50 protein-coding genes (2 of these 50 only partly in view) are annotated in these 56,280 nt (G+C 66.3%); 23 read left to right on the forward strand and 27 right to left on the reverse strand.

Annotation, left to right across the window (positions count from 1 at the left end):
• Nucleotides 1–230 carry the 5' portion of an alpha/beta hydrolase family protein gene (locus ACSQ1X_RS10210; RefSeq protein ID WP_436057593.1) on the reverse strand. Its footprint begins 448 nt before the window's first position, so the window shows 230 of its 678 coding nt (coding positions 1–230); the start codon lies at nucleotides 228–230; its stop codon lies off the left edge, out of view.
• A 94-nt stretch (nucleotides 231–324) separates the two neighbouring features.
• Nucleotides 325–2,241 carry an amylosucrase gene (locus ACSQ1X_RS10215; protein WP_436057594.1) on the reverse strand — a complete coding sequence of 639 codons (1,917 nt, stop codon included), beginning with the start codon at nucleotides 2,239–2,241 and terminating at the stop codon, nucleotides 325–327.
• Between the two features lie 162 nt (nucleotides 2,242–2,403).
• Between ACSQ1X_RS10215 and ligD the strand changes: the two genes are divergently transcribed.
• A complete protein-coding gene (gene ligD, locus ACSQ1X_RS10220; protein WP_436057595.1) occupies nucleotides 2,404–3,426 on the forward strand; it encodes a non-homologous end-joining DNA ligase in 1,023 nt (340 codons plus the stop codon).
• 70 nt (nucleotides 3,427–3,496) lie between these two features.
• On the opposite strand, the gene ACSQ1X_RS10225 is transcribed toward ligD, so the two are convergent.
• The 10 genes from ACSQ1X_RS10225 to ACSQ1X_RS10270 all read right to left on the reverse strand — a co-directional run bounded on the left by ACSQ1X_RS10225 (nucleotide 3,497) and on the right by ACSQ1X_RS10270 (nucleotide 13,609).
• Nucleotides 3,497–4,117 carry an L-threonylcarbamoyladenylate synthase gene (locus ACSQ1X_RS10225; protein WP_436057596.1) on the reverse strand — a complete coding sequence of 207 codons (621 nt, stop codon included), beginning with the start codon at nucleotides 4,115–4,117 and terminating at the stop codon, nucleotides 3,497–3,499.
• 91 nt (nucleotides 4,118–4,208) lie between these two features.
• Nucleotides 4,209–5,342 carry an XdhC family protein gene (locus ACSQ1X_RS10230; protein ID WP_436057597.1) on the reverse strand — a complete coding sequence of 378 codons (1,134 nt, stop codon included), beginning with the start codon at nucleotides 5,340–5,342 and terminating at the stop codon, nucleotides 4,209–4,211.
• Between the two features lie 24 nt (nucleotides 5,343–5,366).
• Complete coding sequence (locus ACSQ1X_RS10235; protein ID WP_436057598.1) at nucleotides 5,367–6,104, reverse strand: SRPBCC family protein; 738 nt, start codon at nucleotides 6,102–6,104, stop codon at nucleotides 5,367–5,369.
• Nucleotides 6,104–7,351 carry a vWA domain-containing protein gene (locus ACSQ1X_RS10240; RefSeq protein WP_436057599.1) on the reverse strand — a complete coding sequence of 416 codons (1,248 nt, stop codon included), beginning with the start codon at nucleotides 7,349–7,351 and terminating at the stop codon, nucleotides 6,104–6,106. The genes ACSQ1X_RS10235 and ACSQ1X_RS10240 overlap by 1 nt, the downstream gene beginning before the upstream one ends.
• Nucleotides 7,344–8,267 carry an AAA family ATPase gene (locus tag ACSQ1X_RS10245; RefSeq protein WP_055806036.1) on the reverse strand — a complete coding sequence of 308 codons (924 nt, stop codon included), beginning with the start codon at nucleotides 8,265–8,267 and terminating at the stop codon, nucleotides 7,344–7,346. Before ACSQ1X_RS10245 ends, ACSQ1X_RS10240 begins: the two co-directional genes overlap by 8 nt.
• Nucleotides 8,264–8,878 carry a nucleotidyltransferase family protein gene (locus tag ACSQ1X_RS10250; protein ID WP_436057600.1) on the reverse strand — a complete coding sequence of 205 codons (615 nt, stop codon included), beginning with the start codon at nucleotides 8,876–8,878 and terminating at the stop codon, nucleotides 8,264–8,266. The genes ACSQ1X_RS10245 and ACSQ1X_RS10250 overlap by 4 nt, the downstream gene beginning before the upstream one ends.
• Nucleotides 8,862–9,758: an XdhC family protein gene (locus ACSQ1X_RS10255; RefSeq protein ID WP_436057601.1), complete on the reverse strand. Its 897-nt coding sequence runs from the start codon at nucleotides 9,756–9,758 to the stop codon at nucleotides 8,862–8,864. The genes ACSQ1X_RS10250 and ACSQ1X_RS10255 overlap by 17 nt, the downstream gene beginning before the upstream one ends.
• Nucleotides 9,759–9,768: 10 nt before the next feature.
• Complete coding sequence (locus tag ACSQ1X_RS10260) at nucleotides 9,769–12,162, reverse strand: aerobic carbon-monoxide dehydrogenase large subunit (protein WP_436057602.1); 2,394 nt, start codon at nucleotides 12,160–12,162, stop codon at nucleotides 9,769–9,771.
• Entirely contained in the window at nucleotides 12,159–12,725 is a 567-nt protein-coding gene (locus tag ACSQ1X_RS10265) for a (2Fe-2S)-binding protein (RefSeq protein ID WP_436057603.1), read from the reverse strand. Before ACSQ1X_RS10265 ends, ACSQ1X_RS10260 begins: the two co-directional genes overlap by 4 nt.
• Nucleotides 12,726–12,730: 5 nt before the next feature.
• Nucleotides 12,731–13,609 carry an FAD binding domain-containing protein gene (locus ACSQ1X_RS10270; RefSeq protein WP_436057604.1) on the reverse strand — a complete coding sequence of 293 codons (879 nt, stop codon included), beginning with the start codon at nucleotides 13,607–13,609 and terminating at the stop codon, nucleotides 12,731–12,733.
• A 119-nt stretch (nucleotides 13,610–13,728) separates the two neighbouring features.
• Between ACSQ1X_RS10270 and ACSQ1X_RS10275 the strand changes: the two genes are divergently transcribed.
• Nucleotides 13,729–14,706: a LysR family transcriptional regulator gene (locus ACSQ1X_RS10275; RefSeq protein WP_436057605.1), complete on the forward strand. Its 978-nt coding sequence runs from the start codon at nucleotides 13,729–13,731 to the stop codon at nucleotides 14,704–14,706.
• Between the two features lie 129 nt (nucleotides 14,707–14,835).
• Complete coding sequence (locus ACSQ1X_RS10280; protein WP_055806015.1) at nucleotides 14,836–15,252, forward strand: VOC family protein; 417 nt, start codon at nucleotides 14,836–14,838, stop codon at nucleotides 15,250–15,252.
• A gap of 63 nt (nucleotides 15,253–15,315) precedes the next feature.
• On the opposite strand, the gene ACSQ1X_RS10285 is transcribed toward ACSQ1X_RS10280, so the two are convergent.
• Entirely contained in the window at nucleotides 15,316–16,473 is a 1,158-nt protein-coding gene (locus tag ACSQ1X_RS10285) for a class I SAM-dependent methyltransferase (RefSeq protein ID WP_436057606.1), read from the reverse strand.
• Nucleotides 16,474–16,697: 224 nt separating this feature from the next.
• On the reverse strand, nucleotides 16,698–18,323 hold the full coding sequence (locus ACSQ1X_RS10290) for a LuxR C-terminal-related transcriptional regulator (RefSeq protein WP_436057607.1): 1,626 nt from the start codon (nucleotides 18,321–18,323) through the stop codon (nucleotides 16,698–16,700).
• Nucleotides 18,324–18,623: 300 nt separating this feature from the next.
• Here ACSQ1X_RS10290 and ACSQ1X_RS10295 point away from each other — a divergent pair, with 300 nt between their 5' ends.
• From ACSQ1X_RS10295 to ACSQ1X_RS10310, 4 genes are all read left to right on the forward strand, one after another.
• A complete protein-coding gene (locus ACSQ1X_RS10295; protein ID WP_436057608.1) occupies nucleotides 18,624–19,079 on the forward strand; it encodes a hypothetical protein in 456 nt (151 codons plus the stop codon).
• Nucleotides 19,076–21,208: a L,D-transpeptidase family protein gene (locus tag ACSQ1X_RS10300; protein ID WP_436057609.1), complete on the forward strand. Its 2,133-nt coding sequence runs from the start codon at nucleotides 19,076–19,078 to the stop codon at nucleotides 21,206–21,208. The genes ACSQ1X_RS10295 and ACSQ1X_RS10300 overlap by 4 nt, the downstream gene beginning before the upstream one ends.
• Before the next feature lie 205 nt (nucleotides 21,209–21,413).
• The gene (locus ACSQ1X_RS10305) at nucleotides 21,414–22,796 is read left to right on the forward strand and encodes an MBL fold metallo-hydrolase RNA specificity domain-containing protein (RefSeq protein ID WP_436057610.1); all 1,383 of its coding nucleotides are present in this window, start codon (nucleotides 21,414–21,416) and stop codon (nucleotides 22,794–22,796) included.
• Complete coding sequence (locus ACSQ1X_RS10310) at nucleotides 22,793–24,124, forward strand: erythromycin esterase family protein (protein ID WP_436057611.1); 1,332 nt, start codon at nucleotides 22,793–22,795, stop codon at nucleotides 24,122–24,124. The genes ACSQ1X_RS10305 and ACSQ1X_RS10310 overlap by 4 nt, the downstream gene beginning before the upstream one ends.
• Nucleotides 24,125–24,243: 119 nt before the next feature.
• Here the strand turns inward: ACSQ1X_RS10310 and ACSQ1X_RS10315 are convergent, their stop codons facing one another.
• Nucleotides 24,244–24,945, reverse strand: a complete 702-nt coding sequence (locus tag ACSQ1X_RS10315) for a hypothetical protein (protein ID WP_436057612.1) — start codon at nucleotides 24,943–24,945, stop codon at nucleotides 24,244–24,246.
• On the reverse strand, nucleotides 24,942–25,589 hold the full coding sequence (locus ACSQ1X_RS10320; RefSeq protein ID WP_436057613.1) for a hypothetical protein: 648 nt from the start codon (nucleotides 25,587–25,589) through the stop codon (nucleotides 24,942–24,944). Before ACSQ1X_RS10320 ends, ACSQ1X_RS10315 begins: the two co-directional genes overlap by 4 nt.
• A gap of 143 nt (nucleotides 25,590–25,732) precedes the next feature.
• Between ACSQ1X_RS10320 and ACSQ1X_RS10325 the strand changes: the two genes are divergently transcribed.
• Entirely contained in the window at nucleotides 25,733–26,602 is an 870-nt protein-coding gene (locus ACSQ1X_RS10325; protein WP_436057614.1) for a universal stress protein, read from the forward strand.
• Nucleotides 26,603–26,748: 146 nt separating this feature from the next.
• Here ACSQ1X_RS10325 and ACSQ1X_RS10330 read toward each other — a convergent pair whose 3' ends face one another.
• The 4 genes from ACSQ1X_RS10330 to ACSQ1X_RS10345 form a co-directional block, all read right to left on the reverse strand.
• Entirely contained in the window at nucleotides 26,749–27,546 is a 798-nt protein-coding gene (locus ACSQ1X_RS10330) for a maleylpyruvate isomerase family mycothiol-dependent enzyme (RefSeq protein ID WP_436057615.1), read from the reverse strand.
• Nucleotides 27,546–28,382 (reverse strand): fumarylacetoacetate hydrolase family protein, encoded by an 837-nt coding sequence (locus ACSQ1X_RS10335; protein ID WP_436057616.1) that lies wholly within the window; start codon nucleotides 28,380–28,382, stop codon nucleotides 27,546–27,548. Before ACSQ1X_RS10335 ends, ACSQ1X_RS10330 begins: the two co-directional genes overlap by 1 nt.
• Nucleotides 28,382–29,524 (reverse strand): cupin domain-containing protein, encoded by a 1,143-nt coding sequence (locus ACSQ1X_RS10340; protein WP_436057617.1) that lies wholly within the window; start codon nucleotides 29,522–29,524, stop codon nucleotides 28,382–28,384. The genes ACSQ1X_RS10335 and ACSQ1X_RS10340 overlap by 1 nt, the downstream gene beginning before the upstream one ends.
• Before the next feature lie 98 nt (nucleotides 29,525–29,622).
• Nucleotides 29,623–30,456, reverse strand: coding sequence for an IclR family transcriptional regulator (locus ACSQ1X_RS10345; RefSeq protein WP_055805990.1), 834 nt, complete (start codon nucleotides 30,454–30,456; stop codon nucleotides 29,623–29,625).
• Nucleotides 30,457–30,504: 48 nt separating this feature from the next.
• Between ACSQ1X_RS10345 and ACSQ1X_RS10350 the strand changes: the two genes are divergently transcribed.
• The 8 genes from ACSQ1X_RS10350 to ACSQ1X_RS10385 all read left to right on the forward strand — a co-directional run bounded on the left by ACSQ1X_RS10350 (nucleotide 30,505) and on the right by ACSQ1X_RS10385 (nucleotide 38,030).
• Entirely contained in the window at nucleotides 30,505–31,863 is a 1,359-nt protein-coding gene (locus tag ACSQ1X_RS10350) for an MFS transporter (RefSeq protein WP_436057618.1), read from the forward strand.
• Nucleotides 31,856–33,106: an FAD-dependent oxidoreductase gene (locus ACSQ1X_RS10355; RefSeq protein ID WP_055805985.1), complete on the forward strand. Its 1,251-nt coding sequence runs from the start codon at nucleotides 31,856–31,858 to the stop codon at nucleotides 33,104–33,106. The genes ACSQ1X_RS10350 and ACSQ1X_RS10355 overlap by 8 nt, the downstream gene beginning before the upstream one ends.
• Nucleotides 33,107–33,273: 167 nt before the next feature.
• Nucleotides 33,274–33,768 carry an HAD domain-containing protein gene (locus ACSQ1X_RS10360; RefSeq protein WP_436057619.1) on the forward strand — a complete coding sequence of 165 codons (495 nt, stop codon included), beginning with the start codon at nucleotides 33,274–33,276 and terminating at the stop codon, nucleotides 33,766–33,768.
• Between the two features lie 170 nt (nucleotides 33,769–33,938).
• The gene (locus tag ACSQ1X_RS10365) at nucleotides 33,939–35,150 is read left to right on the forward strand and encodes an anion permease (protein ID WP_436057620.1); all 1,212 of its coding nucleotides are present in this window, start codon (nucleotides 33,939–33,941) and stop codon (nucleotides 35,148–35,150) included.
• Nucleotides 35,147–35,368: a hypothetical protein gene (locus ACSQ1X_RS10370; RefSeq protein ID WP_055805976.1), complete on the forward strand. Its 222-nt coding sequence runs from the start codon at nucleotides 35,147–35,149 to the stop codon at nucleotides 35,366–35,368. Before ACSQ1X_RS10365 ends, ACSQ1X_RS10370 begins: the two co-directional genes overlap by 4 nt.
• A 193-nt stretch (nucleotides 35,369–35,561) precedes the next feature.
• Nucleotides 35,562–36,608, forward strand: a complete 1,047-nt coding sequence (locus ACSQ1X_RS10375; protein ID WP_436057621.1) for a hypothetical protein — start codon at nucleotides 35,562–35,564, stop codon at nucleotides 36,606–36,608.
• On the forward strand, nucleotides 36,605–37,474 hold the full coding sequence (locus ACSQ1X_RS10380) for a hypothetical protein (protein WP_436057622.1): 870 nt from the start codon (nucleotides 36,605–36,607) through the stop codon (nucleotides 37,472–37,474). Before ACSQ1X_RS10375 ends, ACSQ1X_RS10380 begins: the two co-directional genes overlap by 4 nt.
• Nucleotides 37,475–37,487: 13 nt before the next feature.
• On the forward strand, nucleotides 37,488–38,030 hold the full coding sequence (locus tag ACSQ1X_RS10385; RefSeq protein ID WP_055805969.1) for a dihydrofolate reductase family protein: 543 nt from the start codon (nucleotides 37,488–37,490) through the stop codon (nucleotides 38,028–38,030).
• 18 nt (nucleotides 38,031–38,048) lie between these two features.
• Here the strand turns inward: ACSQ1X_RS10385 and ACSQ1X_RS10390 are convergent, their stop codons facing one another.
• Nucleotides 38,049–38,513 carry a hotdog fold thioesterase gene (locus tag ACSQ1X_RS10390; protein ID WP_436057623.1) on the reverse strand — a complete coding sequence of 155 codons (465 nt, stop codon included), beginning with the start codon at nucleotides 38,511–38,513 and terminating at the stop codon, nucleotides 38,049–38,051.
• 223 nt (nucleotides 38,514–38,736) lie between these two features.
• Between ACSQ1X_RS10390 and polA the strand changes: the two genes are divergently transcribed.
• From polA to rpsA, 3 genes are all read left to right on the forward strand, one after another.
• Nucleotides 38,737–41,379, forward strand: a complete 2,643-nt coding sequence (polA, locus tag ACSQ1X_RS10395; RefSeq protein WP_436059321.1) for a DNA polymerase I — start codon at nucleotides 38,737–38,739, stop codon at nucleotides 41,377–41,379.
• 76 nt (nucleotides 41,380–41,455) lie between these two features.
• Nucleotides 41,456–42,745, forward strand: a complete 1,290-nt coding sequence (locus ACSQ1X_RS10400; RefSeq protein WP_436057624.1) for a GNAT family N-acetyltransferase — start codon at nucleotides 41,456–41,458, stop codon at nucleotides 42,743–42,745.
• A 219-nt stretch (nucleotides 42,746–42,964) separates the two neighbouring features.
• Nucleotides 42,965–44,440: a 30S ribosomal protein S1 gene (gene rpsA / locus ACSQ1X_RS10405; protein WP_011691911.1), complete on the forward strand. Its 1,476-nt coding sequence runs from the start codon at nucleotides 42,965–42,967 to the stop codon at nucleotides 44,438–44,440.
• A gap of 110 nt (nucleotides 44,441–44,550) precedes the next feature.
• On the opposite strand, the gene ACSQ1X_RS10410 is transcribed toward rpsA, so the two are convergent.
• From ACSQ1X_RS10410 to ACSQ1X_RS10420, 3 genes are all read right to left on the reverse strand, one after another.
• Nucleotides 44,551–44,979: a DUF1810 domain-containing protein gene (locus ACSQ1X_RS10410; RefSeq protein WP_436057625.1), complete on the reverse strand. Its 429-nt coding sequence runs from the start codon at nucleotides 44,977–44,979 to the stop codon at nucleotides 44,551–44,553.
• A gap of 77 nt (nucleotides 44,980–45,056) precedes the next feature.
• Nucleotides 45,057–45,611: a GNAT family N-acetyltransferase gene (locus ACSQ1X_RS10415; protein WP_436057626.1), complete on the reverse strand. Its 555-nt coding sequence runs from the start codon at nucleotides 45,609–45,611 to the stop codon at nucleotides 45,057–45,059.
• The gene (locus ACSQ1X_RS10420) at nucleotides 45,598–46,284 is read right to left on the reverse strand and encodes an IMPACT family protein (RefSeq protein WP_436057627.1); all 687 of its coding nucleotides are present in this window, start codon (nucleotides 46,282–46,284) and stop codon (nucleotides 45,598–45,600) included. Before ACSQ1X_RS10420 ends, ACSQ1X_RS10415 begins: the two co-directional genes overlap by 14 nt.
• Before the next feature lie 70 nt (nucleotides 46,285–46,354).
• Here ACSQ1X_RS10420 and coaE point away from each other — a divergent pair, with 70 nt between their 5' ends.
• From coaE to ACSQ1X_RS10440, 4 genes are all read left to right on the forward strand, one after another.
• Nucleotides 46,355–47,620: a dephospho-CoA kinase gene (coaE, locus tag ACSQ1X_RS10425; protein WP_436057628.1), complete on the forward strand. Its 1,266-nt coding sequence runs from the start codon at nucleotides 46,355–46,357 to the stop codon at nucleotides 47,618–47,620.
• A gap of 40 nt (nucleotides 47,621–47,660) precedes the next feature.
• Complete coding sequence (uvrB, locus tag ACSQ1X_RS10430; protein WP_436057629.1) at nucleotides 47,661–49,742, forward strand: excinuclease ABC subunit UvrB; 2,082 nt, start codon at nucleotides 47,661–47,663, stop codon at nucleotides 49,740–49,742.
• A 164-nt stretch (nucleotides 49,743–49,906) separates the two neighbouring features.
• On the forward strand, nucleotides 49,907–50,935 hold the full coding sequence (locus tag ACSQ1X_RS10435; protein WP_055805948.1) for a TerC family protein: 1,029 nt from the start codon (nucleotides 49,907–49,909) through the stop codon (nucleotides 50,933–50,935).
• A 112-nt stretch (nucleotides 50,936–51,047) separates the two neighbouring features.
• Nucleotides 51,048–52,496, forward strand: a complete 1,449-nt coding sequence (locus ACSQ1X_RS10440; RefSeq protein ID WP_436057630.1) for an MFS transporter — start codon at nucleotides 51,048–51,050, stop codon at nucleotides 52,494–52,496.
• On the opposite strand, the gene ACSQ1X_RS10445 is transcribed toward ACSQ1X_RS10440, so the two are convergent.
• The 3 genes in view from ACSQ1X_RS10445 to ACSQ1X_RS10455 are tightly spaced (at most 31 nt apart) and all read right to left on the reverse strand, a layout consistent with a single transcriptional unit that may run on beyond the window.
• Nucleotides 52,482–53,825, reverse strand: a complete 1,344-nt coding sequence (locus ACSQ1X_RS10445) for an alpha/beta fold hydrolase (protein ID WP_436059322.1) — start codon at nucleotides 53,823–53,825, stop codon at nucleotides 52,482–52,484. The two genes, ACSQ1X_RS10440 and ACSQ1X_RS10445, sit on opposite strands and share 15 nt — an antisense overlap.
• 31 nt (nucleotides 53,826–53,856) lie before the next feature.
• Nucleotides 53,857–54,357 (reverse strand): N-acetyltransferase family protein, encoded by a 501-nt coding sequence (locus tag ACSQ1X_RS10450; RefSeq protein WP_436059323.1) that lies wholly within the window; start codon nucleotides 54,355–54,357, stop codon nucleotides 53,857–53,859.
• Nucleotides 54,358–54,376: 19 nt separating this feature from the next.
• Nucleotides 54,377–56,280, reverse strand: partial view of a DEAD/DEAH box helicase gene (locus ACSQ1X_RS10455; RefSeq protein WP_436057631.1) — the 3' portion only. 643 nt of this gene lie beyond the right edge of the window; only the last 1,904 of its 2,547 coding nucleotides appear in the window; the start codon falls outside the window, past its right edge; it ends in the stop codon at nucleotides 54,377–54,379.

Raw genomic sequence — 56,280 nt, forward strand, 5'->3', positions numbered from 1 at the left:
CGGTCCGGGAACTTCCGCCCGGCCTCGCGGTAGGGGAAGTTGAAACGCAAGGTGGCGACGCCGTCGTCGTTCAACGCATTGGTGAACCCGGCCATGAAGGGGTGCTCCATCCCGGCGCCGGCCCCGTGCGCGAGGACAAGCGTGGCGAACGGGTTGTCCGGCCGGGCGTAGAGCCCGGAGACCTGGAGATCGCCGACGCTGATGGTTACGGGGGACTCGGATACGGGCATGATTCCATGATGCCGGAAATACCTGCGCAGCCGGCACACGGAATCGCGAAGGTCCCGGCTAACCCGTGCCCGGAGCGTGGTCCAATGAACGGGCTCAGCCCAGGGCCGGGGTGACCCGCAGCCAGATGAACTCCTGCGGCCGGAGGGTGATTCCTTCGCCTAATGCGACCGGGCTGCCCGTGACGATGTCCACTGCCCCGGCCGCGAACCCGGAGAGTGTCTGCGCCGTGATGCTCTGGTGTGAGTCGCTGAAGTTGGCGAGTGCCAGGACGAGGGATCCTTCGCCCGGCCGCTGGTAGCCCAGGACACCCCGGTTGTTGGTAGTGAAAGGAACCAGCCGCGTTCCGGCAAATTCGGGAGTAGCGGCCCGCACGGAGATCAGGGTGCGAAGCCCTTCAAACACTGCGCCCTCGGGCGTCGTCCGGTCGTGGCGCTTCGCGTACCTCTCGCCAGGGTAGTGGGGACGGTGCACCCACCTGCTGTCCGTGCCGTGGCCCTCTTCGAGGGCGTAGCCGTAGTCATTGAGCTGCCCCACTTCATCGCCAAGGTACAGCAGGGGCATCCCGCCGGTGCTGAAGGCCACCGAGTGGGCGAGCAGGATCCGGTCAACCGCCTGGCCGGTGCCGTGCTCCAGTCCGCAGAGCGACGCCGTCGTGCCGGAGATGCGGCAGTCACCGGTCCGAGGGTTGTCCTGGAAGGGAACGCCGCGGGCGAAGCTGCCCGGGAAGCGGTTCACGTAGAAGGAATTCAGGAAGCGGCGGTGGTCGAAGCCGCTGACGCCCAGCTCCGCGGCGTCCTCGTCCGCGAACGTCCAGCCGATGTCGTCGTGGCTCCGGACGTAGTTGACCCAGGACGTCCCGGCCGGGATGTTGTGCCGGCGCTCCAGCGCCTGCGCCAGCAGCGACACGTCGCGGGTGGCCATCGCCTCCCAGATCAGGGCCATCTGCAGGGGGTTGTAGGAAAGCTGGCACTCGGCGGGGTCGATGTACAGCGCCACTTCGTCGGGGTGGACGATCGCCTCGGATTTGAACAGCAGCGATGGCGCGGCGAGACGGCAGACGGCGTTGAAGGCCTGCAGCAGGGTGTGGGCCTCCGGCAGGTTTTCGCACGGGGTGCCGAGCCGCTTCCAGATGAAGGCCACAGCGTCCATCCGCAGGATGTCCACCCCCTGGTTGGCGAGGAAGAGCATCTCGCCGGCCATGGCCCGGAAGACGTCAGGGTTGGAGTAGTTCAGGTCCCACTGGAACGTGTGGAACGTGGCCCACACCCAGCGGCCGTCCGGCATTTCGATGAAGGAGCCGGGGTGGTCATCCGGGAAGATCTCGCGCACGTTCTGTTCGAAGGCGTCCGGCATGGTGCGGTCCGGGTAGATCCAGTAATAGTCGCTGAACGCCGGGTCACCCGCGGCCGCGCGCCGGGCCCACTCGTGTTCATCAGAGGTGTGGTTGAAAATGAAGTCAACCACCAGGCTGATGCCGTTGGCCCGCAGCTCGGCGGCGAGGTCCCGCAGCTGTTCCATGGTCCCGAGCTTCGGGTTGACGTCACGGTAACTGGAGACGGCATAACCGCCGTCGGAATGCGGTTCCGGCGCCAGGAACAGGGGCATCAGGTGCAGGTAGGTGAGGCCGAGCTCCTTGAAGTAGGGGATCCGGGCGCGGACTCCGTCGAGGTCCTCGGCATAGCGGTCAACGTAGCAGACCCCGCCGAGCATGTTGTTCGACAGGAACCATCCGCTGTTGCGCTCCCGTTCGGCATCCAGTGCCTTGAACTCAGCCGGGCGGTCGTTCCAGGAACGGGCAGTCTGAAGCACGAGTGCCGTCAGCTGCTCCCGGAAGTCCTGCCGCGTGCCGTACAGGGCATGGAAGAGCCGGTACAGGTCCGGGAAATGGCGGTCGAAACGGTGGCGGAAGTCGGAGCTGTCCCGACCTTCCGGCATGAGGTCCGCCTGTGCGCCCAGGGCGCTCAGTGCGTGCTGCCACAATGCTTGGTCCACACCAGCGGCTTCAACCATGGAACGGGTCTCCTTCGACGATTTTCGCGGGCACCCGCGGGGGCAACCGGCCAGTTCACATCCTGACAGACCCGCAGGCGCGTGCCCAGTGAGCGGGTCCAAGTTTCTTCGATTCGGGCCCCAGCTACTGACGGGGCGGAGCGGGCGGGGTAGGTTGTCACCATGGCGAGCGAATCCACCACCCTCACCGTTGACGGGCCGAACGGTCCCCGCGACATGCGGATCTCGAGTCCGGGCCGTGTCCTTTGGCCCGACCTGGGCCTGACCAAGCTGGACCTTGCACGCTACCTGGCGGACGTGGGAGACGCCTTCATCGCGGCGAACGGCGGCCGGCCCGTGGCGCTGCAGCGGTTTTCGGACAATGTGGATGGCGAGCAGTTCTTCTCCAAGAACCCGCCGAAGGGCACACCCGACTTCATCCGGTCGGTGAAGGTGGTCTTCCCGAGTGCGCGCTCGCATCCCATGCTGGTCCTGGACGAACCGGCCGCCGCCGTCTGGGCCGCCCAGATGAACACCGTGGTGTTCCACCCCTGGCCGTCACTCGCCGACAACACGGACTACCCGGACCAGTTGCGCATCGACCTGGACCCCCAGCCGGGAACGGACTTCGACGACGCGATCCCCGCAGCCTTGGAACTGAAGGACGTGCTCGCGGAAGCCGGACTCACCTCGTTCATCAAAACCTCGGGGAACCGCGGACTGCACGTCTACGCCCCGGTGGAGCCGACACGTGAGTTCCTGGACGTCCGCCATGCCGTCATCGCTGCTGCCCGTGAACTGGAGCGGCGAATGCCGGACAAGGTCACCACGGCGTGGTGGAAGGAAGAACGCGGCAACCGCGTGTTCGTGGACTTCAACCAGGCGAACCGCGACCGCACCATCGCCGGCGCCTACAGTCCCCGTGCGCTGGGCCACGCCCCGGTGTCGTGCCCGATCACCTGGGACGAACTGGGCGGCGCGGACCCTAAGAACTTCACGATTCTCACCGTCCCGGACCGGCTAAAGACCGTCGGAGACCCATGGGCGGACATGAAGGATAAACCCGGGAAGATCGACGTGCTGCTCGAGTGGTGGGAACGCGACGTCGGCGCCGGGCTGGGGGAGCTTCCGTTCCCTCCGGACTATCCCAAGATGCCCGGCGAACCTCCGCGGGTCCAGCCCAGCAGGGCTCGCAAGAAGGACTAAACCCGGCCGGGCCGCGGTGGACGCCTGCCCGTGAGGGCTGCCCCATGAGGGCTGCCAGGCGAAACAGCGACTACTCGAACCGGGACGGGTCACCCATGCCCCGCCGCACCACTTCCGCCGATCCGCCGGAGAAGTCGATGACGGTCGTCGGCTCCGCACCGCAGTCGCCGGAATCAACCACCGCGTCCACCACGTGATCCAGCCGCTCCTTGATCTCCCAACCCTGGGTGAGCGGTTCCTCCTCGTCGGGCAGCAGCAGCGTGCTGGAGAGCAGCGGCTCGCCCAGCTCGGCCAGCAGCGCCTGGACCACGGCGTTGTCCGGGATGCGGACGCCCACGGTCTTTTTCTTCGGATGCAGCAGGCGCTTGGGCACTTCCTTGGTGGCCGGAAGGATGAACGTGTAGCTGCCAGGCGTGACAGCCTTGATGCTGCGGAACACGTCGTTGTCGATCTGGACGAACTGGCCCAGCTGGGCAAAATCCTTGCAGACCAGGGTGAAGTGGTGCTTGCTGTCGAGGTGCCGGATGGAACGGATCCGGTCCAGGGCGTCGCGGTTTCCCAGCTGTGCACCAAGGGCGTAACAGGAGTCGGTGGGGTAGGCGATCAGTCCGCCGTTCCTCACCAGCTCCACTATTTGTCCGATCGCGCGGGGCTGGGGATCGTCGGGGTGCACGTCAAAGTATCTGGCCATGCCCTGAGCTTATGGCCCGGCGTTGATTTCTGCACGGAGGGCCGCGCCGCTGCATGGTCAGCGGGCGTGGTGCATACGGTTTCGTCGTCGATCAACCGCCCGCGGCCTCGTCATGATGGATCCGTTCCGCGCGGGAGCCCAACGGCTCGCCGCTGCCGCCCCATTGCAGGGCGATGATCTCGGCCCCGATCGATACCGCAGTTTCTTCGGGAGTGCGTGCCCCCAGGTCCAGGCCGACGGGGCTGTGCAGTTTCAATAGTTGCTCGTTGCTCAAGCCCGCAGCGCGAAGCCTCCCCATCCGATCGTTGTGGGTGCGCCGGGAGCCCATCGCCCCGATATAAGCGACCGGAGGACCGCGAAGGGCCGCTTCAAGGACCGGGACATCGAACTTGGGGTCGTGGGTCAGGACACAAATCACGGTCCGCTCGTCGAGGAGCCCCCGGGCGAGCTGCTCGGAGAGATAATGGTGCGGCCACGCACGGACCACCTCCGCGGCGTCGGGAAATCTCGCCTGGGTGGCAAAGACGGCGCGGGCGTCACAAACGGTGACCTGATAGCCCAGGAAGGTGCCCAGCCGTGCCAGGGCCGCGGCGAAGTCGATGGCCCCGAAGACGAGCATCCGCGGCCGCGGCGCGTAGCTGGCGAAGAACACGGACATGCCGCTATCGAGGCGCTCGCCGTCAGGACCGTACGTCAGCACCGAATTACGGCCGGCCGCCAGCAGGCCCTGGGTGTCGTCGCCGACGGCCTGATCGGCCCGCTCCGAGCCGAGCCCGCCTTCGAACCCGTCCGGCCGGACCACGAGGTGGCGACCCAGCCAGCCGGGATCCGGGTGCTCTATCACGGTGGCAACTCCCACCGGGCGGGATGCCTCGATGTCCTCACGGACCCGGTCCAGCTCCGCGAAGGACTCCTGCGAAATTGGCTCGACAAACACCTCAATCGTGCCGCCACACGTCAGTCCGACGGCGAAGGCGTCGTCGTCGCTGACGCCGTAGCTCACCAGCACCGGGCGGTGGTCTGCCTGTACCTGTGTGGCGAGCTCATAAACGGCACCCTCAACACAGCCGCCCGAGACCGAGCCGAAGACTTCGCCGGCGGCCGTGACCAGCATGGAAGCCCCAGGGGGCCTGGGTGCTGAGCGGAAGGTCCGCACCACGGTGGCCAACCCTGCGGTGCCACCCTGCTGCCAGCCCGGCATCATGGCGGCGAGTACGTCACGCATCTTTCCCTGACCTCCGATGCCGGCTCAGGGCCGGCCCGAGCGCAGCCCGGCACGGCGGCCCAGGCGATAGGCACAAAACGCGACGGCGGCCAGCAGCCCTACGAGCTTGCCGGGGTTGCTGAGCTGATCGGTGAGCATTCGCTTGGCCAGCGAAAGGGCGTCCAGGCTGTTGTCCGTTAACGAAGCTGGCACCGGCGCGGGCGGAGGTGGAGACGCCGGTGCAGACGGCGGCAATGGTGCGGATGCCGCGGGGACAGGTGACACAGGAAGAGGCGCCGGCGCCTCCTGCCCGGCACCGCGCGGTGGTTCGCTGGAAGGCTCCGCGAGCAGTGCCTGCAGGTTGGCGGCGAACAGCGCCATCATCTGCTCGGTGACGCCGCCGATGACGCTCTTCCCCATGGCGGCGGCCTTTCCGGACAGGGCCAGGTCGGCGCTGACCGTACCCTGGGTGGAACCTTGCGCCTCGGCCAGATGCAGGGTGACGGTGGCTTCGGCGGTACCTTGGCCGCGGGTTTCCTGCGCCCGGCCCTGGAAGACAGCGCGGTGTTCGTCAGCGTTCCGTTCGAGGACGGACATCTGGCCCTTGTACTGCATCGAAACCGGTCCGAGTTTCACCTTCATCCCGATCTGGTAGGCGTCGTCGGACAGCTTGTTCAGGATCTGGGCCCCCGGAACGCATCCGGCCACGCGCTCAAAGTCCATGAGAGTGTCCCAGACGTCGTTGATGGGAGCGACTACGGAGAATGCGCTGTTTATTTGCATTAGCTGGTGCCCTGCCTCTCTTGTGTTGTCCTGCGTCCGTCCCGGACCGCGGTTGCCACTTCCGCGAGGGCCGCATAGCTGTGCCCGCTGACAAAGGCGTCGCAGTAGGGGAGAGCGGCTGCCATCCCGCCCACCAGCGGCTGGTAGTTCGCGTCCGCCTTCCGCGGGTTGACCCAGACAATCCGGTAGGCGAGCCGCTTCAGGCGTTCCATTTGCGCGGCCACGAGCTCCGGATCATCCTGGGCCCAGCCATCGGAGAGCACAACCACCACCGCACCCCTGGCCATGCCGCGGCGGCCGTGCGCGTCGATGAACCTGCGCAGGCTCTCCGCGATCTGTGTCCCTCCCGCCCAGTCCGGCGCGCTCGCTGCGGCCCGGGCCAGTGCCTGGTCAGGGTTCCGGACTGCCAGCTGCCGCGTCAGCCGGGTCAGGCGCGTCGAGAACACGAACGCCTCCGCCCGGGCGCCTGTCACCGCCCCCTGCAGTAATGACAGGAAAACCCTCGTGTAGGGTTCCATGGACGCCGAAACATCGCACAGCAGGACCAGCTGCCGCTGACGGGGACTGCGGTGGGCGTAGAAGAGCCTTGTGGCATCGGATCCCGCGCGCCGGGCGGCACGGACGGTGCCCCGGATGTCAAGGCGTGCAGAGCTGTGCGACGACTTGCGGGTCCGGCGGCTCAGGCGCACCGGCGTGGAGAAGGCGATCTCGCGGACGAGCTGGCGTACCCGGGCCACTTCCTCGGCGGAGAGCTCGGCAAAGGACGTTTCGTGCAGCCTTTCCTCCGTCGATGCCATGGCCAGGATGGCGGCGCGCTCAGCACCGGCTTCCCCCTCGGGGCGTTCCCTGCCGGGAAACAGCGCGGGCGGCGAAGCTTTGGGCAGAGCATACGGAGCATTCGTCAGCCCTGACGGCGGGGACGGCCGGAGGCGCGCCCCGGAGCCGATGGCCGGCGGTGCTTTGGCGGGGCCCCTGCTGTCCGCCGGGTCAAGCCGGGCGTCAAACACAGCGGCAAAGACGGCGTCGAAAACGGATATCTGCTCCCGCGAGGACACCAGGACCACGCGGCACGTCCAGTAAAGCGATTCGCGGGCGGAGGGCGGGATCAGGCGGAGTGCTTCGGCCAGCCGAACGGCGCGGTCCGGGGAAGCCGACAGGCCGGCACGGCGCAGCGCCGTGACAAGCCCGGCGGCCAAGGAGGCGGCATCCACTCCAGGCGGGATGATGGCGGCGCTGAGATCAGCCATGGCCGTCCCCGACCAGCCAGGCCGCGCCACGGGCTCCCACGAGCTCCAGGTCGTCCCGGTTCTTGACAATCGAGCCCCAGGTCTTCTCCACGGTGGGCGCATCGAGGTGCGTGATCCCGAGCACGGACAAAGCGGAGACCCAGTCGATGGCTTCAGCGATCCCGGGCGGCTTGGCCATGTCCAGTGACCGCATCTTCGTGATGGCCGACGCTGCCTCCTGCGCCAGGGGACCGGCGCTTCCGGGGACCCGGCGCCGCACGATCTCGGCAATCCGTGCGGGTGCGGGATAGTCGATCCAGTGGTACAGGCAGCGGCGCGTGAGCGCGTCGTGCAGGTCCCTCGTCCGGTTGGACGTCAGGACCACAACGGGCGGATGCGTGGCCCGAATGGTGCCCAGCTCCGGGATGGTCACCGCGGCCTCTGCCAGCAGTTCGAACGTGAATGCCTCGAATTCGGCGTCAGCCCTGTCGATCTCGTCCAGCAGCAGCACGGCCGGGCGCGGTCCGGGATGCTCGATCGCCTGGAGCAGCGGCCGGCGCAGCAGGTACTGCGGCCCGAAAAGGTCCGATTCGTTCAGGGCTGCATCGCGGACCTCAGCCAACCGGATGCCCAGCAGCTGGCGCTGGTGGTTCCATTCATAGAGCGCTTCCCCGGCATCGATCCCCTCGTAGCACTGCAGCCGGAACAGGGGAGTGTCGAGCACGCGGGCCAGTGCCTTCGCAGCCTCCGTCTTGCCCACCCCCGCCTCGCCTTCCAGCAGGATCGGCTGCGGCAGGCGCACAGCCAGGAACAGTGCTGTGGCCAGTCCGACGTCGGCGAGGTAGTCGCCGTCGTCCAGCGCAGCAATCAGCGAGGGAACGTCCGGAACCAGCTGCTGCACGTCCCTCTCCGCACCGCTGCGCGCTGCGTTGCTCATGGTGCCCCCCGAAGCGTGTCGAGCACGCGTTCGTAATCGTCATCGGTGTTGATGTCCAGGGGAATGGTTCCGGGCACAGCTACCTCGGTGACCTCCGACGCGCGCTCCTCGAGGAGCTTCCACACCGCCTTGTCGCCGTGCAGGCCGGCGAGCGCAGGCAGCACGGACCGTGCGAAGGCAAAGGGATGGCCGATTCCGTCGTCGTACCGGCAGACCGCGATGTCGGCCTGCCCGCGTCCCGCCAGCAGCCGGTCCACGTTCCGGGCCATGACCCCCGGCTGGTCCCCGAGCAACAAAACCACCACATCCGTGTCGGGATGAAGCGACTGAAGGGCGGCGGCTATCGACGATCCACAACCGGTGCCGAAGTCCGGGTTGACCGCGACATCGCAGCCAGCGGTGTTCACCCCTTTCAGCACCACGGCGCTCGAGCCGCCCACCGCCAGCACCAGTTGGGCGAAGCCGCAGGCCCGCGCGGTGGCCAGCACGGCGTCGAGCAGCACCCCGTCACCGTAGGGAAGGAGCTGCTTGGGGCGCCCCATGCGGCGGGACCCGCCCGCGGCCAGGACCAGCCCGGCAACACGGGGCCGGGCGTCAGCGGGAGGCGTCATAGCGTTCCGGATCCTTGCGGAATGCTTCGTAGCATCCCCGGGAACAGAAGTAGATTGTGGCGCCGCCGTGCTCGAGGTGGAGCGTGGACTCGACAGCGGCCACCGTCATGCCGCACACAGGGTCAATAGCTGTCTCCGCTGCGCTTTGGACAGGCACCGGGTGCCGCCCTTTGGCGCGTTCGGCAATGAGCTGCGCGAGGATGGACACGGCGATCTCACCAGGCGTGCGGGCTCCAAGGTTTAGCCCTGCCGGGCTGTACACGCGGGAGCGCTGGGATTCATCCACATCCAGCGATGCCAGGACGGCGGCGCCGCGCATTTCGCTGGCAACCAGAGCAACATAGGGCACCCCGGCACGCAATGCGCGTTCGAGGGCCCCTTCTTCCTCCCTGCCGTGGGAGGCGACGATCAGGGCGGCGTCGTCGGCCCGTGGGTCCGCCGCCTGCCCGTCGGTCAGTTCCATCTGCAGGCCGATTCCGGCACCGAGGGACGCCAGGGCCTGGGCCACCGGCGTGGTGCCGACCACCAGGACCCGCGGCGCCGGGATGTGCGGTTCCAGGAAGATCTCGATCGCACCTCCGCTGAGGCAGGGGTTGGAAACCTCGACGGCGCCTTCCTCGCTCCGGTGCGAAGGCTCGCCTGGCACAACACGCAGCAACAGCGGCTCTTGGGCCGAGATGGCCTTCAGGCTGTATTCCCGCACCGAGGCCTCGACGCAGTTTCCGCCCACGAAGCCATCCATTTCACCATTGGACAGGATCAGGGCCGTGTCTCCGGCGTGCGCACTCGTGGGCCGCTGCGCCCGCACCACCGTGGCTCGGACGAACGGCTCCCGGCGGCTGACGAGTTCCGTTGCCCTTGCCGCTAGGGTTTCCGCCATGGCCTGCATGTCAGATCGGTGGCCTTGGGCGGCCCTGCATGGCCTCCCAGACCCGGGCCGGGGTGCACGGCATGTCCATGTGAACCACGCCGTATGGTGCCAGGGCGTCGACCACCGCATTCACAATGGCAGGGGGCGAGCCGACCGTGGCGGACTCACCGATGCCTTTGGCGCCGATGGGGTGGTGCGGCGACGGCGTCACCGTAAAGCCCGTCTCCCAGTCCGGCACCTCCATGGCCGTGGGGATCAGGTAGTCCATGAAGGAGCCGCCGAGGTTGTTGCCGTCGGCGTCGAACTCGATGATCTCCATCAGGGCCATCCCGACCCCGTCGGTCAGGCCGCCGTGGACCTGGCCCTCGATGATCATGGGGTTGATCCGGGTCCCGCAGTCATCCACCGCGATGAAGCGCCGTACTTTGACGTGGCCGGTTCCCGGATCGACGTCGACGACGCAGATGTACGCGCCGAACGGGAATGTCAGGTTGGGCGGGTCATACGTGACTTCCGCGTCCAGATTGCCGTCGACGCCTTCCGGCAGCGTCATGGTGCCGTGGGCGGCCATCGCGATGTCCTCGATGGTCTTCCCCGCGGTGGGGTCGCCTTTCACGAACCAGCGGCCCTTTTCCCATTCCAGGTCCTCCGGACGGGTCTCGAGCATCGCTGCGGCGATCAGCTTCGCCTTTTCCCGCACCTTGCGCGCCACCAGCGCGACGGCGCCGCCGCTGACCGGCGTCGAGCGGCTGCCGTAGGTGCCCAGGCCAAAGGGCGTCTGGTCCGTGTCGCCGTGGACGACGTCGATGTTCTCCGGCGGGATGCCAAGTTCCTCCGCGACGATCTGGGCGAACGTGGTTTCGTGGCCCTGGCCCTGGCTTTGCACGGAGATTCGGACCACGGCCTTGCCGGTGGGGTGCACCCGCAGCTCGGCGCCGTCGGCCATGCCGAGGCCGACTATGTCGAAGTGCTTGCGCGGCCCGGCGCCGACGACCTCGGTGAAGAAGGAGATGCCGATGCCCATCAGCTCGCCCTTGGCCCGTTTCTCCACCTGTTCGCGCCGCAGGTCCTCGTAGCCGGCCAGCTCCATGGACTTCCGCATGGCCGCCTCGTAGTTGCCCGAGTCGTAGACCCAGCCGGTCTTGTTGGCGTAGGGGAACTGCTCCGGCTTGATGAAGTTCTTCAGCCGCAGTTCCGCGGGGTCCATGTCCAGCTTCCGGGCAAGGATGTCCACCATCCGCTCCACCAGGTACACGGCCTCGGTGACGCGGAAGGAGCAGGCGTAGGCCACGCCCCCGGGTGCCTTGTTGGTGTACACGCCGGTCACCTTGCAGTAGGCGGCCTGCAGGTCGTAGCTGCCGGTGAAGATGGAGAAGAAGCCTGCAGGGGTCTTGGTGGGCTGGGCGGTGGCGTTGAAGGCGCCGTGGTCGGCCAGCACGTTGGTGCGCAGGGCCAGGATCTTCCCGTCCTTGGTCGCGGCGATCTCGCCCTCCATGATGTAGTCGCGGGCGAAGGAGGTGGACATCAGGTTCTCGGAGCGGTCCTCCACCCACTTCACCGGGCGGCCCGTGACGATGGAGCCGACGACGGCGAGGATGTAGCCGGGGTAGATGCCCACCTTGTTGCCGAAGCCGCCACCGATGTCCGGGGACACGATCCGGATCTTGTGCTCGGGGATGCCGGCGACGATCGCGAACAGCGTGCGGTGGGCGTGCGGGGCCTGCGTCGTCTCGTAGAGGGTCAGCTTGCCGTTGACGGCATCAAAGTCGGCGACGGCGCCGCAGGTCTCCATCGGCGCCGGGTGCACCCGCGGGTAGACCATCTCCTGGCTGACGACGACGTCGGCGCTCGCGAACAGGGCCTCGGTCTCCGCCGCGTTGCCGATTTCCCAGTCGAAGATCTTGTTGTCCGTCCGGCCCGGGATTTCGTCCCGGATGACGGGGGCGTCGGCGTCGAGGGCCTTGCGCGCGTCGACCAGCGGCGGCAGCACGTCGTATTCGACGTCGATCAGTTCCAGCGCGTCGCGGGCGGCGTACCGGTCCTCGGCCACAACGAACGCGACCTCCTGGCCCTGGAACCGGACCTTGTCCGTGACCAGCACCGCCTGCACGTCGGCGGAGAGGGTCGGCGCCCAGGCGAGCTTGAGGCCCTCCAGGTCCTTGCCGGTGATTACGGCAAGCACCTTCGGGTGGGCCAACGCATTGGTGGTGTCGATCGAGACCAGCCGTGCATGGGCAACCGGAGCGCGCAGGATCGCGCCGTGCAGCATGCCGGGCAGCACCATGTCGTCGATATAGTTGCCCTTCCCGCGGACGAACCGGGGGTCTTCCTTGCGCTGGATGCGGCCGTAGCCGACCGGGCGGTCCGCGTCGCCGGCTGCGGGGTTGCTGTCCCGCTCGTGGATGACAGTCATGCCTTCACCTCTGCGTCTTGGGTTTCCGTGGCGACGTCCTCCACCACGGTGTCGGTGCCGTCGAGGACCTCGTCGGCTCCTTCGCCGGTGGCGGCGGCAGCGGCGGCCGGGTGGGCGGCAGCCCACTGCACCGAGCGGACGATGGTGGCATAACCGGTGCAGCGGCAGATCTGCCCGGAAATGGCCTTGCGGATCTCGGTGTCGTCAGGATGCGGGTTCTTGTCCAGCAAGGCGCGGGCCGTGAGCATCATCCCCGGGGTGCAAAAGCCACACTGCAGCCCGTGCTCCTCCATGAACCCCTGCTGAACCGGATCGAGGGTGCCCGCCGTGGCGAGCCCTTCGACGGTGCGGATATCGTGCCCGGCCGCCATTGCCGCGAGCACGGTGCAGGACTTCACCGGCTGGCCGTCCATCAGCACCACGCATGTTCCGCAGTTGGTGGTGTCGCACCCCCAGTGCGTGCCCGTGAGACCCAGGACTTCGCGGATGTAATGAACCAGCAGCACGCGCGGTTCGATCTCGGAGACGACTTCGTTGCCGTTCACGGTCATGCTGATCTGCATGCGCTTCAGCCTTCCTGTGTCTGGGCGGCGCGGGCGCAGGCCTGTCGCAATACCCGCCGGGTGAGCTCGTCGGCCAGATGCCGCTTGTAGTCGATCTGTCCGCGCTGGTCCGCGACGGGATCACACGCAATGGCTGCCAGCCGGCCGGCCTCGACGAACAGCTCCTCGCTGGGTTGCCGGCCAAGGAGCACAGCCTCGGCTTCCGCGACGGTTCCGTCGAGGCCCAGGGCCGTGAGACCGATGGCGGCGGCTTCGACGCTGCCATCCTCCGCCAGCGAGATGGCCGCCCCGGCTGCGGCGACTGCCCAGTCGCCAACCCTGCGTTCCACCTTTTCGTAGGCACTTCCCGATCTCGGACGAACGGGGAACCGGACTTCGCACAGCAGCTCGTCAGGGGCCACCGCCGTTTCATAGGGGCCGCGGTGGAAATCGTTCATGTCGACGAGGCGCTCGCCGCCGGGTCCGCGGACTACCGCCACGGCACGCAGGACGTCGCAGACCGTGGACAGGTCTTCAGCCGGGTCCGCCTGGCACAGGGAACCGCCAATGGTTCCGCGGTTGCGCACCACAGGGTCCGCGATGACTGCTTCGGCGTCCGAAATGATCGGGAAGAGCCGGGCCACTTCGGTTGATTCCAGCAGGGCAGTATGGCGCGTCAGCGCGCCCACCCGCAGGCGATCCCCGTCGAGAAGGATGAAGTCGAGTTCGAAGAGGTCGTTGATGTCAATCAGCCATTCGGGCCGGGCCAGGCGGAGTTTCATCATGGGCAGCAGGCTGTGCCCGCCGGCGATCACCCGGGACTCGGGGCCGTGACGTGCAAGGAGTTCAAGGGCATCGTCCACGGTGCTGGCCCGCACATAGTCAAAAGAAGCCGGAATCTGCATTGTCCCTACCTCACTCCATGGCGCCGGAAAACTCACGGACGCCGATTTGAGGTCAGTCTTGCCCCGGCCTGAGTGGAGTGTCAATATCGTCATAAGCGAAGGGTTATGAAGCGGTGTCGATGACTTTGAGCCAGCTGCGGGCCTTCGCGCTCGTGGCCAGACTGGGGTCGCTTCACGCTGCCGCGGCGGCTCTGGCCGTCAGCGAGCCGGCGGTCTCCTCGGCACTGGCTGCGCTCCGGAAGGACCTCGGCGACCCCCTCTTCGTCCGGGCTTCCGGAGGCATTGCCCTGACGCCGGGCGGCCGGGCATTGGCGGACTACGCCCAGGAAATCGTGGGCCTGGCGGACCAGGCCCGGTGGGAAGTCTCCCATGCAACCACGGACGCGGGGTTGCTGAGAATCGTCGCGACAGCTCCGTTTGCCGAACATGCAGCCGGACGGCTGCTTGACCTCTTCACGAAACGCGTCCCGGGCGCCTCCGTCGATGTCGTGGTTGAATCCGCAGCCGACATAGCGTCGCTGCTCCTTGACCGCGCGTACGACATAGCCCTCGGCGCCAGGCCTGCGCAGCCGGCACTCGCAGGTGCCGACGTCGGACTGGAAATGGTCCCGTTCCTGCGGTACCAGCGCGTCTTTGTGGTGGCGGCGAAGCATGCCCTCGCTGCGCTGCATGGTCCGGTACCACTGGCACGGCTGCTGGACCGCCCGTGGTTTGCCGGCCCCTCCGGCATTCAGGCGGAGACGGATGAGGGGCGGTGGCTGGCCTCGATGGGCGTAGCGCCGGACGTGATCCGGCTAAGCAGCGAAACCGACGCGCTCGCCGCCGCCCGGGCAGGGGAAGGCCTGACACTCGCCGTGGGACATATCGTGCGGGCGGAACTCCAGACCGGAGTCCTCGTGCGCGTGCCCGTGGTCGGAACTCCGGTGTCCGGGCTGTGGTGGGCAAGCACGCTGGACCACGGCCGGACAACGTCCAAGGCAAAGGCACTGCAGCGCTTCGTCACCTCATCGGATGCCACAGCCGCTATGGTTGCGCCGGGCGGCTCGCGGGGGCTTGAACGACGGGGATCCAAAGTCCACGTTGCGCTCTGGAGCTGAGGCCGAAGGCCATCGCCGCCCCTATGCAGTCACGCAGGACTCCGGCAACATATGAAGTGTTCCAAGCCCGGGCGGCCACCGGATCCACGGTTGGTCCGGGTATCGACCGGCACGAGAGGACACCTGAACATGACCACGACACTTAATCCCTACCTGGGCTTCCGGGACAACGCACGGGACGCCATGAACTTCTACCAGTCCGTATTCGGAGGCGAACTGGCGCTGAGTACCTTTGGCGAGTTCCATGCCAGTGAGGATGCGTCCGAGCAGGAAAAGATCATGCACGGCATGCTGACCACCGAATCCGGCCTGGTGCTCATGGGCGCCGATACGCCCAACGGCATGAGCTACAACCCCGGCGACAACTTCTCCGTTTCCCTCAGCGGCGAGGACGACGCCGAACTGCGCGGGTACTGGGAGAAGTTGTCCGACGGCGGGACCGTGACGGTGCCCCTCGAACAGGCGCCGTGGGGCGATACCTTCGGCATGTGCACGGACAAGTTCGGCGTCGCCTGGCTCGTGAACATCGCAGGACCCAAGGAGTAACGGACCCAAGCAGTATGGGGACCCAACAGTAGGGAGACCCTGGCTGCGGGAGGCGTTCGGCGCCTACTTCCTGGCGACGAAGTAGGCGTTGAACGGATCCTCCCCGAGTTCCTTCACCTCAACGGTGCCGAAGCCCGCAGCCCGGACCATGGACTCCGCCAGCTGCACGCCCCACACCGTTCCGAGTCCCTCCCCGTCCTGCGCCAGGGAGACGGACATGCAGTGGAACGTGGAGATCGCGTAGAGGAACGTTCCCCACGGGAGCTCAACATTGTCGGCCAGGTTGCTGGAGGCCTTGATGTCCACCATGAGGAACGTGCCGTCCGGGCGCAGCGCCTCGTGGATGTTTTGAAGCACCTTCGCCGGCCGGGCCTGGTCGTGGATGGCATCGAAGACGGTGATGAGGTCGAAGCCTTCCACGACGTCCAGGGCGGCCGCGTCCAGGATCTCGAACCGGGCGTTTCCCAGTCCCAGCCGTCGGGCTTCCGCACGTCCCGCCAGCACGGCATCCTCCGAGAAGTCGTAACCAGTGAACCGGCTCGCGGGGAAGGCCCCGGCCATGAGGTTCACGGCGTGGCCTGCTCCGCAGCCGATATCGGCCACGTCGATGCCCGCCCGCAGCCTGTCCACGCAGCCCGCCAGCGGGAGGATGGCGGACACCAGGGAGGCGTCGTGGACCGAGCCGCTGTCACCGGCCTGGATGTCCATGAAATCAGGATAGTCCTCGTAGCCCAGGCCGCCGCCCGTGCGGAACTTCTGCGCTATCCTGCCGGCCACCTCACCCATCAGCGTGACGTACTGCAGCATGCGGGCCAGGTTGTCGACTCCAGGCCCGGAGACGGACGGGGCCAGTGCAGGGTCCAACCGGTAGGTGCCGGCGGCGTGCTGGTACTGGGTTGGCTGGTACTGGGTTGGCTGGTTCTGGGGTGGCCGGTAGTGAACGAAGCGGGCCGTCACCATGCCGCCGAGCCATTCCCGGACGTAGCGTTCGTTGAGGCCCGCCGCATCCGCAATCTGCTCGCTCGTGGCCGCGGGCAGTCCGGCCATCACATCGAACAGTCCGGTCTGGTGACCGACGCCGGCCAGGACCGCTGCGGAGCTGTCGTTGAGGATGCCGAGCAACCGGGCTGCGCCCGCCTCAACAGCACTTTCTGTCAGTAACCCGTCGTCGTGCGTGGTCTCCGCGGCGCCTGTGTGGAGGTCGGTATCGGTGGTGGTCATGGTTCTTTCCTTTCGTTCGGCGGACGTCCCTGTCCGGCTACTTCGAAAGTACTTTCGCGGCGGTCCTCCCCGCGTCGGGCAGATGATGCATCTTTCGCCGGGGGCGTGGGGCGGATGATGCAGTTGATCCCGGCGCGGGGAACAGGCAACGCAACCAACGCAGAACGACGACGGCGCGCCGCCGCCGCCGCCGTCGTGCTCTGTCCAGTTGTTGCGCCCGTCCGTCAGGTAATCCCGTGTTCCCTGGCCCAGCCCGCCGCGGCGGTCCGGGTGGATAGCCCGATCTTGCCGAAGATGTTCGCCAGGTGCCGCCCCACCGTCTTTTCGCTGATGACCAGGGCCTCCGCCACCTGACGGTTGCTGGCACCCGTGGTGATGAGGGCCAGGACTTCGCATTCGCGGGCGGTCAGCCCGCTCCGGCCGGCACCGGGTGCCGCGCCGCGCTCCAGCCGTTCGACGTCGGGGACAGCGCCGAGCTGTCGGTAGATGGCGAGTGCGGTAGCGACGTCGGCATCGGCAGCACCGGCCTGTCCGAGGCTGCGGCGGGAGCTGGCGAGCAGCTCATGGATCCGGGCCGTGCGGTAGCGCGCCCGCTGCGCCCGGTACGTCCGGGCTGCCGCTTCCAGCAGGGGCAGTGCCTCGTCGCCCCGGCCGGCAGCCAGCAGAACGGTGCCGCGGGCCTGGCATGCCCACGCCTGGAGGCCTGCAGAGGCGAACCGGGCGGCCGTCCGTTCCAGTTCCGACGCCAGCGCGTCAGCGAGCGCCGCTTCACGCTGGTCCACTGCCAGCTCGGTGGCGGGCAGCAGCAGCCGGGCCCGGTCCAGCAGCCGGCTCTCGCCCAGGGCAGCGCGCAACTGGTTGAGCGCCAGGGCGCTGTCACCGGCAGCATAGTGGAGCAGCGCCTCTCCCGGCTGGGGGTCGACTCCGACGTCGCGTGCCCGCCGGTAAGCGGCCATCGCCCCGGCAGCGTTGCCGCGAAGGCGGCGCACCTCGCCCAGCTCGTAGTAGCCGGCGCCGGCCATCCAGCCATGCGCATTCACCAGGTTGTCGCTCGAAGCGCCTATTTCGCGTTCCACCGCATCCCAGCCGCCTTCGGCACTGACCAGCTGCAGCTCGTGGATGCGCGTCACGCCGGTGTACACAAAAGTGGCTGACTGGCCCGCGGTCCAATGCTCCAGTGCACCGGTCCAGGCCCGCATCCTGGCCAGGTCCCCGAGCTGGTGGCACAGGTGGATGACGGTGCAATAGATGTCCCCGGCCCACACGGGGGCAACATCGCCGGCAAGGACCGGCAACATGGCCTCGTCCAGTTCGCTGAAACCTTCCTCAGTCCGGCCGGCACGGACGCCGGCAAGGCCTGCCAGCACGCGGGCTAAGCATCCCAGGGTGGGATCGGACTGGCGGCCGGCCACGGCCTCGAGTTCCGCTGCAGCCGCCCGGACCGGACCGGGGTCTTCCTCCAGGTCCAGTGACATGACGCTTCGGAGATAGAGCAGGTAGCCCTGCTCGGGGCCTTCGGGCAGGCCCTGGAGCAGGCGCCGCGCCCGGTTAAGCCAGCCTGAGGCAACCATCAGGTCCCCGCGGGTGCCCCACTGCAGTGACAGGATGATCGCCTTCATTGCCGCGGCCGGCCGGTCTCCGGCACCGGCGAGGCCCCGGTACAACTCCTCGGCCACGGACAGCGATTCGGGAACGCGGCCCAGCCACCACATCGCGTCGGCCAGGGCTTCGAGGTCCGGTAGCGCCAAGCCGGTGGTGGTTCTGGCGGCGAGCAGCCCGTTCCGTGCCGCGGGCCAGTCCCTGCGGGCATACGCCGCGCGGGCGCTGGTGATCAAATCCGGTTCAGCCATCCGACGTCTCCAAAGGGTGGTTCCAGCGTACTGCCGTGCCCGGACTCCCGGAAAGACGGAGCGAATGTGATGTCTGGCTAATCTCTGGAAGCGCATAAAAACTGAAAGGTTATAGCAAGAAAGTTTAGTAATTAACTTCAATGAAAGTTGCAAACACCAATTTCGACCTGAGAAAAGTCCAATTTTTTAGAGAATCAATGGGTTACCTGGGTCGTTCAATCTGATAATGTCCCCACTATCGCTGGTCCCTCCCGGGAAACTAATGGCCGGGGAGGGGCCAGTCCTAGCTATGGAGGAATAATGCAGAACTGGGCACCGCTTATTGGGGGCTGCGCGGCGGGTCTGTTTGCGCTCACCGCCTGTAGTAGTCCGCCGTCAGTCAATCCGCCGACGGCATCGCAGGCCAGTCCTGGCCTAATCACCGATAGTCCGTCACCAACGGGCTCGGTTCAGGGGCCTCCGTCGACGAGCGCAACGCCGGCGGCTACGGACTTCATCGCCACTGAGGCCTTGACTGATGTGGGCTGCGAAGCGGACGGCAACGGCGTCTGGTCCTTTTCGGGCACGCTATCCAACACGGGTTCCGAACCCGTCAAATACACCGTGGCGGTGGCGGTGGGCACAACAAGTAGTGTCGCGGGCCACGCGATGATCGAAAAACTTGTGGCGGCTGGATCCAAGGAAAATATCCGGGCGGACGCGTTCGCCACGAACGCTCCGGCTGACGCAAAATGCGAGGCGGTGGTCTCAAAATGACGCCGACTCCCACATTGAAGCTGGACCGTATGATTGCAGCCATACTCCTTTCGGCAATGGTGCTGATGGGCGTGGCACCTATGGCCGACGCGACGACGCCTCTTCCTGCAACGCCGTCATCGGAACCGCCGTCAGAACAGGGAACAGTAGCGACGGCCGAACCTACGGTTTCGGCGGCAACGAACAATGCCGGGCGCGGCGACGCGAGTCCATCGGATCCGGTTGAACGGACACCGGCGCCAACTGCATCAACTGATCCGTCCACACCGGCTTCCGAGGCGCCGCCAACTGAAGCTCCGGACCCAACGCCGGCCGCAGCTATCCAGACGGGTTCGGCGGCAGCAGGTCCGTTCACACCGTTCGGGGCCATCGGCCAGAAGTGGATCCAACTGGGTGGTGCAGATGGTCCGTTGGGCGAACCCACGTCAAACGAGCAATGTGACGCCGCTGCTCTTTGCGTCGAGACCTTCGTTGGCGGAAATATCTACTACACGCCCACAACAGGCGCGCACGCTGTTCTTTTTGAGTCCGGCAAAACAGGACAACAATGGAAACTGTCCGGTGGACTAACCGCATTCGGATACCCCGTTTCTGGCGAGGCCTGTGACACCCTGGGGTGCTTTCAGAGATTCTCGCGAGGGGCGGACATTACGTGGACGGCTGAATCAGGCTTCGGAAGCACGCACGGTGCTATTGGCAACGCCGTGCATCGGATTTACGGAGGTTACGGGGTCATTGGATACCCGACATCCGACGAGCTGTGCAATCTTCCGACACAGGGCTGTGTACAGGAGTTCGGACGATTGCGAATCTTGTGGTCGGCTGCTTCAGGGGCCTACGGTGTGTGGGAACCGGGAGCAATCGGCGGCCTTTACGCAGGCAACGGCTCTGAGGCCGGCCGCCTTGGCTATCCTCTCTCGAAGGAAATTTGCGGTCTCACACGAGACGGCTGCTATCAGGTCTACCAAGGCGGCGTCATTGTGTGGTCCGCTGCGAGCGGTGCACACATCACTCTGGGCGCCATCCGAGGGGCTTGGCTGACCCGTGGACTTGAACGCGGTGACTTGGGCTATCCGGTGTCGGAAGAAGCTTGCGACCTCCCAGGGCCAGGGTGCTGGCAGGAGTATCAGGGCGGGAGCATCTACTGGTCAGCGACGACCGGCGCACATGCGACCAACGGCGCGATCAAGAGCCGGTTCGATGGTCTGGGAGGCGTCTCCGGTGGTCTCGGCTACCCCCTGGCCGGCGAAGTTTGTAATCAGCCCAACGGCGGGTGTTATCAATGGTTCAAGGGCGGCCTGATCTTCTGGTCGCCCTCCAGCGGCGCGCAGCCGGTCAGCGGAGGTATCAAGTCTAAATATGAAGCCATGGGGTGGCACCGGAGCTACCTCGGCTACCCGACGGCCCCGGAGACCTGTGCAGGATCCTCATGCGTCCAAGCGTTCCAGGGCGGTTACCTCACTTGGATATCGGGTATCACCAGGGATTACCGGCACACGGAATGCACGACGCTGAACGACGGCCGGATCAAATACCCCAGCGGGAACGCGAATCGTGTCACTCTCACCTTCGCCGGCGATTACGGACAGTCATACGCCACAGTCGCCTATTGTCAGCGCGTGGCGGGTACGTATGTGACGGACTGGCGAACGGACGGGAGAGTGGGTGCGGCTGGCTTTAAGCCCCCGGGAGTCCCGTCAGGGCCAACGCGCTACAACTACTCGCCCACAGGCTCCTATACCGTAACGGAAGCTTTCGGACTGGGTAATCCCGGGACTGCACTGCCTTACCGCACCCTCAATCCCAATTCGCGGTGGGGCGGCAACCCGTGGACGGCAACATACAACAAGTACTTCGAGTCCACGTCGTGGGTGGGGTACGACGAGAACATGTGGTATTTCGCGACCGGAGCATCGCACGACTACCGCCAGGGGGCCGTCATCAACTACAACCGCCCGCCGGATTCGGAAATTGTCCAAGACGCAGGGTTTGCCATCTTCCTGCACGAACACAAGGCCCCGACAGCCGGATGCATTGCACTTGATGACTGGGCAGTTGAGGACTTCCTTAGGAAATCGACTCCAGGCGACCGAATCATCATGGGAGTGGCCCGCGATATCTTCCTTTAGGAAGGGTGGTTCTTCATCGTCGTCAGATCGCAGGGGACCGCTGAATTTTCCGTGTTGAGGGACGTTCAGCGGTCCCTTCCGTCGCCCGCAAGGCTCGCACCGGGGCAGCCATGACTTTCGGCCCTACGTGGCCACCGGGAAGAAGCGGAAGCTAGGAGATACATCCCGGCTACGGGAACGCTGCCCGACGGGAACAGGGAGCACCATGAGAGACCGACACCCGCAACTCCGGTTCCTCGGAGCCACGGACAGCGTGACCGGTTCAAGATACCTGGTGGAAGCAGGCGGGAGACGCATCCTCGTGGACTGCGGGCTCTTCCAAGGCTACAAGTTGCTCCGGGACCGGAACCGGGTTCCGTTCCCGGTCCAGCCGCGCTCCATTGATGCCGTGCTGCTGACCCATGCGCACCTTGACCACACCGGCTATGTCCCCGCCCTCGTCCGGGACGGCTTCGCCGGGCCGGTGTATGCCACCGAAGGCACCACTGAACTGTGTACCCTTCTCCTGCCCGACAGTGGCTACCTGCAGGAAGAGGAAGCCAAATACGCCTACCAGCGGGGATCGTCCAGGCACAGCCCGCCGGTACCGCTCTATACGGCCGCGGACGCGGTCAGGTCGCTCGACAGTTTCCGGGAACAGGGATTCGATGCCCCGCTGGAACTGGGAGGGGGAATCTCGGCGACGTTCCTGCCGGCCGGCCATATTCTGGGGGCTGCCCAGATCCGGCTCGACGTCGGCCAGCACTCCGTTCACTTCACCGGAGACCTCGGCCGCACCGACGACCCCCTGATGTTTCCTCCCCGCGGACTGGGTGCCGCTGACATTCTGGTGACGGAGTCCACGTACGGAAACCGCAAGCACTCCAGCCTGGATCCGGAACTGCAACTGGGAGAGATCATCACCCGCGTGGCGAAGAAAAACGGCGTCATCATGATTGCCGCTTTCGCCGTGGGACGGGCGGAGACACTGATGCTGCACCTGGCCCGGCTCCGCAGCAAGAACGCGATTCCGGACATCCCCGTGTACCTCAACAGTCCCATGGCCATCGACGCTTCCGGGATGTACCAGCGCCACCCCGATGAACACCGGCTCAAGCATCGGGAATACGAGGACATGTACAAAGTGGCCAAGATGACCCGCACCGTGGACGATTCGAAGCTGCTCAACCTCCGCGGCGGCCCCATGGTGATCATCTCCGCCAGCGGCATGCTCACCGGTGGCAGGATCCTGCACCACATCGCCGAATACGGATCAGATCCGAAGAACGCCATCATCCTCAGCGGGTACCAGGCGGGCGGAACCCGCGGCGCCGCGCTCGCCGCCGGCGAACGGCAGCTCCGGATCTATGGGGAGGACATCCGCATCCGGGCCGAAGTGATCCAGATGGAGAGCCTGTCAGCGCATGCGGATGCCGACGGGCTGATCGAGTGGATGAAGGCCGCCGAGCGGGAACCGCGGATGACATACATCACCCACGGCGAGCCGGAAGCGTCCGATGCCCTCCGGGTCCGGATCAAGCGGGAACTCGGCTGGCGGGTGCGCGTCCCGGAGTACCTCGAAGGCATCTCCCTCGAGGACCCGACGTGACCACCGAAAACCGTGCCGGCCTGAGCATGCTGGACGAGATCCGTTCCCTGGCCCGGCCGCTGAGCGGGCTCAGGGACCTTGACGGGCTGGTCCACAAAGCCGGCTCCGGCCGGTTTGTGGCGATCGGCGAAGCATCCCATGGCACCCATGAGTACTACACCGTCCGGGCCCGCCTGACCATGCGGCTGATCGAGGAGCAGGGGTACAGCTGGATCGGAGTCGAGGGTGACTGGCCGGACTGCTGGCGGATCAACCGCTGGGTTCGGGGACAAAGCGGGCTGGACGCCGGAGTCCACGCGATGCTCGCCGGGTTCGAGCGCTGGCCCACGTGGATGTGGGCCAACGAAGAAGTGGCGGGATTCCTGGACTGGCTGCGCGGCTGGAACCTGGAGCGCCCCCTGGCGGAACGCGTTGGCTTCTACGGCCTGGACGTCTACTCGCTGTGGGATTCACTGCGGGAAATCATCGGCTGGCTCCAGGAAAATGAGCCCGACGCCGTTCCTGCTGCCATGCGCGCATGGCAGTGCTTCCTTCCGCATCACGAGGACCCGCACCAGTACGCCTGGCGCACCCGGCTGGTTCCGGAGTCCTGCGAGGCGGACGTCGTTGCACTGCTCAGCGAGGTACGCAACCGGGCACTGTCACTACGGGACCATGAACCACGCGTCGAAAGTGACGAAGCCTTCGACGCCGTGCAGAACGCCATGGTCGCCGCCAACGCCGAACACTACTACCGCATCATGGTGCGGGGGAACCGCGAGTCCTGGAATGTCCGGGACCATCACATGGCGGACACGGTGGACCGGCTCAGCGCGCATCTGGGCCCGGCGTCTAAGGGCATCATCTGGGAGCACAACACGCACGTGGGGGATGCACGGGCCACGGACATGGCGCGGGACGGGCTGGTGAACGTGGGCCAGCTGCTCCGCGAGCGCCACGGCACCGAGGGCGTGACCCTGGTGGGGCTGGCGTCCTACGCGGGAACGGTGATGGCTGCCGACGGGTGGGGTTCCCCGGAACGGGTGCTCAAGGTACCGGAGGCGCGGACCGGCAGCCATGAGGACCTGCTGCACAAGGCGCTGGGCGCACCGGCTTTGCTGGAATTCGGCAGGGACAGGTCCGGGCCGTGGCTGTCGGCCTGGCTGGGACACCGGGCCATCGGGGTTGTCTACCGGCCGGCCAGTGAACACGGGAATTACGTCCCCACCCGGATGGGAGGTCGCTACGACGCGCTGATCTGGCTGGAGCGGACCTCGGCACTTCGTCCGCTCCATCACGAAGCTGCGCCAAGCGAGCCGGAGTTCGAAACGGAACCCACCGGCTTCTGAAATTCCGCCTTTGTTGTCGCCGGCGTGCCCGGTGTTTCCGGCGGCGCCCCGACGGGCTGAGGCCCCCCGTCGGGCTGAGCCTCGCGTCAGGAAGGGCCTGCGTCCGGAAGAGCCCCGCGTCAGGAGGGGCGCCGCATCATCAGGACGGCCGCCGGAACGTACCAGAGCAGCGGCACCAGCCGGAGCAGGGTGGTCAGCCAGCCCATGGGGGACAGCGGCCCGCTCTCCGGAATCACAGACAGCGCGGACAGGAACGAGGCAGCCGCCGCAAAGGCGGCGATCCAGCCCAGGGCTGCGGGAGATGCCTTCATCCGCAGCGACAACACAGCAATGGCGGTGAACATCACCCCGGCGGGCAGGTTCGCCAGGGCAAGCGTGACGAGGCACAGATCCGCGACGGCGGCGGCCACCCCCGGTGCCACCGCGGCCTGCGACGGCAGGGTCAGCGTGATCTGGGCAGCCTGGCCCAGGATGTTCAGGCCAGCGCCCAGCACCCCTGCCGTGAACGCGATCCCTGCCAGCGTCCCGGCTCCGCCTTCCCGGCGGTACAGGAACGAACGGACATAGCCCAGGAACCAGATCAGGGCCGCTGAACTGAACACAAACAGCATGCTCTGGGCCAGCACGGGCGTTCGGTTGGCCAGCAGGAAGTCCGCGTAGCCGGCATCGGAGGCAGCTGGCCACGGTCCGGTGAGGAGTACTTCCATGGATCCGCCCGCTATGCCGAGCGCTGCCGACACCAATCCGGCCATGCCGCCCGACAACCGCAAGCGCTCGCCGGCGTTAGCAGCAGCTGCCGGATCCCGCCGCACGCGGGTCATCCCCTCGCCGCCAGCAGCCGGTCCATCACCAGGCCGGTCAGCAGCGCCATGCCGGCCGCCATCAGGACGGCGGCCGCGACACCAATGGCGATTACCGTCGTCGGATGCTGTCCCGGCTGCCACAGCGGAGGTGCGACGGCGAAGAACAGTCCCAGCCCGACGCACCATGCCAGTGCATTCCCGCCCACCCACCATCCGCTGTGGGCGAGGTGGCGGCGCAGTTCAGGCCACTGCGCCAGGCCGATCGAACAGAGCAGCAGCAAGGCTCCGGGCACTGCGACGGCGAGTTGCAGGACCGGCGGCCAGGCCTGCCATTGTTCTGCGAAAGTGCTGGGCGCAAGCCCGATGATCCAAGCCAGCGCCGCACCGGTGGCGGTGCGGACGGTCCACGAGCGCACACGGAGCCCGGGCAGCTGCCGCTTCAGCACGTGTGCCTGGGCGAGTCCCAGGACTGTGCCTTCCGCGACACCTGCCACGGCCAGCCACGCCAAGGCTCCGGCCGTATCCGGAATTATCACGAAGACCGCGACGACGGCGGGAGCCACGAAGCCCACACTCTCACCGAGTGTGACCCACAGGAACCAGCGGCGAAGGAACGGCTTTGGCCGTGCGGGGGCGGCGGGGTCCGCCCGGGTGTCCTCCATGGGGCTGACGCTACGCGCGGGGCGCAGCAGCCGGTGAGGGGCTTAAGGCCCTAACCCCTGCCTCGGCCCCCGGAGCACACTGAAGGTGTCAGCGGCCATCGGCGTGCTGATCCGAAAACGCGATGGAGAAGAGCAGGATTCGAATGAGCAAACCAATCGTCGTCGGCATCAACGGCTCCGCGGGAAGTGAGGCCGCAATGTCGTGGTCGCTGCACCGGGCGGCCAAGCTTAAGCTCCCGGTTATTGCAGTCCATGCAGTGGACGACCGGTGGATGTCGCCGGACTTCCAGTATCACGAACTGATCAGGGAATCAGGCATGGAGTTGCTAAGGCAGGTCCAGGAGGATGCCGCCAAGAAGGAACCAGGCGTTGCCGTCGATGTGCAGTTGCGGCACGGAAGCGCAGGCTCAGCCCTGAAGGAAATATCCAAAGAGGCCGCCATGCTGGTCATCGGCTCACACCACCGCCACTGGGCCGACGGAGGACCCATAACGGACCGCGCCCTTCAGGTCGTTACCGCGTCCGACAGCCCCGTGGCAGTCATACCGCAGGCCCAGGGGCCGCAGGGACGCGGCGTCGTAGTGGGCGTGGACGGCTCGGAGGAGTCCCTGCAGGCTGTGGCGTTTGCCGCGGCGGAAGCCGACCGCGAAGGGGATGAGCTGACCGCCCTGCTGGCGTTCCGGCGCCCCGCCCGCTGGGTCCAGAGCGGGATGCCTGCGAGCGGCCTGGCTGAAGTCATTGAGGAAGAGGACAAAATCGTGCTCGCCGAATCGGTCGCCGGGCTGCGGGACAAGTACCCGGACTTGGTGGTGAACCAGGTGCTCGACAAGGACACTGATCCGGCCAAGGCCCTCGTGGAGGCCGCCGCGAACGCGCGGCTCCTGGTGATCGGCAGCCGCGGACGCGGCGGGTTCAGCAGGCTCCTGCTCGGTTCCACCGCCCACGCGGTCCTGCTGCGGGTCCCGTGCCCCACGGTGGTCACCCGGGTGCACAAGATCAAGCACGAGGAATAGCAGGCACACCTCCGTTGCACGAAAAGTGGCCCCCTCCGTGGAGGGGGCCACCTTCGCGTCCGGAACCAGTTGCCCGCTTCGCTGACCGTTCTTGGGTGTCAGGTTATGCGCCCCGGATCCACGTGCGGCCTAGATCCGCCGGGGTGCTAGATCCATTTGGGTGCTGGGGGTACTTCGGGCAGGTCAGCGTCCGACGCCGGTGTCGCGGCATCCGCCGCTGTGCCGGCTGTTGCTGTGGTGCTTGTTGCTCGCACCTCGTGGGTGCCGCGTCCGGTGGCCCATTGGGTGATGGCGGTGAGCGGGCCGGTGATCAGTGTTGGGTTCTCCGCGCTGGTGTCGCCGAACGTCAGGTCTGTGCCAGTGACCCTGATGAGTAGTCCGGTGTCGGTGCCGCGGGTGTGCCAGGCATTGGTGATGTCCTTCAGGAGCCGTTCGAGGACGGGGGCGGGGATGTCGGTGAAGCTGGCGCCGTTGTCCAGGTCCACGGCGTGGACCCAGACTTCACGGGTGCGCATCCAGACGGTTTCCTCGGCCGGGACGATCCGGCCCTGGGCTGTTTTGACTTTGTGGTGCCAGGCCTCGGCCGGGAGGTCCCGCCATTCGACGTTCAGGTGCACCGCGGAGTGGTCGAACAGGTGCCGCAGCGCGATCGGCGGAAGGGTGGCTCCGAAATTGATCTCGTGGTCGCGCACCGACGTGGAGGCGTACATGGGTGTCTCCACGCCGGTGGCTGCCCACTCGATCAGCCGCGCGATGGCCCGCGCGTTGTAGCCGATGTGGGCCGTCACGTGCCGCCGGGTCCAGCCCGGCAGCAGCGAATCCCCGTCCAGGTCCGCGTCGGAGAGCTCGTTGAGCTTGCGGGCGAAAAACGCCGTGCCCCGCCGTGCCTGCAGCAAACCCTCGAGCAGGACCGGGTCCGTGGTCTGGTCGTGGCGGGCGACCATCAGGCTTCCTTGACCACGCGGTTGCTCAGCTGGCCCAGGCCCTCGATGGTGGTGACCAGGATCTGGCCTTCCTGCAGGTAGCGCTTGGGGTCCTGGGCGTGGCCCACACCTCCCGGGGTGCCGGTCGCGATCACGTCACCGGGGTTAAGGGTGATGATCGTGGAGATGTAGGAGACCAGGAATTCGGGGGTGAACACCAGGTCCCCGGTCGGGGTGGACTGCTGGACTTCGCCGTCCACGGCCGAGGTCATCAGCGGGCCGGCGGTGAACTCATCCTGGGTGACCAGGGCGGGGCCGAACGGGGTGGAGTTCTCCCAGGTCTTGCCCTGGAGCCACTGGATGGTGCGGAACTGGTAGTCGCGCATGGACACGTCGTTCAGCACCGAGTACCCGGCGATGTGGTCCTTGGCGTCCGCTTCGCTGATCCGGCGGCCCTTCTTGCCGATCACCACGGCGAGTTCGGCTTCCCAGTCCACGGTGTCCGATTCCTGCGGCAGGGCCAGGTCATCGTTCGGGCCGATCAGGGATTCCTGGTACTTCGCGAACAGGGTGGGGTACTCCGGGATCTCCCGGCCCATTTCCTTGATGTGGTTCCGGTAGTTGTGGCCCACGCAGATGATCTTCCCCGGGAACGGCACCACGGGAGCAAGGTCCGCGCCTTCGAGCGGGTGCGTCGCCCCGGTGGCGGCCTTCGCCTTCTCTTCCCAGGCGGAATCCTTCAGGAGTTCCCCGACGTCGGCGAACCCGTCGATCTCGGTCAGGGTCGTCCCGTCCTGGCGGACAGCCACGGTGTTCTGGCCGGTGCCGGCGGGGGTGCGGAGGGTGAGGAGTCTCATTACTTGGTGCGTCCTTCGATGTAGGTGCGGTTGAAGTTCAGTCGTTCAAAGATCGGGGCGTCGCTGAAGCGGAACAGGTCAAAGGTTGCGTTCGAGCCGGCGCCGGCCTGCAGGGACCACTCGGCCCAGGACGGGACAACGAACAGGTCACCCTTCTCCAGGGTCCTGCTCTCGCCGTTCAGGGTCGCGGTGCCGGTGCCTTCGAAGACCTGCCAGACACTGGAGCCGACCTCGCGGACCGCTTCAGTGGTCGCGCCGGCGCGGAGGCGGTGGAATTCGGCCCGGATGGTGGGCATCACATCCCCGCCCGTGGTCGGGTTCGTGTACCGGACGGCGGCGTGGCCCTGGGACACGGTGGCCGGGTGGCCCTCGTCCTCCAGCAGCAGCTGCTCGCGCAGGGCGGCGTCGGTGTATTCCCACCGGTACGCCGCGATGGGGGAGCTGGTGGTGTCATCCAGGCCCGAGAGCGGACGCAGGCCCGGGTGGGCCCAGAGCCGCTCGGAGCGGGAGATGTCCGGGGTGGCCTCGTCCGTGACCCGCTCGGTGCCGAACTCGAAGAACCCGGCATCGGCGTAGTGCACGAACGGGATGTCCAGCCCGTCGATCCAGGCCATCGGCTCATCAGTGTCGTTGTGATGGCCATGGAAGTTCCAACCCGGAGTCAGCAGGAAATCCCCGCGGGACATCCGCACCGGATCCCCGTTCACCACCGTCCAGACACCCTCGCCCTCAACGACGAAGCGGAACGCGTTCTGCGAGTGCCGGTGCTCCGGAGCGGTCTCGCGGGCACCAAGGTACTGAATCGCAGCCCACAACGTCGGGGTGGCATACGGGGTACCGGCCAGGCCGGGGTTCGCCAGCGCAATAGCACGGCGTTCCCCGCCACGGCCCACCGGGACCAGGTCACCGGCACGGGCCGCCAGCGGGTACAAGTCGCTCCACCGCCACACATGGGCCACCGCCTTCGGGGACGGGACCATCGGCATCAAATCCGCGATCTCAGTCCACAACGGGATCAGGTTCTCCCGATCAAAATCCCGATACAGCTGCTCAAGCTGCGCAGCCTCCTCCGCCGTCGGCTCCGGCAAGGCGTGGCTGGTAGCCACTGATTCATGAGTTGTGTTCTCGGCGCTGATAGACACAGGTGCCTCCTCGGTGAGTGCGGAACAGTTCGTTGGCGTGTCTCGACTCTACGGAGGGCTTCCCTGTGAGCTCCAACATATTCTGCTGGCCAGAATTGCTAGTCCGCGTCGGCCGGATTGGCCGCGATGTCTATCTCCAGCTGACGGCAGGTTTCCCGCAGGGCGCGGACGAGCCCGGCGTCGAACACACGGCGGAAGCGGGTCGCCGGAGTGGCGACGCTGAGCGCGCCGACCACGTTTCCGTGACGGTTGTGCAGGGCAATCCCGAGGGCGCTGACCCCCTCCTCCGTCCCTTCGAAATTGGCGGCGAAACCGTTGCTGCGGATGGATTCCAGCTCGCGGAGGAACGCCGGGTATTCCGCGTCCGGGATGGTGTCGCCGCCGATTTCGGCGTTGTTGCTGCGGAAGAGCTGGTCAATCATTGGCGTTTCCAGTTCGGCGAGCATGGCCTTGCCTCCGGAGGTCTTGTTGGCAGGCATCACCGTCCCTTGCCGGTCACCCACTCGCAACACATTGTTTCCTTCCACGGTGGCCAGGAAACGCGCTTTCGTGCCCACCCGCACCATGAGGTTGACGGTCTCGTTGAGTTGCGCGGACAGCAGCTCCATGTGCGGCTGGGCGAGGGAGCGGAGCAGCCTGGTCCAGCTCAGCCCGGCCGGCCCGACACCCATGGCCGGACCTGGCACGTAGCGGCGGGTTTCATCCTGCACCGCGAACCCGCGGTAGACCAGCATCGCCAGGAGGCGGTGGGCGGTCGACGGGGCAACGGCCAGCTCCTCCGCTGCGTCCTTGAGCCGCAGCGCCCCGCCGTCGCGGAGCAGCTGCAGAAGCTGCAGCGCATTGTCCACTGCCTCGATGGAATAGGTGGGCCGCTTCTGCACGGGTTTCCGGACTGTTCTGGATGCGGGTTTGGGGGCTGGCTCTTTCTGCACATCAGAATTGTATTGTGGTTCACCTCCAACGGCCATGACAGTAGTGGCATGAATCACACACCTTCCGCTGCAGTGCCGCAACGGTCCTCGCCGGGGGCTTCCGCCCCCACAACCGTTGATGGGCCTGCATCGCGGTTCTCGAAAGCTTCGGCCGCCGCCGTCCTCGTCTGCTGGCTACTGGTGGTCTTCGATGGCTATGACCTCATCGTCTACGGGACTGTCCAGTCGTCCCTGATCACCGAGACCGGCTGGGGCCTGAACAAGGCCACCGCCGGGACCATCGGATCCATGGCCTTCCTCGGCATGATGATCGGGGCGATCTTTGCCGGCCGGATGGCCGACTCGTGGGGCCGCCGCCGCACCATCCTGGGCTGCGCCGTCGTTTTCTCCATCTTCACTGTCCTCTGCGCCTTCGCTCCCAACGCTGCCGTCTTCGGCGTTATGCGGCTCCTTGCCGGCATCGGGCTCGGCGGCCTGGTGCCGTCGGCGAACGCCCTTGTTGCCGAACTCGTCCCCACCAAGTGGCGGTCCACCATCGCCACCCTGATGATGTCCGGTGTCCCCATCGGCGGATCAATCGCCGCACTGGTCGGCATCCAGCTGATTCCCGCCTTCGGCTGGCAGTCGATGTTCCTCGTGGCCGTCCTGGCCCTGGTGATCGTGGTGCCGCTGGGACTGAAATACCTCCCGGAGACACTGACTCCGGTCCGTGCAGCAGACAAGGCCGCAGGTCAAGGCCCGGCGAAGGCCGCCGGGAAGGGCCACGCAGTCAGGGAACCGTCCGGCTTCTCTTCCCTGCTCCGGGCACCGTACCTGGGGGTAAGCCTGCTGTTTGCCCTGGCGACGATCGCCACCCTGTTCGCCTGGTACGGACTCGGAACCTGGCTGCCCAACCTCATGCAACTGGCCGGATACAACCTGGGATCCGCCCTGACCTTCGCCCTGGCCCTCAACCTGGGTGCGGTGGCCGGTTCAGTCATTACTGCCTGGGCCGGGACCCGCTTCGGTCCGATTCCGACGGCGATCGCCGCCGCGGCGGTCGCTGCGGGTGCGCTCGTGGTACTGGTCACGGGACCTCCTGTCACCGTGGTCTACCTCATGCTGGTCCTTGCGGGCGTTGGCACCCACGGCACACAGTGCCTGATCATCGCCGCCGTCGCGAGCCACTATCCCGGACACCTGCGGGGCACCGCGCTGGGCTGGGCGCTCGGGACAGGCCGCATCGGCGCCGTCGTCGCACCCCAGGTGGGTGGCCTCCTGCTGGCCGCCGGAATGGGCGTCAACTCCAACTTCATCGCCTTCGCCGGGGCAGCAGCCATCGCAGCGGTGCTGCTGGCCGCCGTCGGCCTCAAACTCAAGTCAAAAATTTCAACCTCACACTCACCTACAGGAGCAAGCAATGTCTGAGCACGCCACGTCCACCGATGTCCTCGTCATCGGAGGGGGAATGGCCGGACTGGCCGGAGCCCTCGCGCTGCGTGAAAACGGCGCCAACGTCACCCTCGTGGAGCGTGCCCCCGAATTCGGCGAGGTGGGCGCGGGTCTGCAGATGGCCCCCAACGCTTCCCGCGTCCTCCGGCGCTGGGGCCTGCTGGAAAAGGCACTGGAAATCGGTGTCCAGCCCAAGCACCTGGTGTTCCGCGACGCCGTCACCGGCGAGGAGCTGACCCGCCAGACGCTCGGCGCGGAGTTCGAGGAACGCTACGGCGCCCCGTACGTCGTAATCCACCGCAGCGACCTGCACCGTGTCCTCCTCGAAGGCTGTGAAGCGGCCGGCGTGACGCTGGTCAACGACGTCATGGTCGAGAGCGTTGAGACCGTGAACGGCCGCGGTGTGGCCCACACGGCGGCCGGCGTGGACTTCGAGGCCGACGTCGTGATCGGCGCCGACGGACTCAAGTCCACCCTGCGTCCGCTCGTGGCCAGCGACGAGCCGGTGCCCTCGGCCTACGTGGCATACCGCGGCACCGTGCCCATCACCGAAAACACCCCCAAGACCGACCTCGAGGACGTCATCGTCTACCTCGGCCCGGACTGCCACCTCGTACAGTACCCGCTGCGCAAGGGCGAGCTGCTGAACACTGTGGCCGTCTTCAAATCCGCCTCCTTCGAGCGCGGCGAAGAGCAGTACGGCGGCGTCGACGAGCTCGAGGCGGCCTACAAGGACTGCGTTCCGGCGGTTCAGGACGCGCTCAAGAACCTGGCCACCGGCATCCGGTGGCCCATGTACGACCGCGACCCGATCGAGAACTGGGTGGCCGGCCGGATGGTGCTGATGGGCGACGCCGCGCACCCGATGCTCCAGTACCTCGCCCAGGGTGCCTGCCAGGCCCTCGAAGACGCCGCTGTGCTGCAGGACGTCAGCAACGGAACCGTCTTCACCGCGGAAGGCATCAACCCGGAAGCCTGGGACGGTGCGATCAAGGACTTCAACAGCATTCGTGCCGGCCGGACCGCCAGGGTCCAGCGCACTGCCCGCGTCTGGGGCGAATCCTGGCACGTCTCCGGGCTTGCCCGGACCCTGCGCAATCTGCTCTTCAAGAGCCGGAAGGACAACGACTTCCAGTACAACGACTGGCTGTACGGCCAGGCCGGCGAGGGAGTTCCCGCGGCACGGAATGCGGCAGCGGCGGCGAAAGTCCCCGCCTAGTCTTACGCCCCAGCCCTAACGCTGCACCCTGGGAAGTGCCGGACTCGTGACCGTGTCCGGCACTTTTCCCGTTGGCACGGAGGCGGTTGCCCGTCCCACCCGCCGTCGGTAACGTTTTTTGTGGAGCATCTGAAGGGCGTGGAGCTCTTGGAGGAAAGGACCCGGGCGTGAGGAATGTCTCCCTCTACCTGGACGTGGACGGCGTGATTTGCCCGTTCGGGGCGGCCGGCACCACGGACTGGGGGAGCCGGTGGCGAATTTCCGACGCCGGGTTGCTTGAAGTCGCATACGCCGGTGAGCTCGTGGAGTCCCTCAACGCACTGTCCAGGACACCCGGCCTCCGATGCGTCTGGCTTACCAGCTGGGAGGAGATGGCACCGGATTACTTGTGCCCCGCGATCGGCCTTGCCGGGCAGGAATGGCCTGTGCTGGCGAGCAATGGACTGGGCAGCGGCGAAGGCTGGTGGAAACTGCGGGCACTGCAGCGGGACATCGAGGTGTCTGCGCCGGACCGTGCCGTCTGGATCGACGACCAGCTCGATTTCGAGACCGAGGCCCGGGCGTGGGCTTCCATCCTTGGCCCGCGCCTGCTGCTGATTTCGCCGCAGCCCAGGCGTGGATTGTCCCGCGCTGAGCTGGAGGCCGTGCGTGCTTTCCTTTGACCGCCGGTTGTTTTGTCCTCACGGCGTTGACGCGTACGATCGATAAGGTTTCAAGCCCCTTCCGAACAACACCACCTGAACTTCCGGCAAACACCGGGGTAACGCTGCGTGCGGACGGGGCACCGGGGAAGTGGAACTGCTGACCGTCGACTCTGCAGATTGGGCAACAGGTGGAAATCACCGTCATGGTGGCGCTGGTAATAGCGCTGGCACTTTTTTTCGACTTCACCAACGGTTTTCATGACACCGCGAACGCAATGGCTACGCCTATTGCCACCGGTGCCATCAAACCCAAGACGGCGGTTGCCCTCGCAGCGGTCCTGAACCTGGTCGGAGCCTTCCTTTCCACCGAAGTGGCCAAGACTGTTTCCGGCGGAATCATCAAGGAAGGGTCCGACGGCATCCAGATCACCCCGGACATCATCTTTGCCGGCTTGATGGGCGCCATCCTCTGGAACATGATCACGTGGCTTAAGGGACTCCCGTCAAGTTCGTCACACGCCCTCTTTGGCGGCCTCATCGGCGCAGCGATCGCCGGCATCGGCATTCATTCGGTGAACTTTGAATCCCTCATGCAGAAGGTGATCCTCCCCGCGATCTTCGCTCCGGTGATTGCCGGCGGCGTGGCCTACGTCTGCACCCGCCTCGCCTACGCACTGACCTCCCGGCACGACCCGGAGACCGGCAGCAAGCTCACCCAGAAGCGCGGCGGTTTCCGCACCGGCCAGATCTTCACGTCCAGCCTCGTAGCACTGGCGCACGGAACCAACGATGCCCAGAAGACCATGGGCATCATCACCCTCGTGCTGATTGCCGCCGGAACGCAGCAGCCGGGCTCCGGTCCGCAGTTCTGGGTCATCGCAGCTTGTGCCTTCGCCATTGCCATCGGCACGTACGCCGGAGGCTGGCGGATCATCCGCACCATGGGCTCCGGCCTTACCGACGTCAAGCCCGCCCAGGGATTCGCAGCCGAAGCCAGCACGGCCTCGGCGATCCTGGCTTCCTCGCACCTGGGCTTCGCGCTGTCCACCACCCAGGTGGCGTCCGGTTCCGTGATCGGCTCGGGGCTGGGCCGCAAAGGCACCTCCGTGCGCTGGGGCACCGCCGGACGGATCGCCATCGGCTGGCTCTTTACGCTGCCTGCCGCCGGGATCGTCGGCGCCCTGACCGCCCTGCTGGTGAAGACCGGCGTCGTGGGAGTGGTCATTGCCGCTGTGGCCGGAACTGGCGCCGTGCTGTTCATGTTCGTGCAGTCCCGAAAGTCCCATGTGGGCCACCACAATGCCGTGGAGGTCGAGGAAGCAGGGCAGGCCGTCCGCTTCCGCAAGAAGAAGGCACTGGCCGCCAGCCGCGCCCACAAGCTGAACGGTGGAAACAAATGAAATGGTTGGAACTGGTCCAGGTGGCGGGCGCCACGCTCCTGGCGGCGGTGACGGTTGTGGTCCTTTACTCCGTCGGAGTCCGGTTCACCGCGATCGCGGGTGATTCCGAGCAGGCCACGCCGCGGTGGATGAAGTCGCTGGCGTACGCCTGCTTCGGACTGTGCGGCCTCGCGGTGCTGTTCGGGCTGTACCTGATCATTCCGTACTTCAGCAAGTAGCATCAGCGCCGGCCCCGGCGCCAAGGCTGGAACGCAAGGTGCTGCTCTGGCGGATATCGCCCATCGGGGGAATAGTTAACACTGTTTCAGCGTGTTTGGTCCGGCCCCGGTGCCGGCCGATGCCGGGAGTCATCCCGAAGGGTTCTATCCAGGCCGGTTCCCCTGCCGGGAACCGCAAGCAGGTGGGTCTGTCATGCACAGTCAAACCGGGGCAGCAGCCGGGCTAACAGCCCGACGAACAGGCCGGCGACCCGGCCGGCTCCTGGTCGGGCTGCTGGGAACCATGGCGGCTCTGGGGCCGCTCTTCCTCACCAGCGGATGTGTCATCCCGCCGGCTCCGGGCCCTGGGACAACCACGACGACGGCGGCATCCGCTGCCGGGTCCGGCACCGCATCGACGGCCTCCACTAACGCCCCGCCAACGGTTGCCCCGCTCCCGGGGCCCGGCGACGGGCCTCCGCCCGCGCCCGGCGCCGTCGTCATTCGCTGGGTGCCCATCGGCCCGGCCGCGCCCTCTGACCCGCCGGAGGGGACGCTGTACGAACTCGTGCGGGACCGCAACTGCGCCGGCCTGCGCGAATCGACCCTCAACACGGCGTTTCCTGCCGTGTGGACGGCTGCGGAGGCCACCTGCCAGGCGCTGGCCACGGGTCTGCCCGGAGACTGGGACCGGGCCCGGGCCGCGCTGTCTGGGGTCACAGGCCTGCCGCCCGAAAGGTGCTGGGAAATCAAGGTCACGGAATCCCTGCGCCAGGCCGTGGACCTTCGGACCGCCCACCCGGGAGCCCAGCTTCAAATAAATTCAGCAGGCGCCGGTGATGACTGCCCCCGGCGGCTGACAGGGTTGACTGTCCTTGACGGGGCATTTGCCGGCCAGCCCACCCCCACCGTTTCCTCTGCCGGCGGCACCCAGGTGCGGCTGGAAGGGTTCTTCGTGAACGTGGACAGAATCCTGGTGGACGGCACCCCGATCGACGACGGCGGCCAGCAGTTCGGCCCCCAGTTCGGTCCGTTCGTATTTTCCGCTCCTCCGGCCGCAGGTGCCTCCTCTGCCAGAGTCACAGTGGAGGCCACTCCGCCGGTTTCCGGGGCAGCAGTGCTGGTGTATTCCGACGAGACGCCGCCCGGTCCCGGCCCCACGCCGTCTGAACCGGCCACGTCAGGCCCCGCCACGACCGCGCCGCCGTCCGCGCCGCCGCAGACAGGGGCCACAAGACGGCTGACGGAACCGCAGTCATGAGCGGCGAGCCGGAGGCGGACCCCCGCTGGAAGCGCGCCGTCGACATGCTGGCGGTCATCGGGCCGCCGTTAACCATCGCCACGGCCTTGCTGGTCTACTTCGGCTGGGCACGGACGGATGCCCAGGCGAAGGCGATGGGGCTGGACGTCAGCCTCTTCGGGTACACGGTGCAGGATTTCGTGCTCCGCAGCATCCCGTCGTTGTTCATCCCGCTGGTCTGGCTGCTGCTTGTCGCTGTCGCATGGCTGTCCCTGGACCGGTTGCTGGCCGGACAACTCGCCGCCGGCAGGGTAGCGGGGATCCGGCGGCTCGCGGCGGTAATTCTGTTTACCGGGCTGGCCTGTGCAGCTGCCATGTGGCTGGTGGTGATTGTCCAACCTGAACGCACCGTGCTGTTCGTGCCGTACATTATGGCTGGCGGCGTGCTGCTCGCGGCCTGGGGCCTAAGTCTTTGGCGGCGGACCGCGGAAGCGTCGGGACGCAGCCTTGCCGCACTGTCGCGGGGGTCCGAGAAGACGCTGGTCTTCTGCCTCGTGACCCTGCTGCTGTTCTGGGGCACCTCGGACTTCGCCCAGGCGCTGGGACGGGGACTGGCGGTGAGCTATGAGGAACGGTCCGCGCTCCTGCCCACCGCCGTTGTGTACAGCAAGGACCGGCTGGGTATCAGTGCGCCCAACGTCCGCGAACAGTCCAGCGGAACAGCGGAACATCCCGTGTACCAGTACAGCGGCCTGCGGTTATTGGTGGTCAGCGGCGGGCGCATATTCCTGCTCAACGAGGGCTGGACGCTCCGCAGCGGCAAAGTGGTGGTGCTCCGTGATGATCCCGGCATGCGCGTGGAGTATGGGAACCCCGAGTCCAAATGACTAGGCTGGGGCCATGTCCAGTCTCCAATATTTTGTGGCGTCGTCACTCGACGGCTTCATTGCCACGTCCGACGACGACCTGGCATGGCTCCTCCAGTTCGACGGGTTCGAAGGCGGCCGGGAAAGCTACGAAACGTTCATGGCCGACGTCGGCTGCATCGTGATGGGCGGCGAAACATACGCCTGGCTCATGGAGCACGAGCCCGGCAACTGGCCCTACCCTGACACCCCCAGCTGGGTTTTCACCCACCACGAACATTCGGCCCCGCGGGGAGCGGACATCACGTTCATCCGCGGCGACGTCCGCGAGTTCATGGACGACTTCACGGCGGAGGCGGCCGGCAAGAACATCTGGCTGGTAGGCGGGGGAGAGCTCGCGGCCCAGTTCGCCGACGCCGGCCTGCTGGACGAAATCATCGTGTCCATCATCCCGGTGGTGCTCGGTGCCGGTAAGCCTGTGCTGCCCATCAAAACAGGTCCCACCCGGCCGTTGGAGCTGGTGGCGTCCAACACCATGGGCAGGGGAATAGTCGAGCTGCGGTACCGGCTCGGCTGAACATGCTCGGCCAGAAGGTCAGGGGGCGATATCCCGGATCAGGTTGGTGATGCGGGCCGTGGACAGCCGGCGGCCCGTCTCGTCGGTCATCACGACCTCGTGGGTCGTGAGCGTGCGGCCCAGGTGGATGGCCGTGCAGGTTCCTGTCACAGTGCCAGCGGCAATGGCCCGGTGATGGGTCGCTCCCACCTCGATCCCCATAGCCTGCCGTCCCGGACCGGCATGCATCCCGGCAGCGAACGAGCCAAGCGTCTCTGCCAGCACCACATGGGCGCCGCCGTGCAGGATCCCGGCCACCTGCGTGTTGCCTTCAACCGGCATGGTGGCCACGGTGCGTTCGGGGCTCATTTCGAGGAAATGGATCCCCATCTTCACCACCAGCGCGCCAACGCCGTATTCGCCGAGCCACTCATGCATTTCTTCGGGAACGCCAGCGGCTGCCAGTTCGGCGGCGAACTGCCCGGGCGTGAAATTGTCCATCATGGGAACTAGGCTGGCACCTGTGAGTGAAACTACCAAACCGGCCCCTGCCCCTCTTTCTGCAGGCACTGCAGCAGACGTCCTACCCGCAACCGAGTCCACTTCCGTGGCTGTGGCCCAGCCCGACCGGAAAACCACACGTACCGCGGAGCCGGTTTCCGCCACCGTGGCCCCCGTGATTCCCATCACCGACCAGCCCCGCCTCCTGGTGCTGGACGGCCACTCCATGGCGTTCAGGGCGTTCTTCGCCCTGCCTGCGGACAAGTTCTCCACCGCTTCGGGGCAGCACACCAACGCGATCCACGGTTTCACGTCCATGCTCATCAACCTGATCAAGGAGCAGCAGCCCACCCACGTCGCTGTGGCCTTCGACGTCTCGGACGAGACCACCCACCGGAAGGCCGAGTACAGCGAGTACAAGGGCGGCCGCAACGAGACGCCCCGGGAGATGAGCGGCCAGATCGACCTCATCGACAAGGTCATGGGTGCGTGGGGCATCAAGACCATCAAGATGCCCGGTTACGAAGCGGACGACATCCTGGCAACCCTCGCCGCCATGGGCGAAAAGGCCGGCTACGAAGTGCTGCTGGTGACGGGCGACCGCGATGCCTTCCAGCTGATTACGGACAACGTGTTCGTGCTGTACCCCAGGAAAGGCGTCAGCGACATTCCCCGCCTGGACGCCCCTGCCATCCAGGAAAAGTACTTCGTCACCCCGGCCGAGTACTCCGACCTCGCCGCCCTGGTGGGGGAGTCGGCGGACAACCTCCCGGGCGTGCCCGGCGTCGGTCCCAAGACGGCCGCCAAGTGGATCAACCTCTACGGCGGACTGGAAGGCGTGCTGGAACACCTCGATTCGATCGGCGGCAAAGTCGGTGACGCCCTCCGCGAGAACGTGGAGTCCGTCAAGCGCAACCGCCGGCTGAACAGGCTCCACACCGACCTGGACCTGCCCGTGACGCTTGACGACCTGGCAGAGCCGCGGCCGGACCAGGCAGCCCTGGAGCAATTGTTCGATGAGCTGGAGTTCAAGACCATCCGCACCCGCCTCTTCGCCCTCTACGGGAGCGACGACGTGGACCTCGCAGAACGGGAAAGCCTTGACATCCCGGACTACGCCACGCCGGCCGGAGCAGCCGAGCTGGAGGCCTTCCTGGCCGCAGGCACCGGGCAGCGGTCCGCCGTCGCCGTCGACCTCGTCCCGGGACGGATCGGGGAGGACGCCGCCGCGCTGGCAATCGTCCGGGACGGAGCCGCCGCCTACATCGACCTTTCGAGCCAGGATGCCGAGGCCGAAAACGTACTGGCCGCGTGGCTGCGCGACCCCGAAGCGCCCAAGGTGATGCACGGTTTCAAAGCCGCCCTGAAAGCGCTGACCGCCCGCGGCCTGGAACTTGAAGGCGTCGTGGACGACACCTCGATTTCCGGCTACCTCATCCAGCCCGACCGCCGCACCTACGAGCTCGCGGAGCTGGCGCAGCACCACCTCAACATCGAAATCTCCACCGCCGTTGCGAAGGCCGGACAGCTGGAGCTGGCGTTCGACGGCGACGACTCGGCCGCGGCCGGCGAACTTGTCCACGCCGCCGCCGTCGTCCAGACGCTCAGCCGCTACTTTGAAGCGGAGCTGAAGGAGCGCAAGGCGGAGGAACTGCTCTCCACCCTTGAGCTGCCGGTCAGCAGGGTGCTGGCTGACATGGAGCTCGCCGGCATTGCGATCGACATGCAGCGGATGGATGAGCAGCTGGCTGACCTGGCCAAGGTGATCGACAACGCCCAGGAGCTGGCGTTCGCCGCCATTGGCCACGAGGTCAACCTGGGATCGCCCAAACAGTTACAGACCGTCCTCTTCGAGGAACTGCAGCTGCCGAAGACGAAGAAGATCAAGTCCGGTTACACCACCGACGCCGCCTCGCTGAAGAACCTGCTGGAAAAGACCGGGCACGAATTCCTGGTGCAGCTGATGGCCCACCGCGAGTCCTCGAAGCTGCGCCAGATGCTGGAGTCGCTCAAGAAGTCCGTGACCGAGGACGGCCGGATCCACACCACGTACGCGCAGAATGTCGCCGCCACCGGACGGATCTCGTCCAACAACCCCAACCTGCAGAACATCCCCATCCGCAGCGAGGAGGGCCGCCGGGTCCGCGGCATCTTCGTGGTCAGCGACGGCTATGAATGCCTCTTGTCCGCGGACTATTCGCAGATCGAAATGCGGATCATGGCGCACCTCTCGGGGGATGAAGGCCTGATCCAGGCATACCGGGACGGCGAGGACCTGCACCGGTTCGTGGGATCGAACATCTTCCACGTGCCCACCGACCAGGTCACCAGCGCCATGCGTTCCAAGGTCAAGGCGATGTCCTATGGCCTTGCCTATGGCCTGACGTCGTTCGGGCTCTCCAAACAGCTGGAGATTTCCGTTGACGAGGCCCGAACCCTGATGAAGGAGTACTTCGACCGCTTCGGAGCCGTCCGCGACTACCTGCGCGGCGTGGTGGATCAGGCCCGGATCGACGGGTACACCGCCACCATCGAGGGCCGCCGGCGGTACCTGCCGGACCTCACCAGCACGGACCGGCAGCTGCGCGAAAATGCGGAACGCATCGCGCTGAACTCACCGATCCAGGGCTCGGCGGCAGACATCATCAAACGGGCCATGCTGGGCGTGCACGCGGAACTGAAGGCCCAGGGCCTGAAATCGCGCATGCTCCTCCAGGTCCACGACGAACTGGTGCTTGAAGTTGCCCCCGGCGAGCGTGTTGCAGTGGAGAAACTGGTCACCGAACAGATGGGCTCCGCCGCGGACCTCAGCGTGCCGCTGGACGTCCAGATCGGCGTCGGTCCGAGCTGGTACGACGCCGGGCACTAGCAGTTTTAGGACGCGCAGGACGCCGCCAACCCGGCGTCCTGCGCGTTGGTTCATTCGGTTCAAGGGGGAGCAGCACGTGGCAGAAAAGTATGAGATCCGTCGTTTCAGGGCAGCGGAGAAGGGTGTGCCCGGCTATGAGCAGGGAACCGATTGGATCCAGGCCGTGGGCTTCGGATTCCACGACACCCGCCGGAACGACGATTACGTGGACAAGATCATGGCCATGTACCGCACGGACGGACGCGAGCTGACCGGCGTCTACCAGACGGGTGCAGTGGCGCAGCATTCTTTGGGTGCCAGTGTCCCCGTGGCAACATTCGGCACGCTCCGGCGGGACCTGAATGTCGGGTACGGCCGCCAGCTTCTCACGCACATGGTGACGGCAGTGACCGTGCGCGGAACCCATCGGCGTCAGGGCCTTTTGCGCCGCATGATGACCGAAGACCTTACCGCGGCGAAGGCGGACGGCCTGGCGATTGCCGCGCTGACCGCCTCCGAGGGCTCCATCTACGGGAGGTTCGGCTACGGCGTCGCAACGTTTGAGCGCAGCATCAAGGTGGATACCGGACCACGGTTCGCTCTCCGCCACCAGCCTTCCGGCACGGTGGAGATCGCCGACCGGAAGGTGCTCCTCGAACTGGCCCCTGAAGTGTTCGAGCGCGTGCACCGCCACACTCCCGGTTCCATCGTCCGGCAGGATGCCTACCGGCAGAACATCTCCGGAACCGTGGGCCGCGACGGTAACGAAGATGAAGCCATCAAGTGCGCGTTGCATTACGACGCTGCCGGAGCAGTGGATGGCTACGTCTCGTATAAATTCGCCGGCTGGGACACCAAGCCCTACACGGTGGAAATCGTGGACCTGGTGGCAGCAACGGATGATGCCTACCTGGAGCTCTGGCAGTTCCTGGGCAGCATCGACCTCATCCAGCGTGTCAGCTGGGCCGACGCACCGGTGGACGATCCTCTGGTGTGGGCGCTTGCGGACCCGCGCTGCGTCGAAGCCTCCGACCACCGGGATATGCTCTGGCTCCGGATCCTTGACAGCGTTCAGGCGCTCGGTGCCCGGCGATACTCCGCAGGCGGACGGCTGGTCCTGGAAGTCGAGGACGCCCTGGGATTCGCCGGCGGAACGTTCATCCTTGACGTCAGCGGCGGCGAGGCCAGTGTTTCGGGAGCACCGGCCGGGGCGCACCCCGACCTGTCGATGGACGTGGCCGATCTCGCCTCGATCTACCTCGGCGCCGTGTGTCCGGTGACGTTGAAGGCGGCGGGGCGGATTCGGGAACACACGTCCGGTGCCGCACTCCGGGCACGGCTCATGTTCGCCGTCGAACGCGCGCCCCACTGCCTGACGCATTTCTAAAAGGGGTTTCGGGCCGCCATTCCCGCCCCTGCCGCTTTGACCGGGGTTGGAGGGTACGACTAGAATAAACGGGCGTGTACTACGTGCGCGTATCTAGAATCCACAAATCAGGATGAACCTGGCAGAACCATGCGTTCTGCCAACATCCGCGCACTCGTCAATACGGGTGGGCGGCGGTCCGCCTGACCGACTAACTATCCACAACGGAGCCCCTACTACATGACCATCACCTCCACCGAGAAGCCCGGTACCCCCGTAGTCGCGATTAACGACATCGGTACCGCTGAGGACTTCCTCGCAGCAGTCGACGCCACCATCAAGTACTTCAACGACGGAGATCTCGTCGAAGGTACCGTCGTCAAGGTCGACCGCGACGAAGTTCTGCTCGACATCGGTTACAAGACCGAAGGTGTCATCCCCTCCCGCGAGCTGTCCATCAAGCACGACGTTGATCCCGGAGACGTCGTCTCCGTTGGCGATCAGGTCGAAGCCCTGGTGCTCACCAAGGAAGACAAAGAAGGCCGCCTGATCCTCTCCAAGAAGCGTGCTCAGTACGAGCGCGCCTGGGGCGACATCGAGAAGGTCAAGGAAGAAGACGGTGTCGTCACCGGTACCGTCATCGAGGTTGTCAAGGGTGGTCTTATCCTCGACATCGGTCTGCGCGGCTTCCTGCCCGCATCCCTCGTCGAGATGCGCCGTGTGCGCGACCTTGCTCCGTACATCGGTCAGCAGATCGAAGCCAAGATCATCGAGCTGGACAAGAACCGCAACAACGTTGTGCTGTCCCGCCGTGCATGGCTCGAGCAGACCCAGTCCGAGGTCCGCTCCACGTTCCTCAACAAGCTGGAAAAGGGCCAGGTTCGTCCCGGCGTCGTTTCCTCCATCGTCAACTTCGGTGCCTTCGTGGACCTGGGCGGCGTAGACGGCCTGGTTCACGTTTCCGAGCTGTCCTGGAAGCACATCGACCACCCGTCCGAGGTTGTCGAAGTTGGCCAGGAAGTCACCGTCGAGGTTCTCGAGGTCGATCTGGACCGCGAGCGTGTTTCCCTGTCGCTCAAGGCTACGCAGGAAGATCCGTGGCAGACCTTCGCCCGCACCCACGCCCTCGGCCAGGTTGTTCCGGGTAAGGTCACCAAGCTCGTTCCGTTCGGTGCGTTCGTTCGCGTCGAAGACGGCATCGAAGGCCTCGTGCACATCTCCGAGCTGGCAGTCCGCCACGTGGAGCTGGCTGAGCAGGTTGTCTCCGTTGGCGACGAGCTGTTCGTCAAGGTCATCGACATCGACCTCGAGCGCCGCCGCATCTCCCTCTCCCTCAAGCAGGCTAACGAGGGCGTTGACGCTGACAGCACCGAATTCGATCCGGCTCTCTACGGCATGGCCGCTGAGTACGACGAAGAGGGCAACTACAAGTACCCGGAGGGCTTCGACCCGGAGTCCAACGAGTGGCTTGAAGGCTACGAGAACCAGCGCGCAGCCTGGGAGCAGCAGTACGCTGACGCCCAGACCCGCTGGGAAGCACACAAGAAGCAGGTTGCCCAGCACGCTGCCGACGACGCTGCAGCTGCAACGTCCGGTGACAGCGATTCCGGCACCACCAGCTACTCCTCCGAGCCTGCTGCAGCCGAGACCGGTGCAGGCACGCTTGCTTCGGACGAGGCTCTTGCAGCACTGCGCGAGAAGCTGACCGGCAACTAATTTCCCGGTTTGCCCCGGACTTAAGTCCGGTGGCACCAGGCAGCTAGCAAGCTGAAGGTGGCCGTCCCCGTAAGGGGGCGGCCACCTTTTTGTCTGCCGGCAGGCTCTGCCTAGCCCAGCAACCGGTCGGTCGCAGGGTCCGCGCTTCCACCGAAGTACCTGTCGAGGACCTCCTGGAACACTGGCTCGTCAGGAGCGGCGCGCAGGAACAGCGTCATGGAGGACTGCAGCTTCCGGGCGTCGATCCCGCCGAAGATCCCGACGGCGCTGAGTCCGGTATGGGCGGCAACGGCCCGGGAGCAGTCAAGGAGCCGCGGACCAAGTACCGGGTGACCCCCGTAGGCCTTGGCCTCGGCCAGCGACGTGACGGCATACTTCCGGGACGTGGCGCTCTGTCCGAGGCCGGCGATCTGCGGGAAGATAAACCACATCCAATGGCCCTGCTTGGATCCGTTGGATATTTCGTCCAGGGCCCTCTGGTAGGTTCCGCTGGCGTTCTGGGCCTGCACGAAGCGTGCAAGGTCGAAGGGATCTTCCACAGCTGCCTCCTCTGCTCAGTTGGACGCTGTCCATCCATCCAACCACCGGCCCGGCCTCGTGACGAGGGCTTGCGGCCTCAGCGAAGGGTGATCCGCGCCGTCACCGCTGGGCTCAACCCATCCCCGGACAGCTGCGCCCCGGCGGAGCGTAGGAGCGCCTGTGCGGCCGTGTTCCCGGCGGTAGTCTCGGCCTGCAGCACTGAGGCGCCGGCGCCCACGGCCACGGCGCAGACGAGCCTCACCGCCTCCCGGCCGATGCCCAGGCCACGGAAGCTTCGGCCCAGCCACATCCCGGTTTCCAGCGACGCCATCCCGGGCGTGGTGGTTCCGGTGCGCTTGAGCCGGATCGAGCCGGCCACCCGGCCGCCAAAACTGACAGCCCAGGATTTCTGGCCGTCCGGGCCGTCGAGGCCGGCCGCCGCAGCGCGGTGGTAGTCACGGAACCAGCCGATCCGCTCAGCGTTCCAGCCGGAGGTGGCACCCAACGGGGGAGTGACCTCGTCGGCAGCTGCTTCCGTGAGTGCGAGGTCCAGCAGCGCTGCCAAAACTTCCTCGTTGACGTCGAGCAGCTCCACACTGCCCGCGAGGGGCGGTGCGTGTTCAGAATGCGAAGACTGTTCAGAAGGGGACATCGATCCATTCCGCTTCTTCCGGCCGCAGGACGGCGCTGCCGGCTGTCAGGGACGCAAGCCGTGCGGCGGCCCGGTCCAGTTCGTCAGGCTGGTCGGCCAGGGCCACCCTGAGAACAGTGGTCCTCGCCTCGTAGCTGGTCTCCGCCATCACATAGCCGGCGGCGCGGAGGTCGTTTTCCAGCCTTCCGGCGGCGGAATGCGGAACCTCCACGGAGCAGATCCGAAGCCGGCGGCGCCGGACCAGCGGTGCCAGGTCCAGCGCGGAGGAGACCGATTCGGAATAGGCGCGCACCAGACCACCCGCACCCAGCAGGATCCCGCCAAAATAGCGGACGACGACGGCGGTGACGTCGCTCAGGTCAGTCACCCCGGGCAATGTCTCCCGCCGGAGGAGGGCCTCGAGCATGGGGATGCCGGCGGTTCCGGACGGCTCGCCGTCGTCGTTGGAGCGCTGGATGTCACGGTCCGGTCCCAGGACGAAGGCGGAGCAGTGGTGCCGGGCGTCGTGGAATTCCTTGCGCAGTCCGGCCACCAGGTTCCTTGCGCCTTCTTCGTCGCCGCTACGCCGGATCACGGTGATGAACCGCGACCGTTTGATCTCGAGTTCATGGCGGAAATCCGGCCCGGCCGCCAGGGTGGTGTAGGCAGTGGCCCTGCTTTCATCCTCTTGCACCGCCCAAGTCTAGTCCGGGGATGCGCCCACGCGGTCAGGGGTGGTGGTGGGTGGGGACTAGTCTGGTGGGGTGCTGAAGATCGGGTTGACAGGCGGCATCGCCTCGGGGAAGTCAGTTGTAGCCTCGCGTTTGCGCGAACTGGGGGCCGTCCTGGTTGACGCCGATGCCCTCGCTCGTGAGGTGGTGGAGCCGGGCACCCCCGGACTGGGCCGCGTGGTGGAAGCATTCGGGGCGGACATGCTGGCTGCGGACGGCGGGCTGGACCGGGCCCGGCTTGGCGCGCTGGTGTTTGGCGACCCGGACAGGCTCGCGGTGCTCAACGGCATCGTTCATCCCCTCGTCCGGGAGCGGGCCGCCGCGATGATTGACGCCGCCCCCGGCGGCGCCGTCGTCGTACAGGACATTCCCTTGCTCGTGGAAACGGGCCAGGGCAGCAATTTCCATCTCGTGCTGGTAGTGGATGCACCCGATGAGGTGCGGGTGCGGCGCATGGTGGCACTGCGGAACATGACCGAAGAGCAGGCCAGGTCACGGATGGCGGCGCAGGCCGCCAGGGACGACCGACTGGCCGCCGCGGACGTAGTGCTGGACAACTCCGGAAGCATTGATGAACTAAAAGCCGCCGTTGACGTCCTGTGGACCAGTCGGCTGGCCCCTTTTGCGGACAACATCAGCAAGCGGCGGGCGGCGCCGCGGACGGGCGGGCCGGTGCTTGCGCCGGCCGATCCGACGTGGGAAGCCCAAGCCGCCCGCCTCGCCGCCCGGCTGCAGGCTGCGGCTCCCGCGGACATCGTGGCGGTGGATCACATCGGCTCCACCGCCGTGCCGGGGCTTGACGCCAAAGACATTATTGACCTCCAGTTGACCGTTGCGGACCTTGAGACCGCGGACCGGATCGCGCCGCTCCTCGCCGCGGCGGGCTTTCCGCTGTGGCCGGGAGTGTTTGCCGACAGCCCGCAACCGTCGCACCCTGATCCGGCCGACTGGGCCAAGCGCCTGCACGGGAACGCCGACCCCGGCCGGCCCGTCAACCTGCATGTCCGGGCTGCGGGCTCGCCCGGCTGGCGGTTTGCCCTGTGTTTCCGGGACTGGCTCCGTGGCGATGCTGCGGCCAGAAGCGACTACCTGGCGGAGAAGCGGAGGGTCGCCGCCCTCCACAGCGTGGACAAGTCGACGGCGGGCTACGCGGCGGACAAGGAAGCATGGTTCGCGGAGCATGCCGCCGGCCGGATGGACGCGTGGGTGCAGCGCACGGGGTGGCAACCGCCGTCGTACGCAACAGCGTCAGCCACCGGTGCGGCTGCCGGCGCCGTCAGCGGTACTGCCCAAAGCTGAATTGGGGCACGTTGTCAGAGCCCGGCGGTAGATTATATTCATGAGTCTTGCCCAGGAAATCAACCGTGTCGTGGCTCCGTTCGAGGTCATCAGTGAGTTCAAGCCGGCGGGCGACCAGCCGGCCGCCATCGCGGAGCTGACCGAGCGTATCAAGAACGGCGAAAAGGACGTAGTGCTGCTTGGCGCCACCGGTACCGGTAAAAGCGCGACGACGGCATGGCTCATTGAGCAGGTCCAGCGTCCCACCCTGGTGATGGTGCAGAACAAGACCCTCGCCGCGCAGCTGGCCAACGAATTCCGCGAACTGCTCCCGAACAACGCCGTCGAGTACTTCGTGTCTTACTACGACTACTACCAGCCGGAAGCCTATGTAGCGCAGACGGACACCTTCATCGAGAAAGACTCCTCCGTCAACGAGGAGGTCGAACGCCTCCGCCACTCCGCCACTAATTCCCTGCTGACCCGACGTGACGTGATCGTGGTGGCCACCGTGTCCTGCATCTACGGCCTGGGCACTCCGGAAGAGTACATCGCCGGGATGGTGACGCTCCGCAAGGGCGCGGAGATGAACCGCGACGACCTTCTCCGGAAATTCGTCTCCATGCAGTACACCCGCAACGACATGGACTTCCACCGCGGCACTTTCCGGGTCCGCGGCGACACCGTGGAAATCATCCCGATGTACGAGGAACTCGCCATCCGGATCGAGTTCTTCGGCGACGAGATCGAGAACATCCACACGCTCCACCCCCTGACCGGCGAGGTGATCCGGGACGAAGACGAGATGTACGTGTTCCCTGCCTCGCACTACGTGGCCGGACCGGAACGCATGGCCCGGGCCATCAAGCGGATCGAGGACGAACTCGCCGAACGGCTGCAGGTGCTCGAAAGCCAGAACAAGCTCGTGGAAGCCCAGCGGCTCCGGATGCGCACCACCTACGACCTCGAAATGATGCAGCAGATGGGCTTCTGCAACGGCATCGAGAACTACTCGTCGCACATTGACGGCCGCGCCCGCGGCACGGCGCCGCACTGCCTCATCGACTACTTCCCGGATGACTTCCTGCTGGTCATCGACGAGTCCCACGTGACGGTGCCTCAGATCGGCGCCATGTACGAGGGCGACATGTCCCGCAAGCGGAACCTGGTGGACTTCGGCTTCCGGCTGCCCTCGGCGATGGACAACCGGCCGCTTAAGTGGGACGAGTTCCAGGAGCGCGTGGGCCAGACCGTGTACCTCTCCGCCACTCCCGGCAAGTACGAACTCGGCAAGTCCGACGGCTTCGTGCAGCAGATCATCCGTCCCACCGGCCTGATCGACCCTGAGGTGGTGGTCAAGCCCACGAAGGGCCAGATCGATGACCTGCTGGGGGAGATCAAAACCCGCACGGCGAAGAACGAACGCGTCCTGGTTACCACCCTCACCAAACGGATGGCGGAAGACCTGACCGACTACCTGCTGGGCCACGGCGTGAAGGTGGAGTACCTGCACTCCGACGTGGACACACTCCGCCGGGTGGAGCTGCTGCGGGAACTCCGGATGGGTGTCTTCGACGTCCTGGTCGGCATCAACCTGCTCCGGGAAGGCCTCGACCTCCCCGAAGTTTCGCTGGTCAGCATCCTCGACGCGGACAAGGAAGGCTTCCTGCGGTCCTCAACCTCCCTGATCCAGACCATCGGCCGCGCCGCCCGTAACGTGTCGGGACAGGTGCACATGTACGCCGACCGCATCACCGATTCCATGGCGCACGCGATCGACGAGACCAACCGCCGCCGTGCCATCCAGGTTGCCTACAACACGGAAAACGGCATCGACCCGCAGCCGCTGCGGAAAAAGATCGCGGACATCACGGACCAGCTGGCCAAGGAGGATGCGGACACCCGCGAACTGCTGGCCGCTGCAGGGAAAACCCGGGGCAAGGGCAAGGGCGCGTCAAAGGTGCGCCAGGACGGCCTGGCGGCCGCGCCGGCGGAGGACCTTGTGGGCCTGATCGAGCAGCTGACGGAACAGATGCACGCCGCGGCCGGCGAACTGCAGTTCGAACTGGCCGCCCGGTTGCGCGATGAAGTAGGGGAATTGAAGAAGGAACTGCGGCAGATGCAGGCCGCCGGCCACGCCTAGGGTAAAGTTGTTGTCACGTAGGGGAGTATCCCAAGCGCTACGATCGTCAACACGCACGGCATAGATGCCCTGCCGGGCGTAGCGGGCTGCCGTTTCAGCACGAAGTGCGCAGGCAAGCCGGAGAGACTTACACCGCATCTCTGTACCCTGCGAAAGGCATCCCTGTGCTCGAACTACCCGTCTGGTTCGAGGTCGGCTCACTCGTCGTCCTCGGCCTCATCCTCCTCATTGACCTGTTGCTGGTTGTCCGGCGCCCCCACGAACCTTCCATGAAGGAAGCCGGCCTCTGGGTGGCGTTCTACGTATCGCTCGCCCTGGTCTTTGCCGGCGCGATGTTCGCCTTCACCGGCCCGGAGTTCGGCGGCCAATTCGTTGCCGGCTGGGTGACGGAATACAGCCTCAGCATCGACAACCTCTTTGTCTTCATCATCATCATGGCGCGCTTCTCCGTTCCCCGTAAGTACCAGCAGGAAGTGCTGATGGTGGGCATCATCATCGCGCTGATCCTGCGCGGCATCTTCATCCTGCTCGGCGCCATCGTGATCGAGCAGTTCAGCTGGGTCTTCTACATCTTCGGCGCCTTCCTGCTCTGGACCGCCTGGAAGCAGGCCCAGGACGAGGGCGAGGACGAAGAGGACAAGGAAAACCCGCTGATCGCGAGGCTCCGCAAGGTGATTCCGATGTCGGAGAAGTTCGACGGCGGCAAGCTGCGCACCACGGTTAACGGCAAGAAGGTCTTCACCCCGATGCTGATCGTTTTTGTCACGATCGGCCTGACCGACCTGCTGTTCGCTGTCGACTCCATTCCGGCGATCTTCGGCCTGACCCAGAGCCCGTTCATTGTCTTCACCGCAAACCTCTTCGCCCTCATGGGCCTGCGCCAGCTGTACTTCCTGCTGGGCGGCCTGATGAACCGCCTGATCTACCTGAAGCACGCACTGTCCTTCATCCTGGCATTCATTGGCGTCAAGCTGGTCCTCCACGCAATGCACGTCAACGAACTTCCGTTCATCAACGGCGGCCATCACATCGAGTGGGCTCCGGAGATCCCGACGTTCGTGTCGCTGGCTGTCATCGTGGGCACCATCGTTGTCGCCGTGATCGCCAGCCTGGTGAGCTCCAAGGCTGCACAGTCGAAGTTGGACGCCCGTCTCGAAGAGGACGCCCGCAAGAGCATGAGCGACGCCGAGTAGTCACCGCACCGTTTCACGTATCTCCCAGGCAACCCCGGTCACCTCGTTGGCCGGGGTTGCCTGCGTCTGACGGGCCTGTTTGTCCTGGCACGGGCAGGACTATGCTCTAGGGATGGCAAATACTTCCGGGGCGGAGCCCGGCGTGCGCCACGATCAGGGGCGGACCCTGCCACGCCATACCGTCCAGCGGCGCACCGTCATCCTCCTGGGGTCGGCGCAGCTTCTCAGCGGAATCGGCACGGGAGCCACTGTTTCGATCGGCTCGCTGCTGGCGGTGGACCTCTCCGGTTCCAGCGCCTGGGCAGGCTCCGTTTCCACCGTGATGACCCTCGCCGCCGCCTTGTCCGCGCTGCCGCTGGCTTCGCTGGCGGACCGCCGCGGGCGCCTGGCCGGGCTGGTGACAGGTCTCGCGGCCGCCCTCGCCGGTGTCGCGGGCATCGTGGTTTCCGTAGTCTCCGGGAGCTTCCTGTTGCTGCTCCTGGGCACTGCCGGAGTGGGAGTCGGCACGGCCTCAAACCTGCAGGCGCGTTTCGCGGCCGTGGACCTCGCCGATGACGAGCATCGCGGGCGCTCCCTGTCCGCCGTCGTCTGGGCCATCACCATCGGCGCGGTGGCGGGACCCAACCTCATCCAGCCCGGCGCGGTTGTGGGCCAGGCAGTCGGGCTCCCGCCCATCGCCGGCCCCTTCATCATTTCCGCCGCCGGGCTTGTGCTGGCCTGTGTCCTCCTGCTCGCCGGGCTCCGGCCTGACCCGCTGCTGTTCGCCCGGCAGCTCGCGGCCGCCGGCCAGCAACCGGCAGCCCACCAACCCGCCGACCAGCAACAAGCCAGCCAGCAACAAGCCAGCCAGCCACCAGCCGATACGCCACGGCGCGGCGCCCTTGCCCGGGGATTGCGCGCTGCCCGCAGCTCGCCGTCCGCCATCCTGGCGCTGGCCGCCGTCGTGGGAGCCCATGCCGTCATGGTGGGGGTGATGTCCGTGACGCCCCTCCACCTGCAGGAGCTGGTCGCCGGGCCCGGCGCGGCCGCCCACGCCGGGCACACGGCCTCGGGCGACGTCCTGGTGATCATTGGCTTCACGATCTCGCTGCACATCGCCGGGATGTTCGCGTTGTCGCCCGTGATGGGGTGGCTGACGGACAAGGCGGGACGAAAGCAGACGGTGGTCATCGGGTTCGCCCTGCTGGTCGCAGCCGTGGCCGTGGCCGGTGCCGGCCAGCGGTCAACCACCGCCGTGGCCGTGGGACTGGTACTGCTGGGACTCGGATGGTCCGCCGCCACGGTCGCCGGGTCCACGCTCCTGGCGGAAAGCGTCCGCCAGGAGGAACGCGTGATGGTCCAGGGCGTTTCGGACATGCTCATGGGAGCAGCGGGCGCCGTAGGCGGCGCGTCCTCCGGCGTCATCCTCAGCTGGGCGGGTTACCCCGGACTCAACCTGGCCGGAGGCGTGGTTGCCGGCGTCGTGCTTGCCGCCGCCGTCATGGCCCTCCTGCCCGGACGGGCAGGAGACCCCGCGGGACGGGTGTCCGGAACCGCCGCCGGCCGCTCACTTGCGGACTGAGCGCACCATTCCCAGCAGGCGCCCGAAGATGCCTTCGCCGTCGTCCGCAATGCCGTCATGGTGGAAGTCCGCGGTCTCCCAGACCTGGAGTCCGCGAACGGCGGACGCCGTTTCCAGGGAGAGGTCCCGGTCGACGTAGATGTCCTCGCTGTACACCGCGGCGGCAACGGGAACGGTGTTTGAGGCAAGCCGTTCCGGGTCGTAAAGCGGCTTCCAGTCGGACTTCTCGGCCAGCAGCCGGGCAACATTCCGCAGCGGACGGAGCGCCGCGTCCTGCTCGAAGTACCAGGGATAGACCATTTCGCCGGTCAGCAGCGGCTCGGCGGCGTCGGGGCGGAACTCGGGGAAGTCCTGGAGCACCCGCAGCGCGGCCCAGTCCGTGGCTTCCCCCTGACCGTAGATGGACTCGTGCATGAGGGCGTACAGCGGGTTCCCTGCGCGGGTGACAATGCCGCGGACCTGCTCCAGGAAGGAGTCGGAGAGGCGGTCGCCGTCGGGCGTGGCCACGAAGGCGTCCTCCAGCAGGTGGTGCAGGGTGTCCACCCTGGTGTTTCCGCCCAGGTAGGACCCCACCATCTGGAAACGCTCTACGGTGAGCCGTTGGCCGTCGGGCAGGTGCTCCTCAGTTTCGCGGAGGTGCCGGGCAATCCGGCTGACCGTAGCACGGTCCTCGGGGTACGACTTGAAGTATTCGGCGTTGCGGGCGGCCACGCGGCGGTAGGTGGCCTGGTACACCCTGTCGGCAGGTCCGTGAAGCGGCCCAAGCCCACCGGTGATGAGCGCCTCGCGAAGTCCCTCCGGGGCGAAGGAGAGGTAGCTCAGCGCGCAGAAGCCGCCGTAGCTTTGCCCGTAGATGGTCCACGGGCCGGACCCGAGGGCATGCCGGATCGCCTCGGCGTCAGCCACAATCGAATCCGCCCGGAAGTGGGTCAGGTACTCCAACTGGTCGGCGTCGTTTCCGCGGAGCGGGAGGGTGTTGCGGTCGATCGCGGCGGACAGACCGGTGCCGCGTTGGTCCAGCATGAGGATCCGGAAGTCCCTGGCGGCGGCTTTGCTCCAGCCACCGAGGGAGGGAAACCGGTTGCCCCTCCCGCCGGGGCCGCCCTGCAGGTAGAGCAGCCAGGGAAGCCTGGCGGCGTCTTCCTCGCTGTGGTCAGCGGAGACGTACTCCCGCGCAAAAACGGTGATCGTCTCCCCGGCACCCCCATTGAAGTGGTCAAGCGGCACCTCGAAAAAGTGCTCGGCCGTCCGCATTCCGCGGTACTCGTGCCGTGCTCTGACCGTGTGGGGGACAGCCGGCACATCGGCGGCAGCGGCAGCCTCCAACATCCCCACGGCAGCCAGTCCGGTCATCGGAAGATCAGCCAAGGACGTGCGCCTCACGGGCGGTCCCGAACGACTCGAGGGCTTCCCCGGTCAGCCGGAATGTTGACCATTCCTCCATGGGGAATGCGCCCAGTTTCTTGTAGAAGTTTATGGACGGTTCGTTCCAGTCAAGGACGCTCCACTCAACCCGTGCATAACCGCGTTCGACGGCGGTGGCCGCCAGGTGCTGCAGCAGCGCCTTGCCGTGGCCCTCGCCGCGCGCCTCCGGAGTCACATACAGGTCCTCGAGGTAGATCCCGTGGACACCTTCCCAGGTGGAATAGTTCAGGAACCAGAGCGCGAAGCCCCGGACCTCGCCGGCTTCGTTCTCGGCCATGGCGGCAAAGACCCTCGGGTTCTCGCCGAACAGGACCCCGGCGAGCATTTCCGGTGTGTTCCGGACGGCGTCGGGTTCCTTCTCGTAGACAGCCAATTCGTGGATCATCTGCAGGATGACGGGGACATCTTCAACGGTGGCGGGCCGGATTGCACTCATCATTCGAGTTTACTAGCGACTACAGCCGGTTCACGTCCGTTACCCGGACCACTGCGGTTCCGGTTTCGTCGGAGGCCGCCAGGTCCACCTCCGCCGAGATCCCCCAGTCGTGGTTGCCGGCGGGATCGTCAAAGATCTGCCGGACCTTCCACATCCCCGGCTCTTCGGTGATGATCAGCAGGCCCGGCCCCCGGGCGTCCGGTCCCGTGCCTATGTCGTTGTGTTCGTCAAAGTAGTCGTCCAGGACGTCCTCCCAGCGGTCGGCGTCCCAGCCGGCACCGGCGTCGAGTTCGCCGAGTTCCGTGGCCGCCTCGTCGGCGAAAAGCTCCACGCGCCGGAACATCTCGTTGCGGACCATCACGCGGAAGGCCCGGATGTTGGACGTCAGCGACGGCGGCGGGGGCGGGGGAGCGTCGTGCGGCGTCGGTGCGGCGCCGGAGGTCAGCTCCTCCCATTCGTCCAGGAGGCTCGAATCGACCTGCCGGACCAGCTCGCCCAGCCAGGCAATCAGGTCCTCGAGGTCCTCCCGCAGGGAGTCCTGCGGAACCGTCTGGCGTAGCGCCTTGAAACCGTCGGCGAGGTACCGCAGCACAATGCCCTCGGAACGCGCCAGCCCGTAAAACTGGACGAATTCGCCGAAGTTCATGGCCCGCTCGTACATGTCCCGGACCACGGACTTGGGGGCAAGCTCGAAGTCGCCGATCCAGGGTGCGGCCTTCCGGTAGACGTCGAAGGCCTCGCCCAGGATTTCCGCGAGCGGCTGAGGGTAGGTGACGTCCTCCAGCATGGCCATGCGCTGGTCATACTCAATGCCGTCGGCCTTCATGGCTGCAATGGCTTCGCCGCGGGCCTTCTTCTGCTGGGCAGACAGGATCTGCCGGGGCTTTTCCAGCGTGGATTCGATCACGGACACCACGTCAAGGGCGTACGACGGCGACTCCGGGTCCAGGAGCTCGAGCGCGGCCAGTGCAAACGGCGAGAGCGGCTGGTTCAGCGCGAAGTTGGCCTGCAGGTGGACCGTGAGCCTGACGGTCCTGCCATCGGGGCCCTGTTCCCCGGGCGGAATCCGCTCCACCACTCCGGCGGCCAGAAGTTCCCGGTAGATGCCCAGGGCCTTCTTCATCAGCTGCAGCTGGGAACTGCGGGGTTCGTGGTTTTCCGTGAGCAGCCGCCGGGCGGCCTTGAAGGGGTCACCGGGCCGTTCCATCAGGTTCATCAGCATGGCGTGCGTGACGGTGAAGCTCGACGTCAGCGGGTCCGGGACGGAGTCCACCAGACGGTTATAGGTGGGCTCGCCCCAGGACACGAAGCCCTCCGGCGGCTTCCGCTTGACCACTTGGCGGAGCTTCTTCTGGTCATCGCCGAATTTGGCAGTGGCCTTGGCCATCGCCTTGACGTTTTCGATCACGTGCTCGGGAGCCTGCACCACCACAGTGCCGGCGGTGTCGTAGCCGGCCCTGCCCGCTCGCCCCGCGATCTGGTGAAACTCGCGCGAGTTCAGCAGCCGGGTGCGGACGCCGTCGTACTTGCTCAGGGCGGTGAGCAGGACGGTGCGGATGGGCACGTTGATGCCCACGCCGAGTGTGTCCGTCCCGCAGATGACCTTGAGCAGGCCGGCCTGCGCCAACTGTTCCACCAGCCGCCGGTACTTGGGCAGCATGCCGGCGTGGTGCACGCCGATGCCGTGCCGCACCAGCCGGTTCAGGGTCTTTCCGAAGCCGGCCGCGAACCGGAAACCGGCAATGAGTTCCGCGATCTTGTCCTTCTCCTCGCGGGTGCAGACATTGATGCTCATCAGGTTCTGCGCGCGGTCGATCGCCTCAAGCTGGCTGAAATGGACCACATAAACCGGGACCTGTTTTGTGGAGAGCAGCTCCTCCAAGGTCTCGTGGACCGGCGTCTGCTCGTAGTAGTAGTGCAATG

Source organism: Arthrobacter sp. LjRoot78 (assembly GCF_964254335.1).
In the GTDB taxonomy this organism is placed as follows: domain Bacteria; phylum Actinomycetota; class Actinomycetes; order Actinomycetales; family Micrococcaceae; genus Arthrobacter.

What these genes read in the sequence shown, in the direction of transcription:
- ACSQ1X_RS10215 (WP_436057594.1), bottom strand. Translation starts at nt 2,241, where the DNA reads ATGGTTGAAGCCGCTGGTGTGGACCAAGCATTGTGGCAGCACGCACTG.
- ligD (WP_436057595.1), top strand. Translation starts at nt 2,404, where the DNA reads ATGGCGAGCGAATCCACCACCCTCACCGTTGACGGGCCGAACGGTCCC.
- ACSQ1X_RS10225 (WP_436057596.1), bottom strand. Translation starts at nt 4,117, where the DNA reads ATGGCCAGATACTTTGACGTGCACCCCGACGATCCCCAGCCCCGCGCG.
- ACSQ1X_RS10230 (WP_436057597.1), bottom strand. Translation starts at nt 5,342, where the DNA reads ATGCGTGACGTACTCGCCGCCATGATGCCGGGCTGGCAGCAGGGTGGC.
- ACSQ1X_RS10235 (WP_436057598.1), bottom strand. Translation starts at nt 6,104, where the DNA reads ATGCAAATAAACAGCGCATTCTCCGTAGTCGCTCCCATCAACGACGTC.
- ACSQ1X_RS10240 (WP_436057599.1), bottom strand. Translation starts at nt 7,351, where the DNA reads ATGGCTGATCTCAGCGCCGCCATCATCCCGCCTGGAGTGGATGCCGCC.
- ACSQ1X_RS10245 (WP_055806036.1), bottom strand. Translation starts at nt 8,267, where the DNA reads ATGAGCAACGCAGCGCGCAGCGGTGCGGAGAGGGACGTGCAGCAGCTG.
- ACSQ1X_RS10250 (WP_436057600.1), bottom strand. Translation starts at nt 8,878, where the DNA reads ATGACGCCTCCCGCTGACGCCCGGCCCCGTGTTGCCGGGCTGGTCCTG.
- ACSQ1X_RS10255 (WP_436057601.1), bottom strand. Translation starts at nt 9,758, where the DNA reads ATGGCGGAAACCCTAGCGGCAAGGGCAACGGAACTCGTCAGCCGCCGG.
- ACSQ1X_RS10260 (WP_436057602.1), bottom strand. Translation starts at nt 12,162, where the DNA reads ATGACTGTCATCCACGAGCGGGACAGCAACCCCGCAGCCGGCGACGCG.
- ACSQ1X_RS10265 (WP_436057603.1), bottom strand. Translation starts at nt 12,725, where the DNA reads ATGCAGATCAGCATGACCGTGAACGGCAACGAAGTCGTCTCCGAGATC.
- ACSQ1X_RS10270 (WP_436057604.1), bottom strand. Translation starts at nt 13,609, where the DNA reads ATGCAGATTCCGGCTTCTTTTGACTATGTGCGGGCCAGCACCGTGGAC.
- ACSQ1X_RS10275 (WP_436057605.1), top strand. Translation starts at nt 13,729, where the DNA reads ATGACTTTGAGCCAGCTGCGGGCCTTCGCGCTCGTGGCCAGACTGGGG.
- ACSQ1X_RS10280 (WP_055806015.1), top strand. Translation starts at nt 14,836, where the DNA reads ATGACCACGACACTTAATCCCTACCTGGGCTTCCGGGACAACGCACGG.
- ACSQ1X_RS10285 (WP_436057606.1), bottom strand. Translation starts at nt 16,473, where the DNA reads ATGACCACCACCGATACCGACCTCCACACAGGCGCCGCGGAGACCACG.
- ACSQ1X_RS10290 (WP_436057607.1), bottom strand. Translation starts at nt 18,323, where the DNA reads ATGGCTGAACCGGATTTGATCACCAGCGCCCGCGCGGCGTATGCCCGC.
- ACSQ1X_RS10295 (WP_436057608.1), top strand. Translation starts at nt 18,624, where the DNA reads ATGCAGAACTGGGCACCGCTTATTGGGGGCTGCGCGGCGGGTCTGTTT.
- ACSQ1X_RS10300 (WP_436057609.1), top strand. Translation starts at nt 19,076, where the DNA reads ATGACGCCGACTCCCACATTGAAGCTGGACCGTATGATTGCAGCCATA.
- ACSQ1X_RS10305 (WP_436057610.1), top strand. Translation starts at nt 21,414, where the DNA reads ATGAGAGACCGACACCCGCAACTCCGGTTCCTCGGAGCCACGGACAGC.
- ACSQ1X_RS10315 (WP_436057612.1), bottom strand. Translation starts at nt 24,945, where the DNA reads ATGACCCGCGTGCGGCGGGATCCGGCAGCTGCTGCTAACGCCGGCGAG.
- ACSQ1X_RS10320 (WP_436057613.1), bottom strand. Translation starts at nt 25,589, where the DNA reads ATGGAGGACACCCGGGCGGACCCCGCCGCCCCCGCACGGCCAAAGCCG.
- ACSQ1X_RS10325 (WP_436057614.1), top strand. Translation starts at nt 25,733, where the DNA reads ATGAGCAAACCAATCGTCGTCGGCATCAACGGCTCCGCGGGAAGTGAG.
- ACSQ1X_RS10330 (WP_436057615.1), bottom strand. Translation starts at nt 27,546, where the DNA reads ATGGTCGCCCGCCACGACCAGACCACGGACCCGGTCCTGCTCGAGGGT.
- ACSQ1X_RS10335 (WP_436057616.1), bottom strand. Translation starts at nt 28,382, where the DNA reads ATGAGACTCCTCACCCTCCGCACCCCCGCCGGCACCGGCCAGAACACC.
- ACSQ1X_RS10350 (WP_436057618.1), top strand. Translation starts at nt 30,505, where the DNA reads ATGAATCACACACCTTCCGCTGCAGTGCCGCAACGGTCCTCGCCGGGG.
- ACSQ1X_RS10355 (WP_055805985.1), top strand. Translation starts at nt 31,856, where the DNA reads ATGTCTGAGCACGCCACGTCCACCGATGTCCTCGTCATCGGAGGGGGA.
- ACSQ1X_RS10370 (WP_055805976.1), top strand. Translation starts at nt 35,147, where the DNA reads ATGAAATGGTTGGAACTGGTCCAGGTGGCGGGCGCCACGCTCCTGGCG.
- ACSQ1X_RS10375 (WP_436057621.1), top strand. Translation starts at nt 35,562, where the DNA reads ATGCACAGTCAAACCGGGGCAGCAGCCGGGCTAACAGCCCGACGAACA.
- ACSQ1X_RS10380 (WP_436057622.1), top strand. Translation starts at nt 36,605, where the DNA reads ATGAGCGGCGAGCCGGAGGCGGACCCCCGCTGGAAGCGCGCCGTCGAC.
- ACSQ1X_RS10385 (WP_055805969.1), top strand. Translation starts at nt 37,488, where the DNA reads ATGTCCAGTCTCCAATATTTTGTGGCGTCGTCACTCGACGGCTTCATT.
- ACSQ1X_RS10390 (WP_436057623.1), bottom strand. Translation starts at nt 38,513, where the DNA reads ATGATGGACAATTTCACGCCCGGGCAGTTCGCCGCCGAACTGGCAGCC.
- polA (WP_436059321.1), top strand. Translation starts at nt 38,737, where the DNA reads ATGGCGTTCAGGGCGTTCTTCGCCCTGCCTGCGGACAAGTTCTCCACC.
- rpsA (WP_011691911.1), top strand. Translation starts at nt 42,965, where the DNA reads ATGACCATCACCTCCACCGAGAAGCCCGGTACCCCCGTAGTCGCGATT.
- ACSQ1X_RS10415 (WP_436057626.1), bottom strand. Translation starts at nt 45,611, where the DNA reads ATGTCCCCTTCTGAACAGTCTTCGCATTCTGAACACGCACCGCCCCTC.
- uvrB (WP_436057629.1), top strand. Translation starts at nt 47,661, where the DNA reads ATGAGTCTTGCCCAGGAAATCAACCGTGTCGTGGCTCCGTTCGAGGTC.
- ACSQ1X_RS10440 (WP_436057630.1), top strand. Translation starts at nt 51,048, where the DNA reads ATGGCAAATACTTCCGGGGCGGAGCCCGGCGTGCGCCACGATCAGGGG.
- ACSQ1X_RS10445 (WP_436059322.1), bottom strand. Translation starts at nt 53,825, where the DNA reads ATGTTGGAGGCTGCCGCTGCCGCCGATGTGCCGGCTGTCCCCCACACG.
- ACSQ1X_RS10450 (WP_436059323.1), bottom strand. Translation starts at nt 54,357, where the DNA reads ATGAGTGCAATCCGGCCCGCCACCGTTGAAGATGTCCCCGTCATCCTG.